Source organism: Bifidobacterium sp. WK012_4_13, from assembly GCF_041080835.1.
Taxonomy (GTDB): domain Bacteria; phylum Actinomycetota; class Actinomycetes; order Actinomycetales; family Bifidobacteriaceae; genus Bombiscardovia; species Bombiscardovia fermentum.
The window spans coordinates 230,685-288,355 of sequence record NZ_CP129683.1; the positions used below are offsets into that span (position 1 = coordinate 230,685).

A 57,671-nucleotide genomic window follows, 5' to 3' on the forward strand; every position below is an offset into this window, starting at 1 on the left:
GCTTTCCGGGGGCGAGCGTTCGCTCACGGCCCTTGCTCTTCTGTTCGCGATCTTCACCGCTCGTCCAAGCCCGTTCTATGTGATGGACGAGGTCGAGGCGGCCTTGGACGATGTGAATCTGACCCGTCTGCTCAATGCGCTTCAGGATCTGCGCTCCCATGCGCAGCTGATAGTGATCACGCACCAGCAGCGCACGATGAGCATCGCTGATGCCCTATATGGGATCACGATGCGAGATGACGGCGTCACCGCAGTCGTTTCGCAGAGAATGGGCAAGTGAAGTGATCCTGAGAAGGATGCCTCGAACGTTTGCTGAATTCACTCAGCCTCTGAATTCTCCCAGCCTCTGAATTCCTTCAACCTCTGAACTTCTGAGAACCGAGATTCCGAGTTTTGCGGCAATTCCTAGGTATGCACGTGATAATTTGGCTTGATGCCAACGCCGTTTCAGTGCATTCCGGCACCTGATACTTGGAAATTGCCGCAAAACTCGGAATCTCGATTAAAACTGTCAGTTTTCTCGCAGTTTCTTGGCCTGTCTGACGGTTTCCTCGGCCAGAACGGCCTGCGCATCGACGATGGGGAGTTCCGGCATCGGAAAAGCTTCGTTCAGGACTGAAAGTTCCGTGCATCCAAGGATGACGATATCGCAATGATGGCCGGTGAGCATCGCATCGAGAGCCTCCGCATAGCGTTGTCTGTCCAGATCTCCGGTTTCCTTGACATCGTGATATATCAGATAGCTGATTTTCTCCTGGGTGGCCGCGTCCGGCTGCACGAACTGATATCCGGCAGCCTTGACGGCGGTGCTGTATATTCCTGAGACCAAGCTGCCTCGGGTGCCCATGAAAGCGACTCGGGGATGGCCGGACGCAGGGTAGCGCGATGACATTTCGGCAATCGTCACCTTCGGCATATGAATGATCGGCACTGGCGTGAGTGCCTGCAGATCATCGAAGAAGTAGTGCGCCGTGTTGCAGGGGAGTGTGATGAACGATGCGCCCATGGCCGTAGCCTTGCGAATGTCATCCGCGATGCAGGGGAAAGGGCTGTCGGCGCTGTTTCCCAGAATGAATTCCGTTCTGTCGGGAACGCTTGCATCGTTGAAGACGACGTAATCCAGGAATTCCTGATCCTCATGCGCATGAGTCTGCTCATCGACGAGACGAATGTAGCTTTCGGTGGCGAGCGTGCCCATGCCGCCAATCACTGCGAAGAAGTTTTTCATGATTTGTCCGCCTTCTTGATGAAATACCTGCTGTAACCCTTCTTGTAGATATTGAACATATGCCTGATGAGCAGCCAGCGCAAGGGGTTCATGTCCTTCGAATATTCGAGGGTGGAGCCCCAGTTGCCGCTCTTTATCATGGAAAGTGCCGTCTGCTTGTCGGAATTATCGGCAACGTAGGTCCTGAAGATGGACCGAGGTATCTCGAGCCAGAGCTTGTCGCCTCGTCCGAAGACCGTCTTGCCATCGAAGGCGCTGTCTTCGACCAGGTCGTCGACGAAGTATCTGGCAAGGTTGAACCCGTTCAAAGTGACGAAATAGCTGCTGCGTCCCTGCCGGAGATTTATCTCGAAGAGTTTGTATGTCTGGTCGCGGACATCGAATTTCATATCGAAGTTCGCGACGCCCTCATAGCCTATCCCTTCGAGGAAGGCCGCGATCCGGCGAAAGACTTCCTCATCATAGTCGGGGAGTATCGCCGCATAGTTTCCAACCGCGACAGGTGTCGGATCCTCGAGCAATGGGTGGCCCAGAAACATCATGCGGACCCGATGGTGCTGATCGACATAGGCATTCAGCACGCGCATGCGGTCATCGCCGCCGGGAATGAAGTCCTGAATGACCATCTCCGATGTGTAGCCTGCCTTGTACGACTTTTGAATCAGACTTTCGAGCTCTTCGGGAGTGTCGATTATGAAGGCCTTCTTGCGCCCCTCGAACTCTATCCCGAGCCATTCCACACTGTTCGCCGGCTTCATCGCGACCGGGAATCCAAACGGCAGATTCCTGTAATCGCCTCTGGCGACGGCCTCCCTGTCGAATGTCGCAGTGCGCGGATGAGGCAGCTTGAATTCCTCGCAAATCCTGTAGAAGCTGCTCTTGTAGCTCAGCCGCCTGCTCAGTGCATCATCGAGAGTGTTGTACACGAAGTACTTGCGCAGCTCGTCGCCGCATTGGCTCAGAAGATCCGCATACACGTCGCTGCAAGGGATAAGCAGTGCGACGGTGTCTGGATTCCTGGCCTTGAATGACGATCCAAGCTCGAGCATGTATCGCTTGAAGGCATCCAACTCGTCAAAGTCCGGAACGATCGTGACGTCCACGATCCGACTGTATCTGGTTGGGGCCAGCTGGAAATGCGCGTAGGCCTTCGACACGATGCCATACTGTTCATGGAAGGCGCGTGCCATGCCATACACGTTGATGTCGCTGCCCAGAAGAAATGGCTGGACCTGCTTCATGATGGCCCTCAATTCTCTTCGCGTCGGTCGGCGTCGACGAGAAGACGCTCCACAGCGCTATCGTCGCCCTCATATGGCTTGTGCCGACCGGTGTCCTTGATCCAGCGTTCCTCACCCTTGCCGATGATGAGAATGACGTTGAGGCCATCCGTGCGTTCCCTGCATTCATCGATCGCGGCGGCGATCGCTTCGGTCCGTCCCATGACGATGCCGGCCTTGACGTCGGGGTCACTTACATACGAGAGCATCTGCCTGCATATGTCCACGTGCGGCTCTGTGTCGGTGTCCTCTTCCGTGAAGATGAACCTGGCTATTCGATGCTGGGCAGCCTCGACGATTTCCCTTCGGCGGTCGTATGCCTTGTTTCCCGCCGAACCCGTCACCAAGGTGATGTGCGGATGCCACGCACCGTACTTATGGTCGACGAAATCGAGCAGCGCGGTGACGCTGGCGAAATTGTGCGCGTAGTCGACGTATGCGACCGTGTTTCCCGACGAGAAGCGTTCCATTCTTCCCTGTATCCTGACCTGTTCCAAGGCGTGCAGCGCTTCGCTTTCCTGAGGGATTCCAAGATGCAGTGCGATGGCGATGGCTGCTGCGGCATTGGCTGCGTTGAACGCGCCTTCTATGGAAAGTTCGAAGTCGCCGATCTTGGTAAGCGAGGCATGGGATACGAGGACCGAGTATTTTTCGGTTTCCTCGTCGGATGAGGGAACCGCGAAGACCGTCGTGAGCCCGGTCCCGTTCGATGATCGCAGCGCGCTGGAGCCAGTGCTGGAGTCAGCGCTAGGGTCAGCGCTAGGGTCACAGGCCGACTCTTCCAAGGCGAATTCCGACACCGTGGTGGAGGCTGCCTTGGCGTCCTCCCGTATCAGATCGGCATGGGCGCAGTCGCTGCCAAGTACCAGATGCGATGAATTCCTGACTATCTGTCGCTTGCAGAACAGGTAGTCCTCGAATGTGGGATGCTCGATGGGACTGATATGGTCCGGCGAGATGTTAAGGAATGCGCCGACATCGAAGTGGAGCCCATACACCCGGTCAACCTTGTAGGCCTGTGACGAAACCTCCATGACGAGATATCGCATGCCATTGTCCAATGCGGCTCTCATCATGCGGAACAGGTCCAGCGATTCGGGAGTGGTCAGATCAGATTCCTGATAGTGCACGCCGTCCAGACAGTTGTCGACTGAGGAGAACAGCGCGGCCTTCTTGCCGCTGAATGCATTGAGAATGCTCTGCACGAAATAGGCTGTGGTCGTTTTGCCCTTGGTCCCGGTGATGCCCACGATCGTCATGCTGTCCTGTGGCCTCGAGAAGAATTCCGCAGCGAGCAGACTCATGGCCTTGCGCACGTCGTTCACGATGATGCCGACCGCCCTCGTTCTGTCTGCATATGGCGTTTCGGCCACATAGGCGGACAAGCCGCTGGCATCGATCCCATCGAGGAATTCAGCGCGGAAACGGCCCTTGCAAAACAGCAGACCGCCTGACTCTACCTTGCGCGTGTCATACGTGATGTCAGTGAAGTTGGTGTCTGCGCCTTCGAACGAATAGGGGTCCAGAGTCCACCGGTCTTCTCCGATGAGTTCCCGCAGCAGGCCGTTGCGTTCCAGAAGCTGAGTTGCAGAAGCCAAGGTTAGAGCCATAACAATATTCCTTCAATCTCTTTCAGTCATCGTGCCTGAGATGCGGCATCGCTCGGTGACACCGCATCCAGCCGAACGGGTCAATCACATCGCCATGCGTCCCTCGAAGCGCATGGCCGCATTCCGTGCCCTCCCAACCATCCTAGCTGTGGATGGGCGGTTTGGGGCAATGGCGATGGAGCAAGCCGCAGAAGCATTGCAAGTCTACAACGCCAAACGTGATGTGAGTGTGACTATTCGAACCAGCCGTCGTGGATGGGTCGCCGACCCTTGGATGTCAGCCACTGGTTGAACGATTCCTTCCACACGCGATGGGCATGCTGCTGCCAGACCATCAGTTCGCCGACGGTCAGACGGCCAATCTGTGGATAGAGCGTCGTCATGGGCTGAATGAGGTCAACAGCCGCGACGGTGTCGGCCGTTGCATTGTGGAAGTCCCCATCAGGCTCCACGCCATAGTATTCGGTCGTGTAGCCGAGGGTTCGCTTCCCGCTGCGATGCGAGACGGCACGGTCGATCACCAGTGGATCGACGATCAGAATCCCGTCGCCACCCATCCGTGATTCGAGGCTTTCCAGCTTCCATTGTCCCAGGTCATGCTGCAGCATGGCCACATCGAAGGGTGCGTTGTATGCCAGCAAAGGAATGTTCGCAAGCTGCGCGGTTGCGATCACCTTCGCTATTCTTTCGAGGGCGTCCTGAGGTTCCATTCCGTGCTCTTGCAGGTATGCGTCGGTGAAGCCGTTGACCCTGCTGGCACCCGGGCTCATCTTCCTATGCGGGTTGATTATCCATTCGCCCATCACATCCTTGGAATGACCGAGTCCGGGATTCCTGAGAACCAGCGTTGCCGAGACGATGGCATCGCTACCAGGTCGGGCACCTGTCGTCTCCGTATCGAATCCGAGAAGCAAGGACTGTGACAGCGGTGTTTCACTGTCTTGCTGCGGTCCTGATTGCAATGTCTCCAGGAGCCGCTCACTTTGCGCCATATCGTTCATATCCGTAATTGTGCGTTTCGACACGGACACTCCGAAGCCCTGCCTTATTCATTGGCAATGGCACAATGGAGATGTGGTGGATCAGACGGGGCTCAAGGAACGAGAACAGGAAAAGGAGCGTCTGCGGGAAAGACGCAGACGCTTCGAGGAACTAGCCATGCCTGCGGTCAATGCGCTCTATAGGCAGGCGATGAAGCTCACCAACAACCCGGACGATGCACAGGATCTGGTCCAGGACACCTTCGAACGAGGATTCAAGGCCTTCGACCGATTCGAGATTGGCAGCAACTTCGAGGCGTGGATGACCACGATCGAGCGCAATGCATTCTTCAATCAATATCAGAAGGCAAAGCGCAGACCGAAGCGTGCCAACGATTCCACGGGTGAATATGATGACTGGGACATCTATTCCGCGTCTGGCCATTCCTCCGAAGGACTCAAATCCGCGGAGCAGGAATATCTTGAGAACTTTGCGCCGAAGGAGATCATGGCCGCATTGCAAAAGCTCAGTCCCGAACGCCGCAAGGTGTTCATAGACGCGGCCATCGATGGCAAGAGCTACAGCCAGGTCGCCGAGGAGGAGGGAATCAAGATCGGCACCGTCATGAGCCGCCTGAATAGGGCACGCGCCCAATTGAAGGAGGAATTGTCCGTCTACGCGAGCGAGCGTGGATATGGCAATCGAGGGTCTGCAGGCACCAAGCCGGTCGACCGTGGCTATTCCCGTACCGCTGACAGCAATAATTCACCGACCGCGAATGCAAAAGACATGGGCGGCGATACAGTTGGAGCAGTGAAGTGACGATAGCGACAAAGGCCTTCGTGACCTGGCCTTCGGTGAGGATTTCACCGCACATCAACGAAAGGGGCGGATATGAGTCGTCGTATTGAGCACACGAAACACGTATCGTTGACCCGAGATTCTGATGGACGGCTGATTCAGACGAGCATCGAGGTCACCAAGGTGAGCTCATCCTCGCAATGCTTCGATCCGAGTACGTGCTGCGATGCCCAGGAACAGGCGCTCATCGAGGTGCTGAGGGATTATCTTCGGCCTCAGGTGGCTCCGCAATGCCTGCTTCGCAGATTGCACCATTTTATGAATGAGACCACCATGAATGAGACCACCATGAATGAGACGACCATGGATGAGACCACTTCGGATCTCAAGCATGACGATGGTCGCCAGAGTCGCTGACAGGGCTCTTGGATAGCGGCCATGCCACGAGCAGGGTCACTCCTTCGTTCTCAGTAACGTTCAGAGCAGCATTCCGAGCAGCGTTGCGCGAAACCTGAGTCTGGATATATGAGTTTGATACATGTGTCTGATCATAGGTTCGATGCATACGCCCGGATAAAGAAAAATCCCTGACATCACCTCTCAGACTGCTGCATGCAGTGTCATGAGAGACGGTGCCAGGGATCGTGATTTCGCTAAAAATCAGGCATTTGGCCTTTTGCCGTGGTTAGCGGCTTTCTTGCGACGATCTTTGCGCTTACGTCCACGCATGCCCATGATGGACTCCTTTACTCCATTGCGAATAAGCCTGATGAATTATCCCACATCGTAGAGACCAATTCAAATCATGCTCAGGCATGTCATGCCGATACATGCTCCGCATGATAGCGAAGGGTGGTCTCATAGCACTCGCGCGCCCTGATGGATACGAGATCGCGACCGGTTCTGAATGCGTTGGCATATGCGGTCATTGGTTCGACCGCGACTCCTGCCGGATGAGACTCTGCGGGGAATCCAGTCCCGGTGCAGACCTGCCAGGCGTTGATGGTGGCATCGCCCGTGAGATGAACCGCTATTCCATCAGGACGGGTGAATACGGCGGTCGATGAACCATCCTCGGCCCGGTCGAGGTCGGTCCAGGCATCGTCGAAGCTCCTGCCCCTGAGCGACGTGGCTTCGCGTATGTCATATGCCGTATGCTCGACTGATTCCTCCCCTTGGGGCAGCAGACGATCCTTGCTTGCGATCACATGGGCATTCCCCGGAACACGCAATGAGCAGAGTGCGTTGTCCGCCTCGATCTCGTCGTTGCCGTAACCGCTGCGGCCATTGGAAAGCCACGGATGCATGCCGAATGCCCATGGAGCGTCGCACTCGCCCAGATTCGTGGCCGTGCAGGTCATGGCAAGGCCATCATCGTCAAGGGAGTATGTCACGGTGACCAGCACATCGAAGGGATAGCCGATTATGGCCGGTGTGCGCCATGTCAGCGTCACGGAGGTGTCCGTAAGCGATTTCAGGTCCCACATATAGCGGTATCCGAGACCATGCAGGGCGGTCTGCCGATCGCGCTCATCGATGGGGAGTGCGTGATCCGTGCCTTCGAAGCTGTATTCGCCGTCCTCCAGGCGATTGGGGAATGGTACGAGAACATAGCCATTGCAGCAGGGGATGGTCCTGTTCGGGTCATATGACACTACGATGTCATGCCCTTCGAAGGTGAGGGCGCGCAGACCGGCACCGAGTTCGGCGATGGTGGCGGAGTATGGACCGGACGAAATCGAATACTGCTGACCTGTTATCGGCCTGCGACGAGCGGCTGCCCGCTCCAGCGCCTTCGCCTCTGCCTTTCGTGGTTCCGTTCGCGTCGTGCTGTTCGATGTGTTCGCTATGTTCATTGCCTGCTCCCATGGTCAAGAAATGTGTCCGTGCATACGACGCCTGCGGCTGCCGATCTTTCATGGCATGCGGACGTAGCTGCCGGTGACTGGCGTGTCCGAGGAATCCTCATCGATCGTCGAATGTTCGCCGTCGATGACAATACTACCCATTCTCCGTCAAGTGATTCCTACCATGTCCCGATTTCGGCGGAACTCGCCTTGAGAATCCGCAGCAGCTCCCTGGGATCGATGACTATGTCGAATCCACGCTTCCCGCCGGATACGAGAATCTCAGGATAGGCGAGGGCGCTGCTGTCCAGAACGGTGCGGTGTCTGACCCTCTGCCCAAGCGGCGATATGCCTCCGAGCACATAGCCGGTTTCGCGCTGCGCCTGCTTTGGATCCGCCATGCCTGCCTTCTTGGCTCCCACGGCTGATGCCAGCGCCTTCATATCCAGGTGTCCGCTGACGGGAACGATGCCGACGACTCGTTCCGCTCCTGTGTCGGCAAGCAGCGTCTTGAAGATGCGTTTGGGGTCCAAACCCAGTTTTTCGGCGGCCTCGATGCCATAGCCATCGTCCATGTGTTCGCTTGAATGCTCATATTCGACGGTACGGAATTCGATCCCAGCCCTTTCGAGCTCGATGGTCGCAGGGGTCGAAGCCCTTCCGGTGGTCTTCTTGGATTTTCTGCTCACGCACACCATCATAGATTCATGGCTGCGCTGAGGGAATGTTACGTAGGGATATGCAGTTTGCATGGACGAAACCTCGCGTTCGCGAAGCTGTGGGTATTGTTTGCACTACCCGCGCGATGCGGCTGCCCTTATCAAGGGGCATGGGCAATTCAACGAACGCAGGGATGCCCTCCATCAGCGCATGAGCGCTGCTTACATAGGTAATACGACGCATGGGGGTATGCATGAAACGTTTCAATCCGCAGGCACTCGTCACGTTGTGGAACGTCGAGAGGCTGGGGTCCTTCTCGGCGGTTGCGCGTGAAAATGGCTGGTCACAGCCTGCAATCAGTCAGCAGATCAAGAAGTTGGAGGAAGATTGCGGCATGACGCTGGTCCGCCGCACGGCATCAGGGGTCGAGCTCACACAGGCCGGATTGACATGTGCGCGTCACGGTCAGCTGATCGACAGCAGACTGACCCAGGTCGTCGAGGACCTTCAGCATCTCAGAAGCGATCGATCCTCGCACATCAGACTTGTGGCACCGCCATCCGCCTGTTCGACCTTCATCGCGAGGGTTCTGGTCCACATGAGCTGGTCGTCAGACGTAAGAGTGACCCTGACGCAGATGGAACCGCCGGAAGCGATGGCATCATTGTCGCAGGGAAGCGTGGACTGCGCGATAACCTTTCGATACAATGCACTTCCTGAATTCATGCAAAGCCATGAGGATTTCAACATGGAGCAATTCGGGCGGGACCCCCTGCTGCTGCTGGTGCGCAAATCCAGCGATGTCGCAAAGGACTATCAGCGGAGCCAGCAGGCGGTGAATCTTGCTTCGGTGCGGTCGCAGCAGTGGATCGCCGGATGCACGATGTGCCAGGCCAACCTGCTGAGGCTGTCTCAGGCTGCCGGCTTCACGCCCAACATCACTCATTCCACCGACGACTACTGGGCCACCCAGAATCTGGTGGAGGTGGGCATGGGCGTTTCGATAGTGCCCAGGCTGGCGACCCTGACTCATGTTCGAGACAGTCTGGAGGCGTGTCCCATCCGCGATGCGAACGCATTCCGATCCGTCTTCTTCGTGATGCGGCGTGGTGACGACAGGCCGTCGCTTCGGCAGGTCCGGGCGGAGGTGCGCCGCGCTGCCAGGAAATATCTGCTTGAGTGAGGGCCGGAGGACAGTCCATGTGTCGCAGAAGTAAAATGGATTAACTGTGTTAACGGATATAAGCATTCTTTTCAAGCTTGAAGTTTTTATAGATAGATAGGGCCGAAATAAGCCGCCGAATTCATGCACAATACCAGCATGAACACAACAGCAGCACATGAAGAAACCGGTTTCAAGGCGCGTCGGATCGATGCACTTGGAACAGAAGACCTCGCAGCTCTCGGCGGCGACAAATGGACCCGATACCCTGGCTGCATCGGTGCCTTCATCGCGGAAATGGATTATGGCGTTGCGCCGTGCATCCAGGAAGCGATGATCGAAAGCACCAGACAGGGCGCCCTGGGCTATATCTCAGACCCCTGGAAGAGGCGAGTCGCCGATGCATGCTCGGCATGGCAGCGCGACCAGTATGGTTGGGAGATCGATTCGGAAGCTGTCAAGGTGGTTCCCGATGTCGTCGAGGCCTACGAGATCTTTCTGCGAGACTTCGTCAAATCCGGAAACTCGGTAATCGTGCCGACTCCCGCATACATGCCTTTTCTGAGCGTTCCGCAGCTCTATGACGTCGAATGCATCGAAATCGACATGATTCGCCAAGAGAACTCCTGGCTGTTCGACTTTGATGCCATCGAAAGGGCATTCCAGAATGGGTGCAGGGCATTCGTCCTGTGCAATCCGCACAATCCCATCGGCAAGGTGCTGACCCAGGACGAGCTTCTGCGCATATCGGCGCTGGCCAGGGCATACGGGGCACGCATCTTCTCAGATGAGATCCATGCGTCCTTCGTGTTCGACGGCAACGCCCACATTCCCTTCGCCTCGATCGACGAGACGACGGCGGTGCAGGCGATCACGGCGACAGCGGTCTCGAAATCCTTCAACATTCCCGGAACCAAGTGCGCACAGGTCATTCTCACCAATCCTGATGACCTTGAACTCTGGAATCGGAGGGAGATGTGGTCAGAGCATCAGACGGCGACCATCGGTGCGGTCGCGACGGTGGCCGCGTACGAACACGGCATGACCTGGTTTTCCGAAGCCATGGACTATGTCAGACGCAACATCGCATTGGTCGACGAAGAGATGGCGGGCCGCTTCAGCAAGGTCGGCTACATCCACCCCGAAGGTACCTACATCGCATGGCTTGACTTCACCCCGCTGGGAATGGACGATCCGGCACGATATTTCGTCGAGAAGGCAGGAATCGCCCTCACCGATGGCAGTGAATGCGGCAAGGTCGGGCATGGATGCGTGCGGATGAACACGGCGATGCCATATCCACTGCTTCAGGAAAGCTTCGACCGCATGTATCGCGCCCTGCACGAGGACGGGCTTGCATAGGCCGGCTTCCTATCGACCAATTTCAATATCAACCAATTTCAATACCAATCACATCAACCTCACCAATCACATCAACCTCACCAACGCAATATCAAGGAGAAGAACATGACAAGGAACAGAACCGAAGAATTCGCCGGCATCATCGATGCCGACAGCACAACCCCCTTTCTGAGGAGCGCATGGCAGCATTTCAACGGGCATGAGAACGATGCGAAGGACTTCGCCCAGCACACCATCGATTTCGTGGAGAAGTGGGATTGGGACTGGATCAAGATCAATCCACGAGCCACCTACTTCGCGGAAGTCTGGGGAGCGCAGTTCTCTCCCAACGACTATGGCGACGTTCCCGTCCAGAAGCAGCTCAAGGCGGCAATCGAAAAGCCGTCCGATGTGGCTTCGATTACTGCGAAGACGGTCGCCGAATCCGACATTCTCCAGGAGCATGTGGAGGGAGCCAGACTCATAAAGGCGCATTTCCCGGATCGTGTGACCATACAGACGATGTTCTCGCCGCTGTCGACCCTGCTGCAGCTGGCAGGCCTTCCACTGTATCCGAATATGGTCGTATACGGCTCAGAGACAACCTTCACGAGAAAGGAACTGATTCTTGAGCAGCCGGAGGATGCCAAGAAGGCCCTGCAGGCGATAACCGACACCTTCATGGACTACCTTGACGCACTCGTCGCAGACCCCAAGGATGGCGGGGCTGGTCTCGACGGACTGTTCTATGCGGTCACGGGAACTGCGAGCGACGGGTATTTCAGCGAAGAGGAATTCAAGGAATTCTCGACGCCATACGATCTTCAGATTCTCGAGAAGCTGAAGGAATACGGCAAGGTCTCCGTGCTGCACACCTGCCAGAAGAACTCGCATCCGCAATGGTTCACCTCATATCCCATCAGCGCACTGCAATGGGACCAGTTCCTGCCTGACAATCCCGAGATAACCGAGGACATGGGAATCACGCCCGTAGGTGGTGTGAACTATTCGCTCCTTGGTGACGATCAGCATCTCGACGAGGTGGGCGAGCAGCTCAGCGAAACATTCAAATCCCGGGCGGGCAAGCCATTCCTGCTGGCCCCAAGCTGCACCATTCCGACCCCAGCTTCGGATTCTGCGCTCACTTTGCTGCAAGAGGCATGATCCTGCGCGAGTCCTGCATATCCATGGCACCATAACCAACACACATCGCAGAGAGAACAATCATGACAAGAAACAATCACATTTCCATACGACAACTGCTTATCGGAGCATGCACCGCAGGTGCGCTGCTCTTCACCAGCGCATGCGCGCAGAATTCAACCTTCGGCTCGGGCACAAGCGGCGAAAGCAGCTCGTCCAGCGTGGCGATCGCGGTCATGTATCCGGAGACGGGACAATACGCAGAATACGGCAAGATGTTCAAGCAAGGTCTCGACCTTGGCGTCAAGCAGGTCAACGCCGATGGCGGGGTGCAGGGGAAGAAGCTTGAGCTGAAGTATTTCGACACGCAGTCGGATCCGAAGCAGACCGCTGCGATCGCCCCCAAGATAGCGGCGGACAAGTCGGTGGTCGCGGTTGTGGGAGACTACTCGTCTGGCGCATCCATGGCGGCATCGCCAACCTTCCAGCAGGCAAAGCTGGTCCATTATGGATTCAACAATTCGGCATCGGATTTCACCTCGACCGGTGACTATGTATGGACCCCACAGTTCAGCCAGGCGGTTTTCCAGAAGCAGAACGCAGAATTGGTGGCGCAGAAGGCGAAGAAGATCGCAGCCGTCTACATCGAGAATGACTGGGGCAAGTCAGCCTACGCCGAGTTCAAGAAGGAAGCCAAGAAGCTCGGCATCAGCATCGTCTATGAGTCCTCCTATCTAGCGGATTCCACCGATCTGTCGCCAATACTGATTCCTGCGAGGGATGCGAAGCCCGACGCGGTCGTGCATATCGGCTATGGGCCGGACGGCGCGCTGGTGGTCAACACCTTGCGCGACAAGCTTGGCTATACGGGTCTGTTCTATGGCGGGCAGATCACGCAGGAATATATCAAGCTCTCCGGTTCGAATGGCGAGGGAACGCGACTCATAGGCCCATTCACCCCTGATTCGACCAACCCCAACGCTGCCAAATTCGTCAAGGCATTCAGAGCGGCCTACAAGACCGACCCCGGTGAATTCAACCAGACATCATATGCGTCGATCATAGATCTGGCATACGGAATGAACAAGACAAGCGCGACCAGGGAAGGCGTCGAGAAGGCGCTGAAGACCGTGGATGACTTCCCTTGCTATGTCGGCACGAAGACGACGTTCAAGTTCAATCAGAGCACGCGTCGAATGGACAGCACGTCATTCCTCAAGCTTGAACTGACTGACGGAAAGTTCCAGATCACCGACTGAACGCGACGCTTCGCCGCCCGGACCGCCCTGCATGTCCGATCATCGAGGATGTCAGGGCGGTCAGCGCGGCGGATGCGGCCCGCTCGTTCATGAAGAAAGGATGTAAGCATGGTAGATACACTGATTACCGGTTTCATGCACGGTAACGCGTATGCCATAGTCGCGCTCGGAATGTCGCTGATCTTCGGAGTCTCCAACGTGGCGAACTTTGCACACGCCGCAGTGTTCGGCATGGGAATGATGATTGCCTGGTGGCTTGGTTCCGTCCTGGGACTTGGCATAGTGCCCACCATCATCCTGGTCGCGCTCATCACTGGCCTGATCGGGCTGCTGCTGAACACGCTCGTGATATCGCCCCTGCAGAACCGCCCATCAGTGGCGGCACTGCTGGCGACGATAGGCGTCGGCATGATTCTCGATAACACATCGCAGATGATCTTCGGCACGGAAACGAGGTCATTCCCTGAATTGCTGCCATCGCACAACATCGAGTTCCTGGGAGTGAGGATCGGGACCTCCGATATCGTGATGCTGCTGCTCACCGTGGCCATCATGGCAGGCATGGCGGCGTTCCTGAAATACGGCAAGATGGGCCAGGCAATCAGGGCGACCGCGCAGGACACCCAGGCAGCCAAGCAGGTGGGCATACCGGTGAAGCGAATCCAGAACATCTCCTTCGTCATCGCATCCGCGCTCGCGGGAGTCGCAGGCATATTCGTCGGAATGTTCAACTCGAACGTCAGCCCGACAAGCGGCTCCTCAGTGGGAATGACGGCCTTCATAGCCGCGACCATCGGGGGACTCGGCTCGATGCCGGGAGCCGTCGTGGGCGGCCTCACCCTAGGCATAGTCGAGGCCTTGGGAGTGTATTCATTTGGAGATGGCGCACATGATCTGATCACCTTCGGCGCGCTCATCGTGATTCTTCTCGTCCGGCCCAACGGCCTCTTCGGCAAGAAGCAGGTGCTGCACGAGCCGATGACCGGATCGTTCTCGGGAGGGGCGAAACCATACAGAATACCGAAATGGCTTGGTCCGATACTGATAGTCGCCGCGCTCGTGGCTCCGTTCCTGGCGAGCGACTACTTCTCAAGCGTGGGCATTCAGATCATGATCTATGCGATGGCGGCCATGGGACTGACGATGGTTTCCGGTTCAGCCGGTCAGGTCGCACTCGGGCAGGCGGGTCCGATAGCCCTGGGGGCATACACGTCGGCGATTCTGGTGGGGCAGCTGCATGCCTCCTTCCTGGTCGGAGTGCTCTGCGGCGGATTGGTCGCGGCTATCTTTTCGAGCATCATCACCTTCCCTGTATGGAAGCTGTCGGGTCATTACATCGCCATTGCAACGATCGGAGTAGGGTCGATAACGGTCGCGCTGATCCGTGTGTTCGAGCCGATAACCAAAGGCTCGCTTGGCATCACCGGGATTCCGTTCCCGCAGCTCTTCGGATTCACGCTTTTCACGCCCCAGCTGCAATATGTGCTCGTTCTGGCGTTCCTGCTGATCGAGTTGCTGATCATCACGAAGATTCGCAAGTCGCATCTTGGAAAGACGATAGAATCCATCGGCAACGATCCCGTCGCATCGGAATCCATCGGCATCAGGACATCGGCGTACAAGGCTCTCGCATTCGCAATCGCGGCATTCTTCGCGGGCATCGCCGGAGCGCTCATGGCCCATCAATACACCTATATCGACCCGTCAATGTTCCCATTCGCGACATCCTCGCTGGTGCTGACCATCGCCGTCCTGGGAGGACTCAGCTCACCGGTGGGCACGATACTTGGCGCAATCGTTCTCGTGGGAGCGCCCGAGCTGCTTCGATTCATGTCGGGCGGTCGAATCATCGTCTACGGGGTGCTGCTCATTCTCATCATCATCTTCCGCCCGCAGGGTTTGTTCGCAAAGAAGGAGTAGTCACATGGCAGACAACAGTAGTCACATGGCAGACAGCAAGTCACTTGGCGGCCAGCAGTCGAACGAGGCCTCACGGCCGGCCATCCTGGAAGTCAACCATCTCGACAAGTCGTTCTCAGGGGTCCACGCAGTCAATGACATCTCGCTGCGAATCCATAAGGGCGAGACCGTCGGCATCATCGGTCCGAACGGGTCGGGAAAGTCCACGACGATCAACATGATTTCAGGACTGTTCAACCCCGATTCGGGAGAGATAGTCTTCGAGGGCACGCATATCGAGCACCTCCGGCAGACCGCAGTGTCGGATGTCGGCATCGCGCGCACCTTCCAGAATGGCAGGGTCTTCGGCTCCATGAGCGTCGATGAGAATCTCGAGATGGGACTGCATAAGGTCATGACCGCATCCCGCCCATGGAAGGGTCTTCAGGACTATCCCGTGGTGAAATGGGCTTCGTTGCTGGGGGAGCTGTGCCTGAGCCTGATTCCTGGGCCTAAGACACGCAAGGAGATGGCAGGGGTCAGGGATGGCGTCGACCAGAGCGTCAAGTCCTTCGGGGATCATCTCGAACCCATGCGTCAGCATCAGACGTATTCGCTGTCGTATGCGAACAAGCGAAGGACGGAAATAGGACGTGCGATGATTGCCGAACCGCATCTCCTCTGTCTCGACGAGCCCACGGCCGGCATGAATCAGACAGAGACGACCGAGGTGATGGAGCAGCTTCTCGAGCTCAAGGCAAAGGGGCATACGATGCTGCTTGTCGAGCACAAGATGGATTTCGTCATGGCGCTGTGCGACTGGCTGGTCGTCATGGACAACGGTTCGATCATTGCAGAGGGACTTCCTGCCGACGTTCGCAGGAACCCGAAGGTGATCAACGCCTATCTCGGTGGCGACAGGCAGGTTGCATCTGTGGATTCTGTGGATTCGGCATCATCGTCAGCGTCGGAGGAGCAGGGGATGTCTTCCGCTTCGGCATCGTTGGCCAGCCTGGCCTCGACGGTCGAAGTCGTCCCCGACCCGCTGGTCGTCGATGGGCATCAGGTTTCCGAGCACAGGAAGATGCCGATCTCGGTCGAGCACCCCTATATCCTTGACGTCCAGCATGTGGATGCCGGATATGGCCCTGTGCAGACCCTCTATGACGTATCCCTCAACGTGCGTGCCGGACAGATTGTCTCTCTGCTTGGTGGCAATGCGGTGGGGAAGACCACCACCATGCGCACCGTGCTCGGTCTGCTCAATCCGAGAAATGGGAAGGTCATCTATGAAGGCCGCGACATTCAGGGGGTCAGCACCGAGCAGAGGATTCGACGGGGCATCGCCTCGGTTCCTGAAGCCAGGCATGTATTCCCCGAGATGACGGTCACTGAGAACCTGCTGAGCGGCGCCTACGTCCGCAAGTCGGGCAAGGCGATCCGTGAGGACATCGATGGGATCTTCGAGCGATTCCCACGATTGAAGGAACGGCATATGCAGCTTGCGGGAACGCTTTCCGGCGGCGAACAGCAGATGCTGGCCTTCGGACGCGCCCTGATGAGCAAGCCCAGGCTGATATGCATGGACGAGCCCACGATGGGGCTTTCTCCCAAGCTTGTCGATGAGGTGCTGCAGGCGGTCAAGATGCTTCGCGACGATTTGGGCATTGCAGTGTTGCTGATCGAGCAGCAGGCGGAATTGGCGCTGTCGATCGCGGATTATGGATTCGTGCTGCAGAACGGTTCGATCGTGCTTGAGGGGTCTGCAGCAAGCCTGGCATCGAATGCTGCGGTCCAGGAAGCATATCTCGGCAAGAATGCATGATCTGCGAAATACGGGCAACATGGTGTACCTAGGCAATGCGGTGTACTTGGGCAACGTGGTGCACCGTGGCAATGCAGCAAGTGCACATTCACGGCGGTCAGAGCCAGCAGCTGGCCTGGATGATCGGGAAGATCTGCGTGCGACTATGGAAAGGAGTGTGATATGTCAGAGAAGAGAACGGCTCTGATCATCGGCGCGGGCGGAGGCGTGGGCCTTGCGTCGGTGAAGGCTCTGAGACGGCATTGGCATGTCATTGCCACGGCGCGTTCGAAGCGTGACCTGTCAGCCCTCCAGGAGCTGGGCGTGGAGAGCATGAGTCTGGATCTGTCGGACGACGCTTCCATTCGTGAAGCGTTGCTTTCGATGCAGGGAAGGACGCTTGACGCGCTGATATTCACTGCAGCCGTATGCCACACTTCCAGGGCCTGCGAAGCCGATGAGCATATGTGGAACATGACGATGAGAACGAATGTGATCTCGCAGGCCCTTATCGTCAATGGGCTCATTCAATCCTTGCGCGATCGACGTGGAACGATCGTCTTCGTGAACTCGGGTGCAGGGGAGCGGGCGGTGGCGCAGCATGCCGTGTACGCCGCATCGAAGCATGCCCTGCGTGGATATGCCGATACGCTCAGGCTTGAGGAGTCGGCCAACGGCGTGCGTGTCGCGACGCTCTATCCCGGTCAGATCGATACGACGATGCTGAGGACCATCTCTTCTGAGATGAGTCTGGACTATGAGCCTAACCGCTACATTCATGCCTCGAGCGTTGCCGGAATGATTCTCACGGTTGTGGATGCGCCGCCGGACGTCCATTTGACCAATCTGGACATCCGGCCGAGAGTCGAAGTCGATGCCCGCTATCTCGTATGATGCGAAACTGCGGAACTCGTTTGTGACACAAGACTGTGACATGAATCTGTCTGGCATAAGGCTGTGATACGGCGATGACCCCACGGAAATCACATTCCGTGGGGTCATCGTCTTTCGTCAATCACCGTTCCGATCTCTCAGCGAGAGGGGAACGGTGCAGTGCTCACTCGGCGATTTCGGCGAAGTAGAGCAGGGTGCGGATCATGTTCGAGGTGAAGCCGTACTCGTTGTCATAGAAGGATACGGTGCGAACGAGCTGATCGTCGCCAGCCTGGTTGACGTCGGTCTGCGTTGGATCGAAGACGCCGCCGTGCGTGTCGCCGATGATGTCGGAGGTGACGATGCCGTCACCGTTGTATCCGAAGTAGTCCGTATCGGAGAACGCTGCCTTGAAAGCATCGTTGATCTCTTCGACGGTGACCTTCTTCTCGAGCACGGAGGTCAGTTCGGTAACCGAACCGTCAGGGATGGCGACGCGCTGTGCGTGGCCCTGCAGCTTGCCATCCACGGAAGGAACGACCTTGCCGATTGCCTTTGCGGCACCGGTGGAGTGTTCGATCGTGTTGATTGCCGAGGCGCGGTTGTTGCGTGGCTTGCTTCCACGTGGTCCGTCAAGCAGCATCTGGGTGCCGGTGTAGGCGTGGATGGTGGTCATGAATCCGACCTTGACGCCGAACTTGTCGTCAAGCAGCTTGACCATCGCGGCGAGCGAGTTCGTGGTGCAGGAGCCGGCGGACACGATGGCGTCCGTTGGCTTCAGGATCTCGTGGTTCACGCCGTAGACAACGGTAGGAACGTCATCCTTGGCAGGAGCGGAGATAAGAACCTTCTTCGCGCCGGCATCAAGGTGAGCCTGGGACTTGGCCGCGGAAGTGTAGAATCCGGTGCACTCGAGCACGAATTCGACGCCATCGTTCTTTACCCACGGAATGTTCGAGGCATCCTTCTCTGCGTAGACGGTGTATTCCTTGCCGTCCACGACGATTGCGGTATCGGTCGAGGTGACCTCGACAGGCGTGCCGTCGTCATGCTTGAACGTGCCATGAGTGCTGTCGTATTTCAGCAGGTATGCCAGCATCGATGGGGTTGTCAGATCGTTGATTGCTGCGACCTCAATGTCACCGGCTTCACCGCCACGATGTTGCAGCTCGAAGATACGACGGAATGCGAGACGACCGATACGACCGAAGCCGTTAATGCCAATCTTTACTGTCATGTACATCTCCCTATGGGAATTGGGCCGCACGTCCATGAGAACCACGCAACGTGCTGGCGATATGTTATTTCAACAACATTTACTGTAATAGTGTGCCTGTACTAGAGCAGTGCTTCCTGCCACTGTGCAGGGCGAAAGCCGACAAGAACTTTGTTAGCGTTCACAACGATTGGACGCTTGACGAGCATACCGTCGCTGCCAAGCAATTCCAATGCTTCGTCGCTTGACATCTCTGGCAGTCGATCCTTGAGATTCAACGTCCTGTAAGCCTGCCCCGAGGTGTTGAAGAATCGCTTCAAGGGTAGGCCGCTCAACCTCCACCATTCCCTCAATTCGCCGGCGGAAGGGTTGTCGCCCTTGATGTCGCGCTCGTCGAAGGAAATATGGTGCTCGTTGAGCCAGATACGAGCCTTTGCACACGTGGAGCAGCGTCTGTAGCAGACGAAGCCGATGTTTCCGTCAGTCCCGTCCTGCTCTGCAGTACCCGTGCCATCTGTCGCTTCGGCAGCTGACGCATTGGTCGGGCGTTCCTTGCCACATGCTGATTCGCTATGCAATGATTCAGTATCTCCGTTCACGATGTCATTATCGCAGGGAAGGCGGAATTTCTCATGAAAATTGGCTGTGAGTTAAAGAATTAGACATGGTGTGCGTTCTTGTTCTCTCGTGTGTTCAAAGCTTCGGTTACTTGTGTGCTTATGGTGTCAAATGTTGTGTCTTGAGCGACTTTGGTCGACCACTGAGGTGAAGGCGCAGCCGATGCGAAGGTTACCAGCAGCGTTCCTGAAGCGACGCTTATCTTCGAGGCGGTGTCGCTGATAAATTCGTTGCTCACGGCATTCGCGCGGTCGTTGGTCAGCGAGGCATCGTCCAGGAAATACTTCAGGCCCAGCTCATTCACCCCGGTTGAGACATCGGTGCTCGAGAAAACGGAAACCATCGTGCGTTCGCCGCATCGGAAGGCTGGGAACGCAAGGCTGCCATTGCGAATCGCCGTGACGCTCACTCCATCGCCATGCAGGAAACCGATGCCTCCATGATTCGCGAGACCGGCCAGAAGCTGCAGGTTCGCAATCGAATGATCCAGACGTCCTCCCAGCGAGCCATAGATATGGAATTCACGGCATCCTCTGTCCCAGCCAAGGGTGACGGCGCTGGCGGTGTCGGTCAGGTCCTTTTCGGCCGGAACATGCAGGCTTTCGGTATCGTCGGGAATCTCAGCGGAGATCGAATCGAAGTCTCCCATGACCATGTCGGCGTGGATGCGCTGGCTCTGGCAGTGGTCGAATCCGCCGTCGGCCGCGATCACATATGCCCCTTTGGGAACTTCGGCATCCTGGCCGAAATATTCTCCAGCCGCAAAAATCACGCAGACCTTCGATGGAGCACTCACCGGGTCGTGCCGCACGGTCTGCGGTCCGTTTTTCTGCCGGGCATGAACCGGCCTATGCTGCTGCGCCGACTGATCTTCCATATCTCCCATTCCCGGCATCACGACGATGAGCGCCATTCCTTGAATCTCGCACGTCGCTGCGCCTGCGTCGGATGTCTGCCTGTATGGCTGAATCTTATCAAGACAGGGTCATCTCAGGGCAGTGACATCTCAGGGCAGTGACATCTGAAGACAGTGCTTCTCATGACAGCGCCTTTTCAAAACAGTGTCTTCTCAAGACTGTCTCTTCTCAAGACTGTGTCTTCTCAAGACTGTGTCTTCTCAAAAACAGTGTCTTCTCAAAAACAGTGGCATCGCGGACATCCACATCGTTGCGCGAAGCTGGCTGGGGGCATTACGCTGGGCATTGCCGCCTGCTGCCGGGCTCCGGCGTAGGTTTTGGTGAGTGTCGGCGATGGAATCGTTGGAGTCGGCAGTAAGGTGATATCAGCGACGACTGCTGACAGAAAGGTTCTCATGCTGGAAACCCGTAAGCCAAGGGCGATTCTCGATTCAAAGATCTTTCTGTATCTGACCGAATTCTTTTCCGGCATGGCTGTCATGGCCGCCGAACTTGGAGCGCAGAGGCTGCTCGCGCCCTACTTCTCGAGCTCCCAGATTGTGTGGACCATCATCATCGGCACCATCATGATTGCGATGGCGCTTGGCAACGTATGGGGTGGACGGCAGGCTGACAGGAATCCCGACCCAGACCGTCTCTATCGCCGCATCATGTTCGCCGCCGTGTGGCTGGCGCTCGTGCCGCTCGTCGGAAAGTACATCATCATTGCCATATCGGGAGTGCTGATCGTGACCATCTCGACGAACTTCCTGATACTCGCCGCCTTCATCAGCTGCATGGTCATCTTCGTGCCGCCGCTGTTTCTTCTGGGTACGGTGACACCCGGCCTCGTGAAATTCACGACAGACTCACTCAAGGACAACGCGACCATCGTCGGACGTCTTGGCGCATGCAACACCATCGGTTCGATACTGGGAACCTTTCTGCCCACCTTTCTGACGATACCCACAGTGGGAACGTTCGTCACCTTCCTGATCTTTGCAGGCATACTGCTGACCCTGCCATTGGTGTACTTCCTCTCACAGCGCACGAAGATCGTCACCAGCATCGTCTGCATCGTGATCTTCGTTGCTTCAGCGGTCGTGTCCCCTCTGACCGGCTTCGCGTTCTGGGAGAACGACATCGCGTATGAGGGAGAGTCCGAATACAACTATCTGCAGGTCAAGAATCTTTCGGATCGGACCATCCTGTCCACCAACGTCCTGTTCGGAGTGCAATCCGTCACGATGAAGGCAGGCGGTCTGACCGGTCTGTATTACGACACGGCCCTTGCCGCCCCTGCCTTTGCGAACAAGGCGGATTCGGCATTGATACTTGGCATGGGAACAGGCACCTATGCGCGTCAGCTTCGCGAATACTATCCGAAGATGAGTGTCACCGGCGTTGAGATCGACCAGTCGATAACGAATCTCGCGCATCGGTATTTCCATGAGCCGTCTGACATTCCCGTAAGTACCTATGACGGCAGAGCATGGCTTGCTTCGGATACGAAACAGTATGACGTGATCATGGTCGACGCGTATCAGGACATCACGATTCCCTTCCAGATGTCGTCAACGGAATTCTTCACGCTTGTCAGGGACCATCTCAATCCCGGGGGAGTCATGGTCGTGAACATGAACATGATTTCGGATGGCAAGGCTTCGATCAACGAATCGCTCGAGGCGACGATATCCTCCGTGTTCGAAGGCGACGGGCGCTCGGAGCGTTCGACTTCCTCGCCGCTCGTCGCGACGGCCGATGTCCCCGATACGACCAATCGAGAGTTGTTTGCCAAAAAGCCTCTCAACGACTCTGACGGACTTTCCTCTGAATCGCTTCCGACAGTCACCGAACGGCGCACCGGCAGGACCGACCTCGCCGATGACATGGCTTCGGTGACCTTGCGCATGCTCCCAGTCGACTATTCGGCCGCTTCCTCGAAATATGTGCTCACCGACGACAAGGCTCCGGTCGAATTGCTCGGCATGCGCGCGATTGACGAACTCATCAAGGAGCAGGCAGGGCCATATCGGAAGATATTGCGGGAACAGGGCATTTCCGGCCTGATGAGCCTGAATTGACACCCAATCGACGCTGCCGTTCGTGATGCTGTAATCGAGATTGCGAGTTTTGCGGCAATTCATGAGTACACAGGTGCAAAAACGCTGGAATCGGCACGGAGAAAAGCCAAAAAACGGGGTTGATACATAAGAATTGCCGCAAAACTCGCAATCTCGAGCGAAATGCTTGTGCGCTGCGCCAAAATGAGGCGATTTTGTAGACTTTGGCCTGACATTCGAGAATAATTCGTGACATGACGACGATAACTTATTTCACAGGTGGATGCTTCTGGGGCATGCAGCGTTACTTCCAGAACGTCAACGGTGTCGAGGCCACTGAGGTCGGCTATGCCCAGTCCAAGGTTCCAAATCCAAGCTATGAGCAGGTCTGCACAGGAGAGACGGACGCGGCCGAGACCGTCAGAGTCAGCTATGATTCCGACATCGTCTCGGCCCATACGCTCGCTCTGCTGTTCATTGACGCGATCGACCCCTTCTCGAGGGACCGCCAGGGCAATGATCGCGGCAGACAATATCGCAGTGGCATATATTGGGACGAAAAGGATTCCGGGCAGGAGCAGAGCTTCAGACAGGTCCTGCAGGAATTGCACGCTCGATTCGGACGCGAATCCGCGATAGAGCTGGACAGCCTTCTGAATTTCTATCCTGCGGAGGATTATCATCAGGACTACCTCGACAAGAATCCCGGTGGATACTGCCATATTCCCGTGAAGAAGATTCTCAACGTCGCCACGAGGCAACGATTCATAGAAAGCATATGGAAGCTTTCCCGCGAACAATATGAAGTCACTCAGAATGCTGGGACGGAGCGCCCCTTCGATAACGAATATGACGAGAACTATCGGCCCGGCATCTATGTCGATGTCGTGAGTGGCGAACCGCTGTTCCTATCGAATGACAAGTTCGATTCAGGATGTGGGTGGCCGGCTTTCTCGAAGCCCATCTCCGAGGACTCGGTCACGAATCGTGAGGATCGTTCGTTGTTCGGTCGTCCAAGAATCGAAATCCGTGCCGCGAAAAGCGACATCCATCTGGGGCATGTCTTCAATGATGGTCCACGCGAGCTGGGAGGGCTGCGGTACTGCATGAATTCCGCCTCGCTGCGTTTCATCCCCAAGGAGCATATGGAGGCAGAAGGCTACGGAGCATATCTTTCCCGGCTGCAATAGATGTTGATGAGCAGGGACACTGAGGAGCATAGCCACTGAGGAGCATAGCCGCTGACGGACATAGCTGTTGACGAGCAGGGCAATCAACGAGCAGGGCCATCAACGAGCAGTGCCGTCGATGAGCTCAGAGGCTTGGCCGCCAGCCTTCGAGACCGCAGGTTCTGGGACTGGGCAAAGTGTCGACCTCGCCTTTGGGCATGATGTGATCCGTCATTTCGGCACTTGGCAGCACTGATGGTCGGACAGATGCCCAAGACTCGCAGTCATCGTGCCATTTCATCCAACAACATGTGTCATTCAGCAACATGTGTCATTCAGCAACATGTGTCATTCAGCAACATGGCTGTGGGAGGAGTTGTCGGGGGATGTGGTATTATGTTCAACGCTTGAGAAATCAGGAAAGTGGATTGTCCCGCTAGGATATCCCACCTGGAAGCCTTTCATGGCTTCGGGTCCGGCTGAGGTCGAAGAATGACATGGATCATTTCATCGTTCGCATGCGTGGTGCGATGATTACGGTGATTTGGCATGCATTCGTTTCGTCATGCAGTCTGGACTCGATGCTTTGCACTGGCTTTCGATGGATCATTCGGTGGAATGAACAAGGCAGCAAGTATAAGGAGTCATCATTAGCGACGAACCAAGGATTAACGACGAGATTCGCGTACCTCAGGTACGCCTGATCGGCCCGAACGGCGAGCAGGTTGGGGTCATTGCAACCTCTGTCGCATTGAATTTGGCACGTGAGGCGAGTCTCGACCTAGTCGAGGTGGCGCCCAATGCCAAACCGCCGGTAACCAAGCTCATTGATTACGGCAAGTTCAAATATAACGAAAAGATCAAGGCGCGCGAGGCTCGCAGGAATCAGAGCACGGCCGAGATCAAGGAAATTCGTTTCCGTCTCAAGATTGACGAGCACGATTTCGAGGTGAAGAAGGGCCACGTCTCACGCTTCCTCTCCGGAGGCGACAAGGTGAAGGTCACCATCATGCTGAGAGGCAGGGAGCAGTCCCGCCCCATCGGTGGTGTCGATCTGCTGAAACGTCTTGCACAGGAAGTCGGCGATTTGGGGTCTGTCGAGTTTGCACCCAGGCAGGAGGGGCGCAACATCATCATGACGTTGGCTCCGAAGGGCAAGAAGGTGCATACTCAATCCGAGCAGAGGCGTCGTGGCAGCCAGTCCAGAGCTGAGCGTCAGGCTCGTCAGGCCGCTCGCCTGGCGAACAGACAAGAGGAAGCAGGCGTTCAAGCCGAAAAGAGCCCAGCTCCTCAGGAAGTCCACGAACAGCATCATGCGGAGTCCCATGACTCCCATCAGCATGAGCATCGCGTCTCGCAGCCAGCCACTCACGCATCCCATGAGGGGAATGCGCGTCGCTCAGGATCGGGACATTCCAGTCCAGTGGTGCGCAACAGCGCGGCCGCAAGCAGTGCTGCCCAGAACATGCACCGCATCGCGTCCGCAAAGACTTCCAAGAACAATAAATAACAAGGAGGGCAGCAATGCCGAAGATGAAAAGTAATTCCGCGGCTTCGAAGCGTATCCGCGTCACAGGCACGGGAAAGCTGATGCAGGCCGGCAGTGCCATGCGCCATAATCTCGAACACAAGTCGGCTCGCAAGCGTCGCGTCTTGAAGGCAGACCAGGTTCTTGCACCAAGTCAGACCAAGAACATGAGAAAGATGCTCAATCACTGAGCGTAGCGAAACTTACAGATTCAAGGAAAGCAGGAATAGACTATGGCACGTGTAAAGCGCGCAGTGAACGCTCTGAAGAAGCGTCGCACCGTATTAGACAGGGCTTCGGGATATCGTGGACAGCGTTCACGTCTCTATCGCAAGGCAAAGGAGCAGCTGCTCCATTCATATAACTACAGCTTCCGCGATCGCAAGGCTCGCAAGGGCGACTTCCGCAAGCTCTGGATTCAGCGCATCAACGCCGCCGTCCGTGCAGAGGGCATCACCTACAACCGTTTCATCCAGGGGCTGCATCTTGCCGGCATCGAACTCGATCGTCGTGCACTGGCTGATCTGGCCGTCAACGATCCTGCCACGTTCAAGACCATCGTCGAGCAGGCCAAGAATGCGCTGCCAGAGGATGTCAATGCTCCAGTAGCTGCCTGAGCTTGAATGATTGATTGCATGATTGCTTGAATGATTGCAATGAAAACCCCGCTTCTGCGGGGTTTTCGCTATTCTGCACGTCTTGTCTTCACCGCACACATCCGGCCCCATGGCTTGTTTGTGATGTCAGTGATATCAGCGCTATCAGCGTCTTCAGGCGCGCTCTGTGGCTGATTTCCACCCAGTCCTGAGTGTCGGATGGGGCAGTGCGTCAGGTGCGCTGAGATGTCAGCGGCTGGAGGCATCCAAATCGGCTGCTGAGCCTATCATTCGGGTATGAAGAAACTTGCAGGAAGTGACTTGAACGCCTGGTTTCAGGAACTCGTGTCGCGATTCCTTGCCCACATCAATGTCGAGAGAGGTCTGGCGGCTTCCACCGTCGCGGCCTATGAGTCGGACGTACTGCGATACTGCCATTGGTTGGAAAGACATGGATTCGACGATCTTGCAGGCGTCGAGTCACATACCATAGAGGAATTCCTCACCAGTCTGCAGGATGAATCGGCACGCAGCCGTGCCCGGAGGCTCGCTTCCATACATGAACTGCACCGTTTCGCATTCGCCGAGCACCTTGTAGAGGCAGATGTGTCACAGCCGGTGAAGGCTCCGAAGGCACCGGAGCATCTGCCTGATGTGCTGACCATAGACGAAGTCTCGAAGCTGCTGGAGGCGGCCTGCCCCAAGGGGGATGACGATCCGATCGCTCTGCGTGACAGGGCGCTGCTGGAACTCATGTACGCCACTGGTGCGCGAGTGTCGGAGGCGGTCACGATTGACAGGGAGGATCTGGATATGTCCGGGCGTGTCGTACGGCTCATGGGCAAGGGATCCAAGCAGAGATTGGTGCCGTTTGGTGGATACGCGCAACGTGCGATGCAGAATTATTTCGATCGCGGCCGTGACGAGCTGCAGAAGCGGTCCAAGACCAGGATCGAGATGCGTGCCGTGTTTCTTAATACCCGAGGGCATCGGCTCTCTCGCCAGTCCGTCTGGGAAATCGTCCAGGAAACCGCAGCCCGGGCAGGACTTTCACGCAAGACGCATCCGCACACGCTGAGACATTCGTTCGCCACGCATCTGATTCAAGGCGGAGCGGATGTGAGAACGGTTCAGGAACTCCTGGGACATGCATCCGTGACCACGACGCAGATCTATACGCATGTCAGTCCGGAGACGTTGAAGGAGAGCTATATCATGGCTCATCCCAGGGCACGATAGGTCCGGTGGAAAGGACTGGGAAGGGCATCGAGGCGTTGCATTGGAACACTGCGCCGAGGCAAGGCGCAGACTCGTCCCTGACGATCCGGACAATTGAAGAATGGCCTGCGTCATCCATCGCCTGTGTTCGCTGATGTGCCTACACTGTCAGGTACGATGCATCGGAGGAGCGGATGCAACGATGGGCGTCAGCGATTTCGCACCCAGGGGCGATGACGCACAGCTTGAGAGTTGTCAAACGCATGAGCGGGGAAGTTGGTAGTGTAGCAGTATGCCTACGGATTTATTGGGACGAGAGTATGAGACCTTTGCCGCGCCCGAGTCTCTTCATGAGCACGGCCCTGCAAGAATCATCGCCATGTGTAATCAGAAGGGCGGTGTCGGGAAGACCACCAGCTCGATCAACATTGCAGGAGCCTTGAGCATCTATGGCCGCCGCGTACTGATCGTCGACTTCGACCCGCAGGGCGCATCGACCGTGGGACTGGGAATCAACGCGAACAGCGTCGACAATACGATATACACAGCGCTGTTCAACCCATCGATGGACGTCCACGAAGTCGTCGTGCACACGAGATTCCCCAACCTCGATATCATCCCCGCGAACATCGACCTTTCAGCAGCCGAGGTCCAGCTGGTCACGGAGGTCGGGCGTGAGCAGGTCTTGGCAGGTACCTTGCGTGCGCTGCGAAACGAGTACGATCTGATCATCATCGATTGCCAGCCGTCGCTCGGACTGCTTACGGTGAATGCGCTTACCGCCGCCGACGGCGTGATCATCCCCGTCGCGGCCGAGTTCTTTGCGCTCAGAGGCGTTGCCTTGCTTATGCAGTCAATCGAAAAGGTGCAGACGCGAATTAATCCCGACCTTGCCGTGTATGGGGTTCTGGTGACGATGTATACGCGCACTCTTCATTCTGAAGAGGTGCTGCAGCGCATCCATGAGGCATTCAAGGGGAAGGTGCTGCATTCGGTCATCACACGCTCCATCAAGCTTCCCGATGCGACTGTTTCGGGGGAGCCCATAACGATGTACGCTCCCGAGCACAAGACGGCGAAGGAATACCGCGAGGTGGCCAGGGAGCTGATATCACGTGGCATCGTCGCCTGATGGCGCATCCAGGAAGAGCGGCATCGGCATGAAAACGCATGCATCCCAGGGCGGGGTGGCGGGGTCTGACGAGAGCCACGCCATGTCTGTCGCACAGACGGACGGGCATGCGGACTTTTCAGTCAGTCTCGATGTGTATCAAGGACCGTTCGATGCACTTCTGGGCATGCTCGCCCGTCGCAGCCTCGATCTCACGGAGGTGGCCCTGTCTGAAGTCACGCAGGAGTTCCTGGATTTTGTCGCGACACTCGACATGAAGAGGAACATCGATGCGGTGAGCGCATTCATAGACGTCGCATCAGTCCTCGTCGAGGCCAAGAGCGCCGCCCTGCTGCCGCACACCGAGTCGCGTGACAATGACGAACAGACGATGCAGGCGTTGCGCGACCGCGATCTGTTGTTCGCCAGACTGCTGCAATATAAGGCATTCAAGCAAGCGGGCAACGACTTCCGCGAGCGTCTGGCGGCGAACTCAGGTTTCTTCTCGCATCGGGCGGTCGTCACCGAACATCTTGCATCCATGCTGCCGGAACTGCAATGGACCACCGACGCGGCCGACCTTGCCCGTCTCGCTGCAGAGGCGTTCGTCAATGCGCCGCCCGAAGAGGTGTCTCTCTCACAGCTTCATGTGCCGCAGGTTGACTTGCAGGAGCAGGCAGCGGCAGTCCGGGACAGGCTCGCTGCCTCGGCGGGCCACGAATGCAGCTTCGACGAGTTGATAGAGGATGCGCGCAGTCGGCTGGAAATCGTCGCCCGATTCCTGGCAGTGCTCGTCTTCTTCAAGCAGGGCTTCGTGCAATACAGGCAGTCCGGGCCCTTTGCGACGCTCTCGCTTCGATGGACTGCCAGCGATGCCGAGGGTGTCGCACTGTCGATCAATGCCGGTGATTTCGCATGAGAAGGTTTGCATAATGGTTGAGGCTGCACATTCGGAAAAAAGTCATTCGTCCGCGGTCGAAGCGGCATCATCTCGTGGAATCGATGCACCGGAGACTGGCGCGTCCGATTTCCGTGGCACCGATTCGGACAGGGGCGCGGGGAGCGCAGCGCATGATGCGCGCGATCTCACCGACACGAGGCCGGAGTATGTCGATTTTGACGTCAACGATTTTCCGGGAGGCTTGTCGGCCTGCCTTGAGGCGATCCTGATGGTTGCCGATCAGCCGCAGCACGGCGAGGACCTCGCAAGGATCCTGGCTGTGGAACCCAGCGATGTCGACGACGCCCTGCAACGGTTGCGGAAGGGCTATGAGGGAGCCGATGGTGCAGCGTCCCATGGCTTCACGCTTCGTCATACGGCACGCGGCTGGCAATACGTCAACCGCCGGGAATTCGAGTCGGTGGTGTCCGCATTCGTCACGGACGGTCAGACTGCCAGACTCTCTCAGGCCTCGTTGGAGGCACTTGCGATAATCGCATACAAGCAGCCGATGACGCGTGCCCAGGTCGGTGCCATTCGAGGCGTGAACTCCGATGGCGTCGTCCGTTCCCTGCTGGTCCGGGGGCTCATTCGTGAGAGCGGCGTCGATGAGGGGACGCGAGGTGCATTGCTCGTCACCACCGAATTCTTCCTTGAGAAGATCGGTCTCGAATCCTTGGAGCAGCTTCCATCGCTTGCTCCCTTCCTGCCAAATGTGGCAAGTGCGCTCGAAAGCGAAGACAGCTGACAATGCTTGCATTTTCAGGCATTTCATAGGCTATTGTCACGCCGTTCACTCAGAAGAAATCCATAAGTCTATAAATGTGGCTAGAATTGCCGAGGTTTAGGAACTCTTGTCTTCCAAGGATGATCTTCCTTTGGATTGTTACCCACAGAATGAGGTTGTAATGGCGGTACGCGGTGATATCAGGAATGTTGCGATTGTTGCTCACGTTGATCACGGTAAAACGACGTTGGTTAATGCGATGCTCAAGCAGTCGCATGTGTTTTCCGAGCGCGAAGAGGTTCCCGACAGAGTTCTGGATTCCAATGCTCTGGAACGAGAGAAGGGCATCACCATCCTGGCGAAGAACACGGCTGTGAAATATACCGGCCCGCTCGCCGCGGAATTGAATGAGCCAGAAGGCATCACGATCAATGTGGTCGACACGCCAGGCCACGCCGACTTCGGTGGCGAGGTCGAGCGAGGAATCTCCATGGTCGATGGCGTCGTGCTGCTCGTGGATGCTTCGGAAGGCCCGCTGCCACAGACTCGTTTCGTGCTTCGCAAGGCCTTGGAAGCCAAGCTTCCCGTCATTCTTGCAATCAACAAGACCGATCGTCCCGATGCCCGTATTTCGGAGGTCGTCTCAGAGAGCACCGACCTGCTGCTTGGGCTTGCACAGGATGTCAGCGAAGAGGGCATTGACCTTGACATCGACTCGCTGCTTGACCTGCCGGTCATCTATTGCGCCGCGAAGGCGGGATATGCCTCCACAAGGCAGCCGGCCGATGGTGACGTTCCCGACAACGAGGATCTGGAGCCGCTCTTCGATGCGATCCTGAAGAACATTCCAGCACCTGAATATGAGGAGGGTGCTCCCGTCCAGGCGCATGTGACCAACATCGATGCGTCCGACTATCTTGGTCGTCTCGGTCTGGTCCGCATATACAACGGAAACCTCGAGAAGGGCAAGACCTATGGTCTTTCCCGTGTCGGCGGGTCCATCGAGAACTTCAAGCTCACCGAGATCCTCCGCACGGTCGGACTCGACCGCACTCCCGTCGACGAGGCTGGTCCCGGCGACATCGTCGCGATTGCAGGCGTCTCGGACATCATGATCGGCGAGACAATCGTGGATCCCAACGATCCGAAGCCTCTGCCGCTGATTCATGTCGACGATCCCGCCATATCCATGACATTCGCCACCAACGATTCACCGCTTGTCGGAACCGAAGGCAAGGATCACAAGCTTACTGCCCGCATGCTCAGGGATCGCCTTGACCATGAACTCATCGGCAACGTGTCCATCAAGGTCGTGCCTACGGAGCGCCCAGATGCATGGGAAGTCCAGGGACGCGGTGAGCTGGCCCTGGCCGTGCTCGCTGAGGAAATGCGCCGTGAAGGCTACGAACTCACCGTCGGACGCCCTCAGGTCGTCACCAAGGACATCGATGGCAAGCTGAACGAACCAATGGAAAGCACGACCATCGACGTTCCCGAGGAATACATGGGCACCATCACACAGCTCATGGCTGACCGCAAGGGTCGCATGGATTCGATGAGCAACCATGGCTCCGGCTGGGTGCGTTTGCTCTTCACCGTTCCATCCCGTGGCCTGATTGGATTCAGGACTGCGCTGCTCAGCGCCACGCGTGGCACGGGCATCGCATCCTCGCTTTCGGCAGGATACGCTCCCTGGACCGGTGAGATCACCACACGCCAGAATGGCTCCATGGTTGCCGACCGTGCAGGCAAGGCAAGTCCATATGCCATGCAGAAGCTTCAGGCCCGCGGCAGCTTCTTCGTCAAGCCGCAGTCACCCGTCTATGAGGGACAGGTCGTCGGCGTCGCGAACAAGCCAGGGGACCTGGACATCAACGTGACGCTTGAGAAGCACATGACGAACATGCGTTCCGCCACGGCAGACGTCCTCGAAACCATGACGCCTCCGATTGACATGAGCCTTGAGGAGTCTCTCGACTTCGCCAATGAGGATGAATGCGTGGAAGTGACGCCTGAATCGATTCGCGTGCGCAAGATCATCCTCGACCGCGATCAGTGGTACAAGTGGAACTCGCGTCAGCGTCGCCAGAACAAGAACAAGTGATCGACTGAGGTCAGGAGCAGCGAAGCTGCATGGATTGCGGGCTTTCCGAGGCAGGATTCGGATGTCGGCGCGTTCGTCCGAGATGGGCGTCCGCTGACGCCGATGCCTTGCGGAAAGTCCGCAAAACCTTTATGTGGACCGTTGAACGTGGCTTGTACTAGGCTGAATCCTATGAAATCCGGTGCAGACAGACTGAGTTCGATGATGCTGAGCGTGAATCGCAAGAGTGAGGATCGCTCACTGCTCCCATGGACCTTTCGTCCCAACGTGGGGGTTCGGCTATTCGTTTCATTGGTTCTGGGATTCGTCGTGGCCATCATCGCCACCCCCGTGCATCGCATGGGAGCTTCCGAGAACATTCCATATGGGCTGGTGCTCGCTCTGATCCTTGTCGGAACATCCGCATGGGAGGCTCGGGCCAGGAGCGGCATCATCGGTCTTGTCCTGCATCTGACGGCATCGTGCTTCGGTGCCACCATGCTTGCAGGTCAGGGCTTTATGGGTGATGTGCTGGTTCCTGTTGGCGGGGAGGCATTCACCACCTTCTTCGGGCTGCATGTCGGATACTTCTGGCTTCTGGGTCTCATTCTCGTTCAATTCGTCATCGCAATGCTTCCGCTGCCTTGGTTCACGGTCGTGCCAAGGCTCTCCGATGCTCGAAGCGCTGCATTGGATGCCGATGCTGCCCCATCCGACGGCGTGGGTTCGATGACGCAAGAGGATGGCGAAGAGTCTGCACCCTTGGCCAGCATGGTCGAGAAGAGCCACGATGACGACGCCAGTCATGGGCAGCCGCAATCATGAACGCACTTCCATTGCTCTATCTGGGGCCGCAGGGTTCTTTCACTCATGCTGCGGCGAAGGGATTCCTGCCGAAGCTTCACGCACTGCCTGTACGCAGACACCCCAAGGATGAGGGTCTGCGAACCGAAGCGGAGATGAGGCCGGTGGAGCATGTCTCGGACATATTCGAAGCCGTCAACGGGGGCGATGCATTCGGCGTCATCGCATGGGAGAACAATGTCGAGGGATACGTCGTACCGAACCTCGACGGACTGATCGATGCCGAGCATGTCGTTGGCTGCGGGCGGCTCAGCGTTGACATTGAATTCGATGCATTCATGCTGCCCGGTGACGATGATCCGCTGGTCGAGGTCGTCGCTCACCCGCACGGTCTGGCCCAATGCCGAAGATTCACGCATGAGCTGGGGCTTCGCGAAGTCCCGGCATCTTCGAACGCTGCGGCGTGCAGGGACGTCAGGCCTGGTCAGATCGCTCTGGGACCTCACATCTGCGGCGAGCTGTATGGACTTGAGACGAAGCGTCAGGCAGTCCAGGACTATCGGGGCGGAAGGACTGATTTCTTGCTGCTGTCTCCACGCGGCATGGCGGAAGACTTGATGAGGGACGGAGACCCCAAGCAGGAATATGAGTCCGTGCTGGCCTTCATCCCGCTGAGCACCGGTGCCGGGGTCCTTGCCGGACTGCTCGATCTGCTCAGGGACGCTGGACTGAACATGACCAGCTTCATATCGCGTCCGATCAAGGGCCATGATGGAACGTACAGCTTCATCGCCACCATCGACGCAGCTCCATGGCAGCCGCATTTCAAGCGGGTACTTCATGCCATCATCGAGAAGGGGGATTGGGTGAAGACGCTCGCCGTCTATCCACGCCGAGAACGCCCGGACCCACCGGTCACATCATGGATGCTGCCGTCCGGCGGCGCAGGTGGCAGGACCGGGCAGTCTCCGGACGAGACAAGAACGAGCCTGCTGTCACAGTTCATATGAGCTGCGAGGGGAGGTAGCGCGATCGTCAAAGGAACAAGGGAAGATCGGAAATCTGGCATGAGTGATGATGTGAACATGGCTCGATCGGGAGCCGTCAATGAGGGAAGGCATGGGAATGAACCCGGCGCCGTCGGCGCTGTCGCAGAGGCGGGTTTTGCAGGCAAGGGTTTCTCAGGTGCGGGTTTCGAAGGTGCTGATGAGATGCATCCGATGCCCGGAATGGAGGCTTCCCAGATTCTCAGATCGGCGCACAAGATTGCGATTGCCGGACTTGGTCTTATCGGGGGTTCGCTTGCATTGCGGTTAGCCGAACGCGGTCGCTTCGTCGTCGCGTGGAATCATAACGACAGGCCATACGAAGCTGCAAGGTCCCATCGCATTCGCTGCGTCGACTCGCTTGAGGAGCTTGCCGCTGGCAAGCCTGACGTCCTGATCCTTGCCACGCCACTGGCCGCCATGCCCGAGATGCTTGCAAGGCTTGCGCCCGTCATCTCCGCATCGACGACGCTGACCGATGTGGGAAGCGTCAAGGCGATGGTCCGCAGACAGGTCGAGGAGGCAGGGCTTGCCGATTGCTATGTCGGCGCTCATCCGATGGCTGGGAATGAAAGATCGGGATTTGCCGCGGCTGATTCGAAGCTTTTCGACGGTGCGCTGTGGGCGCTCAGCGTCGAGGAGTCCACTTCCTATGACAGATATCTCACAGTCGCAGACATGGTCACGCAAGGCGTCGGCAACGCAGTCATCACCTTGAACGACGAGATTCACGATGCGAGTGCCGCCATGATATCCCATATGCCTCACGTCGTCTCGACGGCGCTGTCCGCCATGTTGGTCGATTCCGGCAACCGCAATGTGGAGGCGGCTCTCGCAGCCGGTTCATGGCGCGACATGACACGGGTCTCGTTGACCGATCCCGATAGAACGATGGCCATGGTCGAGGAGGATGCGGTCAATGTCTCGGCCCTGCTCAGAAAGATGGCAGCAAGGCTTGGCACTGTCGCAGACTCGCTCGAACAGCTTGATGGCATGGATGCCACAGAGGCGTCGGTCCATGGCGCAAGGCAGGAGCTGCGAAGGTTCTTCCAATCGCCAGAACCGTTCAGGGCATATAAGCGCCGTGAAAGCGACGTCTCGTGCCCTGCCGCCCATGTTCACGGGCAGCAGGGGCAGGCAGGCGAGCGTGACATCGTCATACCGAAGCAGGGTTGGCAGGGATATCTACTCGGATCAGCGCAGTCAGGAGAACGGGTGATCCGGTTCACTGGCACGCACGCGGCCACCGTCGTCACTCGTAGTCTCTGACTGCTGGGAATCCACGGCGCTGGCATAAGGCAGGCGGTCTATTCGCTGGCCACCGCATTGAGCACCGGAACCTTGAGCGCTTTTCTCGCAGGCGGCAGACTGGTTATCATGCCGACGAGTATCGCCAGAATCACGAAGCCCACGAGCTCGCCGACCGGAATGTTGAGCTCGGTGAGTCCCTGACTTGCATAGAGCCTTCGAATGACGACCCCTGCGGCAGTGCCGACGATCAGTCCCAGAATCGTGCCGAATACGGATATCATCGATGCTTCGATCGCAATCATTCCGCGTATCTGTCCTCTACCGGCGCCGATCGCCCGCAGCAGCCCTATCTCCTTCGTTCTTTCGGACACAGAGAGTGCGAGCGTATTTACGATCCCGAAGATGGCAATCAGGATGGACAGGGCGAGCAGGGCGTTGAGAATGAGCAGCACCTGATTGACCATTGAGCTGATGCTTGACTTGTATTCGTCCTTGGTCATCACGCTGATCACATAATACGGTTTGACGGCCTTGATCAGGTCAGCCTTGAGATTCTTGAGATTCTGCCCTGCATCGGCCTTGACATAGGCTTGGGCGATGAACCGTGTAGATTCTGTGGTGAGCTTGGCAGCAGTCTCCTGATTCACATATATGCTGCCTGAGAATATGGAGTTGTCCGATATCGCACCGATGGTCAGCTTTTCGGTACCCTGCGCGGATTTGACCGAGATGCTCTGACCGACCTGCCAGTCATTGTCATCGGCCACGCTTTTGGATACGACGAGCTGGCCCTTGTCCATTGCCTGCTTGGCGTTCCCAGCGGTGTCGACGGGATCGTAGACATCGGTGAACAGCGAAGGCTGAGCCATGTACGTTGTGGGCTTGTCAGTCGTTCCTGGGTAGCTTATGTCCATCATGTAGGCGATGCTGCTGATGGATTTGACCCCCTTCACCTTCTTCATCGCATCGATGCCCTGCTGGGGAATTCTGCCCATGCCCCCATTGGCGAGGACTGCGAAGTCTGCCTTGATGCCGCTTTCGATGATGCCCGAAACGGAGGCATTCACGGAGGATGCCATCACGCCGAGGCAGCTGACTATGGCGACGCCCACGAACAGAGCGGCAGCCGTATTGGCAGTGCGACGCTTTGAACGGGCCAGGTTTCGAGAGGCCAGACGGCCCGTCACGGGGAATGCGAGCGATGGTATCCATCCAAGAATCCTGCTGACAGGCTGCACGATGGCGGGGGCCATGACGATCGTTCCCAGAAGAATCAGTGCTGCGCCAATGCCCAATGAAATGGCCGGATTGGTGGAATTCAACCAATCCCAAGGCGTCTGCTTTCCGTCATTCGAGAGTATCCATGACAGACACCAGAAGCCGACTCCGAAAACGATCATCGCAAAGCCGAGGATGCCTCGGACACGCGTCGGCTTCTCGGGGTTGACCGTCTCGTTCATGGCCTGCAATGGCGGGGCGAGCGACGCATGGCGCGCTGGCAGCGCGGCTCCGATCAGCGAAACGGCAACGCCTACGATAACGCCCACGATCATGTCGGGAACGGTCGGATTGGATGAACCGGTGAGTGTGGACCCTGACTGACTGATTCCATACACGATCAGCTTTATCATGCCCCAGCCAAGTCCGATGCCGATGCCTGAACCGACCACGCCCAACACGATCGCCTGGATCACGACCGTGAGGAATACCTGGCTCGGCGAGGCGCCGACAGAGCGAAGCAGAGCATATCCACGCATGGATTCGCGGACGATCATCGAGAAGGTGTTGGCTATGATGAACGATCCCACGAACAGCGCTATCAGTGCGAAGATGAGGATCATCGGTTGAATGAATCCGAGTGAATCCTGCGTCGACTTGGTTTTTTCGGCCCGCATCTCATCGCCCGTTATGGCAGTGGCCTTGGAGCCGGATGGAATGGCAGCGTTGACCTTGTCCGCAAGCTGCTGCTGTTGCTGCTGTGTGAGGGCGTTTCCATGATTCGCATTCCCATACAGGCCTATCTCATCGATTTTCGTCGTAGAGCCAGATGTCTGCTGGTAGAGAGCCTTTGCGCCACTCTCATCGATGCCGAGAATGATCGCACCGGCCTGACTTGACTTGGTCGAGAATACGCCGACGACCTTGACCTTCGCCGGACCTGTCGGATAGACCAGTGTGGTGCTGTCACCGACCTTCAGTCCTGCGCGAGATGCGGCATAGGAATCCAAGGCAAGCTCACTGGAATTCTTGGCATAGGTGCCTGAAGTGAATGTGACGGAACGCCAGGAATCCTTGCTGCTGAAACCCGTGGCGAGGGTAGGCGCACCCGTCGTTGCGACGGCATTGCCATCCTTGCCGACCAGCACGAGTCCCGAGACCGTATAGAGCGGGGAAGTGCCGCTCACTCCTTCGACATGGCTTGCCGTGTCTATCAGGGAGTCGGAAATGAGATTGTAGTCCGAACTGCTGGATAAGGAAGTGCTTGAATCGTCCGTGTTCTTCACGGTTCCACGAACGTAGACGTCGGCGTCCGCATTCGTGGAGAGCATTTCGCTGACCTGGTTGTTCAGCATCTCCCTGAAGCAGAATGAGCCGACGACGAATGCGACGCCGAGCGCGATGGCGATAATCGACATCACGAATCGAGAGAAATGAGAGCGAGCGTCTCTAAGACCTAGTTTGATCACAGCTTCAATCCCGTCTCGTCGCCGTTATTGCCGTCCTCAGGGAAGTCGACCGGTGCCGCGGCTTCCGTGGACTCTTCGTCTCTGACGCCCTCGTCCATTTCGGCCATCCCACTGTCTGATCGGTCGGCATCGTGGTCGTCCGCCCCCTCCTCTGCGAACACCGCGAGAATCTCGTCATATGTGGGCTGCTTCATGTCATTGGTGATGCGTCCGTCGGCAAGCACCAGCACCCGGTCCGCATAGGATGCTGCGCGCGGATCATGGGTGACCATGACGATGCTCTGACCATAGCGTTGCACCGAGGACTTAAGGAAGCCCAGCACTTCGCCACTCGATTTGGAATCAAGATTGCCTGTCGGTTCGTCGGCGAATATCACCGATGGACGTGACATCATCGCCCGTGCACATGCGACGCGTTGCTGCTGACCTCCGGAAAGCTGGCTCGGACGGTGCGTCAGGCGTGACTGCAGACCGACGACATCGACAATATGATTGAACCAGTCACGGTCAATCTTCTTCTTCGAAATCTCAAGCGGCAGCACGATGTTCTCTTCGGCGCTCAGTGTGGGAATGAGATTGAATGACTGGAAGATAAAGCCGATCTGTTCACGGCGAAGCTTGGTGAGCTGCTTCTGCGTCATCGATGAGACTTCAAGGCTTTCCACAAGCACGGTGCCGGAATCCGGAGTGTCCAGCCCAGCCATGCAGTGCATGAGCGTTGACTTTCCCGAGCCTGAGGGGCCCATGATGGCGGTCATCTTCCCACGTTCGAAATCGACGCTGACATGGTCGAGTGCCGTTACCACGGCATCGTGGGTGCCATAGGTCTTTGTCAGGTCACTGGCGGATGCCACGATCCCATTCCCATCGTTCGTGGACGAGCCGATGCCTTCGTCGCCGGGAATGCCCCCGAACTGCGTTGGACGGGCATCTTCAGCGGAATTGTTGTGTGAGCGAGCTTCGTGTGCTGCATGACGGGCCATAACTTACCAATCCATATCAGGTTGTTCGTTGCACATTCCCTGATGCTCAATGTGCGACTGTGAATAATTATCACAACTAGGTTTCTACCCTTTCATCCTAGAGTGATGCCCGGTCCGGCTGGTGGAAGTTTATTCGTAAGCGCAGTCGGCAAGGGACTTCCCACTGCAGCTGGATGCGACCCCTGACGTTTCCCTGGACATGAATCGCGGCTACAGTGGAATCGCGGAATGCACGTGATGACATGGTGCAATCCGAATGCGTGCAAGTCATCGTTGAACGATGCGGCTTCAATGGGATTGGAGGATTGCGGCGATGCGCCTTGAGGATCGGCTTGATGCCTTTGACACATACATGTTCGCGGTCGTCGGTGCGGGAAGGCTGACGGTCAGGGCGTACTCTTCCGATATCCGTCAATGCCTGAGGATCCTGAGGTCAATGGGCGTGGAAACGCTCGCCGAGGTCACGATCCAGGATTTGCGTGCATGGCAGGCCGATGTCGCCCAGGACCACGCCAAGTCATCCGTCGCTCGCAAGACTGCCGCAGTCCGTCGATTCTTCGCCTATTGCCTGGCGCATGACGTCATTGAGAACGACCCTGCCGCCTCGCTCATGACTCCGAAGCTTCCCAAGGTCCTGCCGGAGGTGCTCACCGAACATGAGGCCAAGGATCTGATGGATCAGGTCGATGACGATGCCATCGATGCCGGCGATGTGCAGGGAAGGCATTCGACGCAATCATGTCTGGCAATACGCGATGCCGCGATACTCGAGCTGCTGTATGCGACGGGCATGCGTGTCGCAGAGCTTACGGGGATGAACGTCCAGGACATAGATTTCTCGCAGCGCACCGTCCGAATCACAGGGAAGGGCAACAAGCAGAGGGTCGTGCCCTTTGGCAATCCTGCGGCGCGGGCATTGCAGGCCTGGCTCGAGGGTCCACGCTCACAGATATTGAAAAAGGCAAGCAGCGCTAGGTTTGATGCCGACGCCGCATTCCTTGGCGCACAGGGTGGACGCATCGGTCAGCGCCAGGTAAGGGAGCTCGTCCACCGACATGCCGAAGTGGCGCATGTCCCAGACATCAGTCCGCATGCGCTTCGTCATTCCGCGGCCACCCACCTTCTGGATGGCGGTGCCGACATGCGCGAGGTGCAGGAAATGCTCGGACATTCCTCATTGAGCACGACGCAACGTTACACGCATGTTTCAATCGAGCAATTAAAGGCGAAATACGCCCTGGCATTTCCACGCGAATAAGTGATATATTGCAAGGTCTGAGCAAAAAATCCGTCTCTACGCCCCGCATGTGCACCGGAATCCAAAAACTGCGACTAGTATGAACATGTCGGGCTGGCGCAGAGGTACGCTGCGCTCAGCAGCTGGGGGAGTTGCATGCCGCTCGACAGAAAGACGTCGGGGTAGGGGTACAACAGATTCATGCTGAAATTCATAGCAAAACGCATAACGAACTATGTAGTCATGCTGTTCGTTGCCATTTCATTCACCTATTTTCTTGCATCCTCGTTCATGCATCCTCGCTCGAACTACGAGCAACGCACGCCTCGGCCGCCACAGGCTTCGATCGATCGAAGCCTGGATCTGGCGAACATCAACGATCACACTCCTGTGCTGTCGCGCTACTTCACCTGGCTCAAGGACATCGTCATGCACTGGAACTGGGGTCTGACGCCAACGTTGGATTCCGTCAACAGCACCTTGGCTCCGCGAATCTGGGCATCGACGGAACTCGTCACCTTGGCGACCATCCTGTCGATACTCTTCGGCGTGATGCTCGGCATATATACGGCCGAACGCCAATACAAGTGGCAGGACCGCCTCTTCGGATCCTTCGCGACCTTCTTCCTCGTCATTCCAACCGCAGTGTTCGCGCTTATCGTCGTGTTCGCAGCCATCAGCGTCAATGACTGGTTTGGATTCCGTCTGTTCTATGTCACGGGCCTTTCCAGCTACTCGGGCGGCAACCTGTTCCTCAAGCTCGCCGATTTCGGACAGCATCTCTTCCTGCCGACGATCGTGCTCACCATTCTGGGCATGGTCACCTACCATCTGACGCAGCGCACCTATCTGCTTGACGAGATGCACGCCGACTACGTAAGAACGGCCCGCGCCAAGGGCCTGACGAAGCGACAGGCGATTCGCAAGCACGCGCTCCGTGCCTCGCTGATACCGACCGCCGTGAACGTCGCATTCTCGATAGCCTCCGTTTTCACAGGTGCCGTGATAACCGAGTCGATCTTTGCCATCAATGGAATCGGCAACTATTTCATCACGGCAATCAATAACAATGACATCAATTCCTCTGTCGCCATCGCGGCATTCGGCGGCGTATGCACGCTTGCAGGAGCCCTTCTGGCAGATATCGTTTCTGCGTGGCTTGATCCGCGCATAAAAATGAGTTGATTGGAACAGTGAACGACAATGAGTGATTCCACAGCAACGAATACCGCCGCAACCGTGCAGGCTGCACAGGATAATCTGAACACGCCACCGGTCCAGGGTGACGAGACTTCTGGAAATGTGAAGCATATCGGCTATCTGGGACTGATCGTCAGGCGCTTCATGCGTCAGAAGAGCGCCATCGTGGGCGTCGTCATACTGCTGCTCCTGATTGTGCTGGCGCTGTTCGGTTCGCATCTGAGCAAATGGTCCTTCGACGATCCGGATTTCACCGCGCTTTCCGCAGGTCCGAGCGCATCCCACTGGCTGGGTACCGATCCTGGCGGTTCGGATCTGTTCGCGCTGCTGGTTCATGGGCTGGGCAAGTCACTGATGATAGGCATCATCACCTCGGTCGCCACGACCTTCATCGCTGCAATCATCGGCACAGCGATCTCGTTCTTCCAAGGCTGGTTCGAGCGTGTGGGCATGTGGGTGCTTGACATGCTGCTTGTCATCCCAACCTTCCTGCTGATAGCCATCATCGTTCGCGCCGCGAACGCCACGGCGGGCTGGATCTGGCTTATCGTCGGCCTGACCATGTTCGGCTGGGTCGGCTACGCACGAATCCTGAGAACCCTGACGCTGTCACTGCGCGAGCGTGACTATGTCAAGGCAGCACGTTTCATGGGGGTCTCATCGTTCAAGATCATCCTGCGGCATCTGATTCCCAATCTGGGATCGGTGCTCATCATCAACACCGTTCTCGGAGTCGTCGGCGCCGTGAACTCCGAAACCGCACTGTCATATCTTGGTCTCGGAATCAAGGCCCCTGATGTCTCGCTGGGTTCGATTCTGCAGACGGGCGCAAGCACGACGATGACGGCTCCCTGGCTGCTGATATTCCCCTCCATCGCACTGATCCTGCTGACATTCAGCATGCAGCTCATCGGCGATGGCCTGAGGGATGCCATGGATCCCAACTCTCGGGCGAGTGGCGAGGCCTAGAGGCAATGGCGTCGATGCGAGATATCACAGCGTACATGAGACAAGCAAGGGGATTAACGTGGTAAGTGCAGATACAATTGAGCGCGACGACATTCTGCAGGCAGAGTTGCTTGAATCGGAAGGCCCCAAGGGCGCGCCGCAGGGCGACCCGATCATGCAGGTACGAGACCTGAAGGTTTCGTTCGCGACCGAGGCGGGCGTGTGCAGGCCGTTCGAGGCGTCTCATTCGATCTGTGGCGAGGGCGCACGCTGGGCATCGTAGGTGAGTCTGGTTCGGGAAAGTCCGTGACCGCACTTTCGCTGATTGGCCTGCTTGACGACAACGCGAAGCTTGAGGGTTCGGTCAGGATGAATGGCGAGGAACTCATCGGCAAAAGCGACGAGGACATGTCGAAGATCCGCGGCGAAAAGATAGCGATGGTGTTCCAGGACCCACTGTCCGCCTTGACGCCGATGTTCAACATCGGCGATCAGATAGCCGAAGGCTTGAAGATTCACCATCCTGACATGTCTGCCAAGGACATACGCGAACGCTGCATCGAGCTGCTTGGAATCGTGGGCATTCCTCATCCTGAGGAACGGCTCACCAGCTTCCCGCACCAGTTCTCGGGCGGCATGCGTCAGCGTGTGATGATAGCCATAGCCATCGCGAACAATCCCGACGTGATCATAGCGGACGAGCCCACGACGGCGCTCGACGTGACGATCCAGGCGCAGATTCTCGATGTGCTTGCCGTCGCTCAGAAGGAGACGGGTGCGGCGGTCGTGCTCATCACCCACGATCTGGGCGTCATCGCCGGAGCTGCGGACGATGTGCTGGTCATGTATGCAGGCAAGGCCGTCGAACGTGCAAGCATCGATGCCATATATCGCTCACCGTCCATGCCCTATACGATGGGTCTGCTCGGAGCCGTGCCAAAACCCCATGTACATGCGAACCAACGCCTTGTCCCCATTCAGGGAACCCCGCCGTCGCTGGTCGACATTCCGAAAGGTTGCCCGTTCTCGCCGCGTTGCCCGCTTGCAACGGAGGAATGCACGAAGCTCGAACCGTCGCTGACGACGGTGAATGCCCAGACTGGTCATCTTGCGGCCTGCATCAAGCTCGATTACATCCGAAGGAACAACGTCAAATACAGCGATGTCTTCCCGATTCCCAAGCCTTTGCCTGCGAAATGGGCCGATGTGCCGCGTGACAAGCGACCGACCGTGCTCGACGTGCAGCATCTTGAGAAGCATTTCCCGCTGACAGGTGGCGGCCTGTTCAGACGGACCACGGCCAAGGTCGCGGCGGTCGATGACGTCACCTTCAACATCCATCAGGGCGAGACCCTTGCCCTTGTCGGGGAATCCGGCTCGGGAAAGTCCACGACTCTGATGGAGATCATGAACCTGCTCAAGCCCGAGAATGGCAAGATAGTGGTTCTCGGACACGATGTCTCCAATATCAGGCATCGTGCCGAACGCAAGGCGTTGCGCCGTGATCTGCAGATGATCTTCCAGGATCCGATGAGCTCTCTCGATCCGCGCATGCCCATATATGACGTGCTGGCGGAGCCTCTGAAGGTTCACCACTGGTCCAAGGAACACATCAATCAGCGAATCGGGGAGCTGATGAAGCTCGTCGGATTGAATCCTGACTATGTCGATCGCTTCCCGATCCAGTTCTCCGGCGGGCAGCGCCAGCGCATCGCCATCGCGCGTGCCCTTGCCACCAGTCCCAAGGTTCTGCTGCTCGATGAGCCCATCGCGTCCCTGGACGTTTCGATACAGGCTGGCATCATCAACCTGCTTGAGGATCTGCAGGCGAAGCTGCAGATATCGTATCTGTTCGTGGCCCACGATCTTGCCGTCATCCGGCATATCTCGGATCGCGTCGCCGTCATGTATCTTGGGCAGGTCGTCGAGTTCGGAGAAACGGACGAGGTATTCACCCATCCGAGACACCCTTACACCCAGGCCCTGCTGTCGGCGATTCCCGTCCCCGATCCCGAAATCGAACGAAGCCGCCACCGCATCCTGCTCAAGGGTGATCTGCCATCGCCGGCAGAGCAGATCGTCGGCTGCCGCTTCGCATCACGATGCCCGCTCAGGCTGACGCTGACGCCTGAACAGCAGCATATGTGCGATTCCGTCAGGCCACGGCTGAAGTCAGATCAGGAGAACGAGAGCGAATTCGCATGCCACTTCCCACTGGAAGTGAGCGAAAGCGTGAGGCCTTTCTGACTTTCATGCAATCAATCCGTGCGTAGCATTACGCATTTGTTAATCAAGGCCGCGCGTATACTCTGTCTATATCGGGCGGGGGATGCATCAACGCCATCCGTACGCGTGACGAAGAAGAAGAATATAGGGGGAGAATATATGCGAAATTCATTGTCAATTCGCAAGATCTCAGCGATGGTCGTTTCGGCCGCTGCTGTCGTAGCCCTGGCTGCATGCGGTTCTGGAAGTTCCGCATCGGACCAGACGTACAAGACGGAGCCATCCGAAGGAACGCCGACGAGCTACAAGGGCACGCTGCCCATGCCAAGCGCCACCAAGGCATACAGCAATCCGCTGAGCAGGGACAAGATCAAGCAGGGCGGCACCTTCACGGCAGGAATCACCGAGATCGGTCCTGACTGGAACAATCTGTCCGTCAACGGCAACACCGCATACATGGCTTCACTGTGGAAGTTCTATCAGCCACAGATGTGGGACTATTCGGTCGATGGCAGCAAGGCCACCCCGAATCCTGACTATCTGACCTCGGTCAAGCTGACTTCGACGAACCCTGAGACGATTGAATTCAACATCAATCCCAAGGCGAACTACAACGACGGCACGCCAATAGACTACAAGTCCTTCGTGTCGACATGGAAGGCGCTGAACGGCAAGGATTCGAACTACACGCCAGCCGTCACCGCCGGATATGACCAGATTGCGAGCGTCACACGCGGCACTTCAGACAAGCAGGCCATCGTGACCCTGTCCACTCCTTACTATCCCTATCAGTCACTCTTCCAGAATCTTGTGAATCCAGAGGCCGCCTCTGCCGCCACCTTCACCAAGGGCTGGGAGAACAAGCCTCATAACGAGTGGGCTGCAGGACCATACATCGTCCAGTCCGTCAGCGACTCACAGGTCGTGTTCGTGCCGAATCCAAAGTGGTGGGGCAACAAGGCGAAGCTCACCAAGGTGACCTTCAAGCAGATGGAGACCTCAGCTTCCATCAACGCCTTCAAGAATGGTGAGATCGACGTCACCAGTGCCTCGACCGCAGACCGTCTGAAGACCGTCATGTCCGTGAGCGACGCCTACATCCGACGTGCATATAGCTCAAGCGTCAACACCTACACCATCAATACGAAGAACGGCGCCGTCAAGGACCTTCAGGTCCGCAAGGCCCTGGTTCAGGCCATCGACCGTTCGCAGATTGCCAAGATTTCCTTCCAAGGCCTTTCATGGAGTGAAAAGCTCCCAGGCTCGGTGATTCTTCCTCAGTTCCAGGAAGGGTATGAGGACAACATGCCGGCAGCTTCGAAGTATTCCACGGCGAATGCCAAGAAGACTCTGCAGGCCGACGGCTACAAGCTCGGTTCGAACGGATACTTCACCAAGGACGGCAAGACTCTGGATGTGTCATACACGACCTTCTCCGACGATCCGACCATAAAGGCTGAGGCGAACGCCATGCAGAAGATGGCCAAGAGCGCCGGAATCAAGCTCGACATCAACATCAAGGCTTCCTCCGAATTCTCCGACACGGTCACCAGCGGCGACTGGGAGATCATCGGACTCGGCTGGTCTGCAAGCGATCCCTTCGGCTACTCGTCATCGTCGTATCAGCTCTATGGTTCCGACTCAGACTCCAACTATTCCTTCGCGGGCACCAAGTCCATCGACGCGAAGTTGGAGAAGGTCGTGCAGACCGAGGATCCGACGTCGGCCATCAAGCTCTTCAACACCGCCGAGAAGGAGGCGCAGAAGCTGTATGCCCAGATTCCGACTTCGAACGGACCTGCGATCTTCGCCGCCAAGAAGGGTCTTGCGAACTATGGTCCTGCAGGATATGCATCGACCTTCATCGGCGTTCCCAACCATACGGAAGATCTTGGCTGGGCAAAGTGAATCGCTTGGTGATGGTCGGATTCGTGATGAATTAGTTCAACTTACGAATCAATTGAAGCATTGTGCTGAACGCGCAATGACCATCATCTGAACTTCACATTTCAAGGCATCCATCGGAGCAATCCGATGGATGCCTTTTCGTTGTGTTTGCATACGCTGGTATTTGCCTGTCATGAGGCTTGGAGAAATCTGATTTTTAACTTTGCGTAACGGTATCTCAGAAAAACTTGCACTCGTAACATTTTGCAGTAAGAATAGTTAACAATCCAAAAGGGGATTGCGCTTGGGAAGCGCACATCCGTTTCGGGGGCAGAAACAGTTCTGCATAAAGAGATAGGTTACATAGGGAGAAAGCTACATGAAGAAGTTCTCAAGACTCTCTCATACGTGGCCGCTGCAGGCAGTGCTCTGGCATTGTTGCTCAGCGGTTGTGGAGGTTCTTCAAATTCAAGTTCATCATCGTCGGCCGCATCGACCGACCAGGTCATGAACGTCTATGGCTGCGAGCCACAGAATCCTCTGATTCCATCCAATACCAACGAGGTCTGCGGTGGCAACCCCATCGATCTGATGTTTGCGAAGCTGGTGACCTTCGACACGAAGGGCAACGTCAAGAACGAGGTGGCGAAGTCCATCACCGCCAACGCTGACAAGACCGTATATACCATCGTTCTCAAAAGCGGTTGGAAATTCACCGACGGCACCCCGGTCACTTCCGAATCATTCACCAAGGCATGGAGCTACGCGGCCGACGCGACCAATGCGCAGGTCAGTGCAAGCTTCTTCTCGAACATCAAGGGCTATGACGAGCTTCAGGCAAAGGGCACTGCCTCCGACGCACAGCTTTCAGGACTGAAGGTCAACAGCGACACTGAGTTCACCGTGACATTGAATGCCGCAAGCTCAGTATTCCCCACAATGGTGGGATACACGGCCTATGCGCCGCTGCCGACATCCTTCTACAAGGATCCCAAGGCCTTCGGTGAGAAGCCAGTGGGCAACGGTCCATACAAGTTCAAGTCATGGACGCATAACCAGAGCATCGACCTCGTGAAGAACGACGATTACAAGGGCATCCAGCCTGCAAAGAACGGTGGCATCGATTTCAAGGTCTATACCGACACGGATGCGGCATACGCCGACGTCCAGGGCGGCAACCTCGATGTTCTTGAGACCATTCCCAGCACCGACACGCAGACCTTCCAGACCGACAATACCGTGCAGGCCTATAACAAGGCGGGCTCGGTGTTCCAGTCCTTCACCTTCCCCTCGACCCTGGCACATTTCAAGCTTGACAAGGAAGGCCGTCTGCGCAGGGCGGCAGTCTCAATGTCCATCGATCGCAAGACGATCGTGAACAAGGTCCTCGGTGGCATTGGAACCCCTGCGGTCGATTACACCTCTCCTGTGACACCAGGCTATTCAGACTCGCTGACCGGCAAGGATGTGCTGAGCTACAATCCGACCGAGGCCAAGAAGCTGTGGAAGGAAGCCAATGCCATCTCGCCTTGGAGCTCCTCCGACAAGCTCACCTTCGCCTATAACTCGGACGGTGGCGCGAAGCCCGTCTATGACGCAATCGCGAACTCGGTGAAGAATACGCTCGGCATCGATGCGGAGACGAATCCATACGCGACGTTCAGTGCATTCCGCCAGGCCATTTCCGAGCGCAAGGTGACGTCTGCCTTCCGTACCGGATGGCAGGCAGACTATCCGTCGGCGGAGGACTATCTGACACCGCTGTATTCAAGCGCCGCCGCAGATGGCAACGGATCCAACGACGGCGATTACAAGAATCCTGCATTCGATGCGCTGCTTTCCAAGGCCGATCAGGCATCTTCGACCTCTGAGGCAAATGGCTACTACCAGAAGGCCGAGGAGCTTCTTCTCAAGGACCTCCCCGCAGTTCCTCTCTACTACAGCAATGCAGCAGGCGTTGCGGCAAAGGGAGTCAAGGGATTCGTTCTTAACTGGAAGAACGTCCCCGTCTATCAGAACCTCACCAAGTAGTAGGTTCGAACCGTCCAGATAGCAGAAGAGGAAAGGCATATGCGCTATGCCTTTCCTCAATTTATGCGGCTTGAGACTGTTGTTCTTTGTTATACTTGCACTGCTTTGAAATGAACGATTGCATGGCAGCTCGCATTGTTGACGATGAGGTCAGGCCTTACACATATAAAAGGAGATGACCGATGGGTAAATATCTGCTCAGACGAATATTGCAGATGATTCCTGTTATTCTCGGTACGACATTGCTGATATACGCGCTGGTCTTCGCGCTTCCGGGCGATCCGGTGAGAGCCATGTTCGGAGCCCGACCGGTGAACGAGGCGGTGGCCGCTCAGATTCGTGCCGAATATAATCTCGACAAGCCGTTCATCGTTCAGTATCTGCTGTTCCTGAAGAATGCGATGAGTCTCAATTTCGGCATGACCTTCTCAGGTCAGCCTGTGATTTCGGTGATAGGGCGTGCCTTCCCGGTCACCATCAAGCTTTCCTTGATGGCCTTCGTGTTCGAGGGAATCTTCGGCGTGATCTTCGGCGTCATATCGGGTCTGAAGAAAGGCAAGTGGTACGATTCGGTGATCCTCATCGTCTCGCTGCTGCTGATCTCGGTCCCGACCTTCGTGACCGGCTTCGTCATGCAATACTTCATAGGCGTCAAATGGCAGATTCTACCGGTCACAGCCGGCGGATCACCCGGATTCCTGGACTTGCTGATGCCGGCGATGGTGCTGGGCAGCGTTTCGATGGCCTACATCATCCGCCTTGCCAGGACGGAAGTCTCCTCCAACATCGGCGAGGACTACGTGCGTACCGCACGTGCGAAGGGAATGTCGAACCGTTCCGTGGTCATGCGACATATTCTCAGAAATTCGCTCATACCGGTCGTCACATATCTGGGCACCGACATCGGCACGCTCATGGGTGGTGCGATGATCACCGAGCGTATCTTCAACATCCAAGGTGTCGGCAACACCCTGTACCAGGCGATACTGCGAGGGGAAGGGCCGCTGGTGGTGTCGATCGTGACCATTCTTGTCCTGATATTCGTGGTGTGCAACCTTGTGGTCGACATGCTCTATGCGGTGCTTGACCCGAGAATCAGATATGCGTGAGGGCGGACAGATGACAGAACAAAATACCATGATCTCTGAGAATTCAAACGATTTCATCGCCACGCCACTGCCGGGTCAGGAACGCTTCGTCGCACCGATCGACGAGACTCCCGTTCAGGCCGTGGATTCGGTCGATGAGACCAAGGTCGCCACGAGCATGTGGTCCGATGCGTGGCGCAGCCTGAGGAAGAATCCGCTATTCATATTCTCAGGCATACTGATTCTACTGATTCTGTTCGTGGCGCTTTTCCCGAGCGCCTTCACGAAGGTAGATCCGAACTATTGCAATCTTCCCCAATCACTGGACGGTCCCAGCGCAGGGCACATCCTTGGCTTCAACCAGCAGGGCTGCGACGTGTTCTCGCGCGTGATATACGGCGCAAGGACTTCCGTGAGCGTCGGAATTCTCACCACCATCATAGTGACGATCTTCGGCGGCATCGTAGGAGCTCTTGCAGGCTTCTACGGGGGTTGGCTTGACGCGGTCCTGAGTCGAATCACGGACATCTTCTTCGCCATCCCGATGCTGCTTGGCGCAATCGTGGTCTTGCAGATGTTCAAGACCTCGACCTCCATCTGGAAGGTCGTGCTCGTGCTCGCGCTCTTCGGCTGGGTGACGACCGCACGCATCACACGCGGTTCGGTTCTTGAAGCGAAGAATCTCGAATTCAATACGGCCTCGACCGCATTGGGTTCCTCCTCGATGAGGAATCTCTTCCGCCATGTGCTGCCCAATTCACTGGCACCGGTCATCGTGCTCACCACCACCTCACTGGGTTCCTACATTGTCGCCGAGGCGACGTTGAGCTTCCTTGGCGTCGGATTGCCGACGACCGTGGTCAGCTGGGGCGGCGATATCTCGGATGGACAGTCATTGCTCAGAGTGGACCCACAGGTCCTGTTCTATCCGTCGCTGGCGTTGGCCATAACCGTGCTCGCCTTCATCATGATGGGCGATGCGGTGAAGGACGCCCTGGATCCCAAGAGCAGAGTCTGAGTGAACGGCGCGAAAGAGGCAATGAGGAGAACAATGACTAATCAGACGACCGAACATAACGAGAAACCGGATTCACAGCCAATCCATCAGCAGTCTGCGAATGAGCCCCTGCTCCGGGTGAGGAACCTGAGCGTTGACTTCACTACCGACACCAAGAAGGCGATTCATGCGGTGCGTGACGCTTCCTTCACCGTGTACCCGGGTCAATGGGTTGCCATCGTGGGGGAGTCCGGATCCGGAAAGTCGACGAGTGCGATGTCCGTCCTTGGGCTGCTCCCCGGAACCGGTCGGGTCACGGGAGGCAGCATCGACCTGCAGGGCCGTGAGCTGACCAAGCTCAGCAAGAAGGAATATGAAAAGGTCCGCGGGCAGCACATAGGACTCGTTCCACAGGACCCCATGAGCAATCTCAATCCGGTATGGAGAATAGGCGCGCAGGTCAAAGAGGCTCTTGTGGCAAATGGCATGGATGTCTCTCATGAGCGAAGAAGCAGCCTGTCCAAGACTCTGGCCAATGCCGAGGTCGATGTCCGCAAGGAAGACGACGAGGCGTTCATATCGTCCGCAGGCCTGCCAGGATTGCTGGATGCCGCACGAAAGGCACTCGAGCAGTCGGGCGATGCGAATGTCGAGAAGACGATGAAGCGCTTCGGCGCTTCCTGGGTTGCGGGGTCCGAACCTCGCTGGCTGGTGGCGCAGGATCTTATCGATGCGGGTGTCGGGAACGAGCAGGCCTGGGCAATTGCCAAGGAACATGTGCACGATGCCACGATGGATGACCGCATTGCAGGCCTGCTTGCCGAGGCCGGGCTTCCGGACGCCGCGACGAGGGCGCGTCAGTATCCCCATGAGTTCTCTGGTGGCATGCGGCAGCGTGCGCTCATTGCAATCGGTCTGGCTTCGCGCCCTGACCTGCTGATCGCGGATGAGCCGACGAGTGCGTTGGACGTCACTGTGCAGAAGAAGATTCTCGACCATCTGAGAATGCTGACCGATTCGCTTGGCACCGCCGTCCTGTTCATCACGCATGACCTGGGTCTGGCGGCCGAGCGTGCCCAGCACATCGTCGTGATGTACAAAGGCCGAGTCGTTGAGTCCGGGCCGAGTCTCGAGGTGCTTCAGCACCCAAGGCATCCCTATACCAAGCGTCTTGTGAATGCAGCCCCATCGCTCGCCTCGCAGCGCATCATCTCGGCGAAGGAGCGTGGGAAAGATGCGGACGCCCTTCTGGAGCACAGGGTCAAGGGCGAGGAGACCCTTGAGCGCAGCGAGCACATCATCACCGTCGAACACCTCACCAAGGAATTCAAGCTTCCACGTCGAACCGAGATGTTCAAGGCCGTCGATGATGTCTCGTTCTCGGTCAAGCGCGGCACGACACTTGCGATCGTCGGCGAATCAGGTTCGGGAAAGTCAACGGTCGCGAACATGGTGCTCCGGCTTCTGGAGCCGACCTCCGGCAAGGTCAGCTTCGAGGACCGTGACATGGCCGACTTCAATCGCAGGGACATGCTCGCATTCCGCAGGAACGTGCAGCCCGTGTTCCAGAATCCATATGGATCACTTGACCCGATGTATTCCATCTTCCGTTCGGTCGAGGAGCCGCTGCGCATTCACAAGGTCGGCAATGCCAGGTCTCGCGCGGAACGGGTCAGAGAGCTCCTCGACATGGTCGAGATGCCACAGTCCGTCATGCGCCGCTATCCTAACGAGCTTTCGGGAGGACAGCGCCAGCGCATCGCCATCGCGCGTGCGATGGCGCTCAATCCCAGTGTGATCGTATGTGACGAAGCGGTTTCGGCACTTGATGTCCTGGTGCAGAATCAGGTGCTGGAACTCCTGAACGATCTGCAGGCCGAACGCGGGCTGAGCTATCTGTTCATCACCCACGATCTCGCAGTAGTGCGCCAGATCGCGGACGAGGTCGTCGTCATGCAGCACGGACGGCTGGTCGAGCATGCAACGACCGATGAGGTCTTCGACCATCCGCAGCAGCAATATACGAAGGATCTGCTGGATGCGATTCCTGGCGGCAACCTGAGTCTGGGGCTCGACTCATGAACGCTTCGAAGATGACGCTGGTATGGTGTGTTGCATGAGCATTACTATTGCAACTTCGAATGTGAACGGTCTGCGGGCTGCTGCTCGCAAGGATGTCGGGGCATGGGTGAGCTCCCAGCTGCCGGATGTCTGGTGCATGCAGGAGGTGAGAGCCCCTCAATCGGCGATCGACCCGATTCTTGAAGACTTTGCCGAGCGGTACGTGGCCAAGGGCAAGATCTCGAAGCCCGAGGAGCTGTTCAGGGCCAACGACATATGCGAGATCAAGGGACGGGCTGGCGTTGCCCTGCTCACCACACTGCCGGTTCTCCAGACACGTGTCGGATTGCCTGGTCTGAGTGAGCCGGTCGACACTGGGCGCTGGCTTGAGGCAGACGTCAAGACCCCCGATGGGCATGTGCTCACCGTGATATGCATCTATGTCCATTCCGGAATGGCGGATGACGAGGTCAAGATGAAGCAGAAATTCCGCTTCCTCGACACCATGATGGGCCGTCTGAGCGACCTGCGCGACGAGGCCGCGAAGGGCGGCAGGCAGGCCGTGCTGTGCGGCGACTTCAACATTGCGCATACTCCCATAGACATCAAGAACGCGAAGGCGAACGTGACGCACGCAGGATTCATGCCTTCCGAGCGCGCATACGTGGACAAGTGGCTTGACGACTATGATTTCGTCGATGTCATGCGCGATCTGGCTGGCGACATTCAAGGTCCGTACACATGGTGGAGTCAACGTGGGCGCGCCTTCGACAACAATGTGGGATGGAGATTGGACTACCAGTTTGCCACCCCGGAGTTCGCGGACACGGCGCAGGGATTCACGGTCGACAAGGCCAGCTCATACGACACTCGCTGGAGTGACCATGCGGCCCTGGAAGTAACATATAGAGTCTGAACGTCCTGAAAATTTCGACAAGGGCATGCGTGTGCGCGGCTTTGTGGTTATTCTTGAGTTGGACGTAACGAATAACCTCTTATATGGGGGTCAGAAACGAGGAATCATGGGCTTGTTCGGGTTCGGCAAGAAGCACGCCAAACAGCAGTCAGAGGAAGATCAATCCGAAGTGGAGGGCAACGACCTTCTTGGCGAGCAAGAAGATGACGCGGAATTCGATTCCATCCCCGATGAGGACCAGCAGGAAAGCGACGAATACCTTGGCAGGGGAGACGATCGCGGTCCTTGGGACATCGATGACGAGGAAGTCGTCGACTATGACGAATATCTTGACGTCGGCGCCTTCTATCTGCCGTACATGCAAGGCATCGAACTGCGTCTGAAGGCCAATCGAGCGAGTGGAGAGGTTCTTGGAGCGACCATCTCGTATGGCTCGTCAAGCTTGGAAATCGAGGCGTTCGCAGCTCCCAAGACGCTCGGACTCTGGGATGACGTTCGCGATGATCTGCTTACGGGCAATGACAATGCATCGAGCAGGCCGGGCATCTTCGGCACCGAGGTCCTGCTGCCCGTGGACGTCAAGGGCAACACCGTCGTCACGAGAATCGTGGGAGTCGACGGACCGCGATGGATGCTTCGTGGAATCTTCTCTGGCCCGGCTGCATCCGATGGTGAGGAAAAGGAGATTCTCGACAATCTCTTCCAGGAGATAGTCGTGGAACGTGGCGACGAGCCTTTGGCGCCTCGTGACATGATTCCCATGCATGCTCCCATCACTCCCAAGCAGCGCAGGGAGCAGGAGGAAGCCGAAAAGCAGGCCAACGACGAGTCCGAGGCCGAGAAGGCATCGAAGAAAGGCAAGAACGCCAAGGGCAAGAACGGCAAGTCCATTCCGGAAAAGCCCAAGGGCCCACTCGATAGCGATCAGAACACCGAGACCAAGACGACCCTTGCCAGGGGTCCGATGTTCTCAGAGGTACGCTAGCATCCGTCGCATAGGGTGAAGGTCATGCACGATCAGTCCAGGAACGATGCGAATTCACCGGACACTACGGCAGTCCGGACGGATGGCAACGACGTCAGCGCAGAAGGGTCAACTACCGGCATGGCGGGGGAAGATACAGTGGTCGAAACGAGGAAGCCGAAGAATGCGGCCAAGGGCATAGCGTCGTTGGCAGCCGATGACTTCTCGATCATGGATTCGATGGGCGGGATCCGCGGCATCGTCGAATCCATATTGCCTGGACTGATATTCATCGTCGCCTTCGTCTCGACAGGACAGCTGGGAATGACGGTTGCCCTGTCGCTCGCAGAGGCGGTTATTCAGCTCGTCGCGCGACTGTTCCAGCGTCAGTCGATCATGGGAGCGCTCAGCGGTCTTGCTGCCGTGGTCCTATGTCTTGTCTGGGCTTGGCTGACCAAGGATGCGCGAAACTACTATCTTCCAGGTTTCCTGACGAATGCGGTATGGATCGTGGCGCTATCCGTTTCGATGCTGATCAGGATACCGGGCATCGGTGCATGCATCGAGTTCGTTCGGAAGCCGACGCTGAGTGGGTTTGGCGCGTGGCTCGCTCGTTGGCGGGACGATGGGGCACTGTTCCGTGCCTACATGAAGGTCACCGGTCTGTGGATCCTTCTGTTTGCGGCCCGGCTGGTCGTGCAGGTGCCGATGTATCTCACCGATCGAATAGCATGGCTTGGCACTGCCCGACTTATCATGGGAGTTCCGTGCTTCGCCTTGGTCATCTGGCTGTCGTGGCTGCTCGTCGCCGATCCGCTGCACCGGCACGCCGAGATGGAAAAGCGCTCAGACATTACTGATAGTTCAACAATTGGGGATTGATTTGGCTTTGGAATCACAGGTTCGCATCGAACGCTATGCCGATCAGGGCAGATGCGTGGGGCATATAGACGGACGGGTCGTATTCGTACGCTTTGCACTGCCAGGAGAGCTGGTGCGCATAGCCCTTGACGAACCTCATGAGAGGACAGACCGTTTCTGGACCGGTGAGGTCATCGAGGTCATCGAGCCGAGCGAATTCAGGGTCACGCCTGCATGGGAGCTCGCAGGGCCGCTGTCTCAGGGTGGCGGTGTCGGGGGAGCCGATCTGGTCCATGTGTCGCTCCCAGGGCAGCTTGCATGGAAGTCCGACATCATCAACGAGCAGATGGAACGGCTCGGACATGTGCATACCGACGTCCAGGTCAGGCGGATGCCCGAGGATGAACGGCTGGGCGGTCTGCATTGGCGCACTCGAATCGAAATGATCGCGGACGAAGACGGGCACCCTTCGATGCGAAGGCGTGGCACGCATCACCGGGTTGCCTTGGATACGATGCCGCTGGCAACGGAGTCGGTTCTCAGAATCGCGGAGGAGACCCATTTCTGGGATGGGGGTTTCGCGCCTGGCGCACAGCTGAGAATCGCGGTTCCGCAATCTCTTCCGCAGTCGACGGAAGCCATAGGTAGCGAGTCCGTGGAAACCCCATGCGCACCGTCAGATGCTGCGCAAACGTCTCCTGGGAACGATGCCATAGCAGACGGTTCCGCGGAAGTCCCTGCGGTGCAGGGCGAGGCAGAGGGCTTTGACGACTATGCCGTCATGGTCGATGGCGAGCTCACCGCCGGTGAATACCTGCTGAAGGAAAGCGTAAGCATCGATGGCAGCACGTGGAACTATCGCGTCAATGCCGATGGCTTCTGGCAGATTCATCGAGAGGCTCCCACTGCTCTGGCATCGCATGTGCTGCATGCCGCGCAGCATGCCCTGAACGGTGACGATTCGGCATGCATCTGGGATCTTTACTCCGGAGCGGGCCTGTTCACACTGCCGCTGGCGACGTCGACATCGAAGCGTACCAGCATGCTCAGCATCGAGGGATCGAAGCCCGCCGTGATCAATGCACGAAGAAATCTGAGAAGTCTCGATCTGGCGCGGGTGGATGCTCGGATCGGCGATGTGGGCGCCGTGCTCGGCAATGTCCCTTCCCATCTTTCACATCCGGATGTCGTCGTTCTCGATCCACCTCGTGCCGGTGCCAGAAAAAAGGTGTGCGAACGCATCGCAGCGGCGAATCCGAAGGCAATCGTCTATGTCGCATGCGATCCGACAAGTCTTGCGCGTGATACCGCAACGCTCAGCGCATCGGGATACGGACTTCGCGAACTCAGCGCCTATGACCTCTATCCGATGACCCATCATGTCGAGTCCGTGGCCATATTCACCAGGTAGCCCTGAACGTTTCAGACAGCGAAATCGCACCGAATCTTGGCCATGAATCTATGATTGTGTCGATGGGTATGTTGCCTTTGGGCCCGCAGGCGTTGGGAGGACAGATGGATTATCGTTCCGGTCTGCGCGGGCATCGTGAGCATGCACGAGCGTTTGGGGGCTTCATGATGCGCAGCGTCCGCGACTCTCTCACGACATTGAGCGCGTTGGTGATCGCACTGGTGATCGCGTTGGGCCTGACGGCTTGCGCACCGAGCGCCGGGGCAGTGGGAGATGCTCCGGCAAGCAGCTCGTTGGCACACGACGGCATCGACCGTTCCGATGTGTCGATCGTGTTCGTCGGCAGCGCATACGCTGCCACCACCAGTGCGGACAAGGAGATATTGCAGTATCTGAAGGCCAGGTCATTGCAGGTGCGATACTCGTCGTCCGTGAACGTGAAGGGTGCTCAGGCAGCGGCGATTCGATCTGCCATAACGCTTAGATCGACCTTGATAATGCTGCGCTGCAACGTCTCAGGCGACGGGCAGCGCTGCAACTATGCATCTGATGTCGTCAAGGCCCTGACGAGTGCCAGAAACGCCGGAATCCCAGTCGTGCTCATAACCGATGAACAACGCGTCACCGAGCTCGACTCACACCTCTATGCCGCGCAGTTCGTCCTTGGATCCACTTCGCAGGGCTCTCCCGCATCGACCGACCAGAAGAGTTCAGCACGTCGCGTTACCTTAGAGACAGCGGCTTTCACGGTCATGAACGATCTCGAGCATGCGAAGATCATGTATGCCAGCCATTGATTTTCGCAGTGGGCAGGCAATCCATCCAGGACCGCGCCAGACACCGCAGTGAATGACAATGAAAGAATCGATCGGTGACACTGTGATTTTCGCGTCATCGAACAGAGACGGAAATGGGAACCCTTTGGAAGCACACTCAGAGTCACGAGGCGAAGCATCAGAAGATGGCGTGGGAAAGATGCCACAGGTTGCAGAGACGGGACTGAGCGCATCCGACGTTCAG

Annotated in this window: 48 protein-coding genes and 2 pseudogenes (2 of these 50 cut by a window edge); 38 read left to right on the forward strand and 12 right to left on the reverse strand. The window is 57.1% G+C overall.

Features of this window, described 5'->3' with window-relative positions; translation table 11 throughout:
• Positions 1 to 280 carry the end of a chromosome segregation protein SMC gene (gene smc, locus QN062_RS00905; RefSeq protein WP_369341770.1) on the forward strand. The gene continues 3,392 nt to the left of window position 1, outside the view, so only the last 280 of its 3,672 coding nucleotides appear in the window; the start codon falls outside the window, past its left edge; the stop codon is at positions 278 to 280.
• A gap of 231 nt (positions 281 to 511) precedes the next feature.
• Here the strand turns inward: smc and QN062_RS00910 are convergent, their stop codons facing one another.
• The 4 genes from QN062_RS00910 to QN062_RS00925 form a co-directional block, all read right to left on the reverse strand.
• Positions 512 to 1,231, reverse strand: coding sequence for an aspartate/glutamate racemase family protein (locus QN062_RS00910; RefSeq protein WP_369342483.1), 720 nt, complete (start codon positions 1,229 to 1,231; stop codon positions 512 to 514).
• Complete coding sequence (locus QN062_RS00915; protein ID WP_369341771.1) at positions 1,225 to 2,469, reverse strand: carboxylate--amine ligase; 1,245 nt, start codon at positions 2,467 to 2,469, stop codon at positions 1,225 to 1,227. The genes QN062_RS00910 and QN062_RS00915 overlap by 7 nt, the downstream gene beginning before the upstream one ends.
• An 8-nt stretch (positions 2,470 to 2,477) precedes the next feature.
• Complete coding sequence (locus QN062_RS00920; protein ID WP_369341772.1) at positions 2,478 to 4,118, reverse strand: UDP-N-acetylmuramoyl-L-alanyl-D-glutamate--2,6-diaminopimelate ligase; 1,641 nt, start codon at positions 4,116 to 4,118, stop codon at positions 2,478 to 2,480.
• A gap of 233 nt (positions 4,119 to 4,351) precedes the next feature.
• Positions 4,352 to 5,110 carry an exonuclease domain-containing protein gene (locus QN062_RS00925; protein ID WP_369341773.1) on the reverse strand — a complete coding sequence of 253 codons (759 nt, stop codon included), beginning with the start codon at positions 5,108 to 5,110 and terminating at the stop codon, positions 4,352 to 4,354.
• Positions 5,111 to 5,276: 166 nt separating this feature from the next.
• Between QN062_RS00925 and QN062_RS00930 the strand changes: the two genes are divergently transcribed.
• Both QN062_RS00930 and QN062_RS00935 read left to right on the forward strand, forming a co-directional pair.
• On the forward strand, positions 5,277 to 5,921 hold the full coding sequence (locus QN062_RS00930) for a sigma-70 family RNA polymerase sigma factor (RefSeq protein WP_369342484.1): 645 nt from the start codon (positions 5,277 to 5,279) through the stop codon (positions 5,919 to 5,921).
• Positions 5,922 to 5,993: 72 nt separating this feature from the next.
• Positions 5,994 to 6,317, forward strand: coding sequence for a hypothetical protein (locus tag QN062_RS00935; protein WP_369341774.1), 324 nt, complete (start codon positions 5,994 to 5,996; stop codon positions 6,315 to 6,317).
• Between the two features lie 243 nt (positions 6,318 to 6,560).
• Here QN062_RS00935 and QN062_RS10065 read toward each other — a convergent pair whose 3' ends face one another.
• The 3 genes from QN062_RS10065 to ybaK all read right to left on the reverse strand — a co-directional run bounded on the left by QN062_RS10065 (position 6,561) and on the right by ybaK (position 8,436).
• Positions 6,561 to 6,635 (reverse strand): 50S ribosomal protein bL37, encoded by a 75-nt coding sequence (locus tag QN062_RS10065; RefSeq protein WP_003817083.1) that lies wholly within the window; start codon positions 6,633 to 6,635, stop codon positions 6,561 to 6,563.
• Between the two features lie 83 nt (positions 6,636 to 6,718).
• Positions 6,719 to 7,756, reverse strand: coding sequence for an aldose 1-epimerase family protein (locus QN062_RS00940; protein ID WP_369341775.1), 1,038 nt, complete (start codon positions 7,754 to 7,756; stop codon positions 6,719 to 6,721).
• A 170-nt stretch (positions 7,757 to 7,926) separates the two neighbouring features.
• Positions 7,927 to 8,436 (reverse strand): Cys-tRNA(Pro) deacylase, encoded by a 510-nt coding sequence (gene ybaK, locus QN062_RS00945; protein WP_369341776.1) that lies wholly within the window; start codon positions 8,434 to 8,436, stop codon positions 7,927 to 7,929.
• A gap of 224 nt (positions 8,437 to 8,660) precedes the next feature.
• Here ybaK and QN062_RS00950 point away from each other — a divergent pair, with 224 nt between their 5' ends.
• The 7 genes from QN062_RS00950 to QN062_RS00980 all read left to right on the forward strand — a co-directional run bounded on the left by QN062_RS00950 (position 8,661) and on the right by QN062_RS00980 (position 17,909).
• A complete protein-coding gene (locus QN062_RS00950) occupies positions 8,661 to 9,590 on the forward strand; it encodes a LysR family transcriptional regulator (RefSeq protein ID WP_369341777.1) in 930 nt (309 codons plus the stop codon).
• A gap of 138 nt (positions 9,591 to 9,728) precedes the next feature.
• Complete coding sequence (locus QN062_RS00955) at positions 9,729 to 10,931, forward strand: MalY/PatB family protein (protein WP_369341778.1); 1,203 nt, start codon at positions 9,729 to 9,731, stop codon at positions 10,929 to 10,931.
• Positions 10,932 to 11,036: 105 nt separating this feature from the next.
• Positions 11,037 to 12,074 (forward strand): uroporphyrinogen decarboxylase family protein, encoded by a 1,038-nt coding sequence (locus QN062_RS00960; protein ID WP_369341779.1) that lies wholly within the window; start codon positions 11,037 to 11,039, stop codon positions 12,072 to 12,074.
• Positions 12,075 to 12,136: 62 nt separating this feature from the next.
• Positions 12,137 to 13,312 carry an ABC transporter substrate-binding protein gene (locus QN062_RS00965; protein ID WP_369341780.1) on the forward strand — a complete coding sequence of 392 codons (1,176 nt, stop codon included), beginning with the start codon at positions 12,137 to 12,139 and terminating at the stop codon, positions 13,310 to 13,312.
• Between the two features lie 108 nt (positions 13,313 to 13,420).
• Positions 13,421 to 15,232: an ABC transporter permease gene (locus tag QN062_RS00970; protein WP_369341781.1), complete on the forward strand. Its 1,812-nt coding sequence runs from the start codon at positions 13,421 to 13,423 to the stop codon at positions 15,230 to 15,232.
• Between the two features lie 4 nt (positions 15,233 to 15,236).
• A complete protein-coding gene (locus QN062_RS00975) occupies positions 15,237 to 17,036 on the forward strand; it encodes an ATP-binding cassette domain-containing protein (RefSeq protein WP_369341782.1) in 1,800 nt (599 codons plus the stop codon).
• A gap of 162 nt (positions 17,037 to 17,198) precedes the next feature.
• Positions 17,199 to 17,909, forward strand: a complete 711-nt coding sequence (locus QN062_RS00980) for an SDR family NAD(P)-dependent oxidoreductase (protein ID WP_369341783.1) — start codon at positions 17,199 to 17,201, stop codon at positions 17,907 to 17,909.
• A gap of 163 nt (positions 17,910 to 18,072) precedes the next feature.
• Here QN062_RS00980 and gap read toward each other — a convergent pair whose 3' ends face one another.
• From gap to QN062_RS00995, 3 genes are all read right to left on the reverse strand, one after another.
• Positions 18,073 to 19,125 carry a type I glyceraldehyde-3-phosphate dehydrogenase gene (gene gap, locus QN062_RS00985; RefSeq protein WP_369341784.1) on the reverse strand — a complete coding sequence of 351 codons (1,053 nt, stop codon included), beginning with the start codon at positions 19,123 to 19,125 and terminating at the stop codon, positions 18,073 to 18,075.
• Positions 19,126 to 19,226: 101 nt separating this feature from the next.
• A complete protein-coding gene (locus QN062_RS00990) occupies positions 19,227 to 19,703 on the reverse strand; it encodes an arsenate reductase family protein (RefSeq protein ID WP_369341785.1) in 477 nt (158 codons plus the stop codon).
• Positions 19,704 to 19,762: 59 nt separating this feature from the next.
• On the reverse strand, positions 19,763 to 20,599 hold the full coding sequence (locus tag QN062_RS00995) for a thiamine diphosphokinase (protein WP_369341786.1): 837 nt from the start codon (positions 20,597 to 20,599) through the stop codon (positions 19,763 to 19,765).
• A gap of 360 nt (positions 20,600 to 20,959) precedes the next feature.
• Between QN062_RS00995 and QN062_RS01000 the strand changes: the two genes are divergently transcribed.
• The 13 genes and pseudogenes from QN062_RS01000 (at position 20,960) to QN062_RS01060 (ending at position 35,172) form a co-directional block, all read left to right on the forward strand.
• Positions 20,960 to 22,702, forward strand: coding sequence for a spermidine synthase (locus QN062_RS01000; protein WP_369341787.1), 1,743 nt, complete (start codon positions 20,960 to 20,962; stop codon positions 22,700 to 22,702).
• Between the two features lie 233 nt (positions 22,703 to 22,935).
• The gene (gene msrB, locus QN062_RS01005; protein WP_369341788.1) at positions 22,936 to 23,871 is read left to right on the forward strand and encodes a peptide-methionine (R)-S-oxide reductase MsrB; all 936 of its coding nucleotides are present in this window, start codon (positions 22,936 to 22,938) and stop codon (positions 23,869 to 23,871) included.
• Between the two features lie 625 nt (positions 23,872 to 24,496).
• Positions 24,497 to 25,138: pseudogene (gene infC / locus QN062_RS01010) on the forward strand (translation initiation factor IF-3); the annotation flags it as partial.
• Positions 25,139 to 25,374: 236 nt separating this feature from the next.
• Positions 25,375 to 25,569 carry a 50S ribosomal protein L35 gene (rpmI, locus tag QN062_RS01015; RefSeq protein ID WP_369341789.1) on the forward strand — a complete coding sequence of 65 codons (195 nt, stop codon included), beginning with the start codon at positions 25,375 to 25,377 and terminating at the stop codon, positions 25,567 to 25,569.
• Positions 25,570 to 25,611: 42 nt separating this feature from the next.
• A complete protein-coding gene (gene rplT, locus QN062_RS01020; RefSeq protein WP_369341790.1) occupies positions 25,612 to 25,995 on the forward strand; it encodes a 50S ribosomal protein L20 in 384 nt (127 codons plus the stop codon).
• Between the two features lie 276 nt (positions 25,996 to 26,271).
• Entirely contained in the window at positions 26,272 to 27,213 is a 942-nt protein-coding gene (gene xerD, locus QN062_RS01025) for a site-specific tyrosine recombinase XerD (protein WP_369341791.1), read from the forward strand.
• Between the two features lie 271 nt (positions 27,214 to 27,484).
• Entirely contained in the window at positions 27,485 to 28,324 is an 840-nt protein-coding gene (locus QN062_RS01030; protein ID WP_369341792.1) for a ParA family protein, read from the forward strand.
• Positions 28,325 to 28,406: 82 nt separating this feature from the next.
• Positions 28,407 to 29,222: a ScpA family protein gene (locus tag QN062_RS01035; RefSeq protein ID WP_369342485.1), complete on the forward strand. Its 816-nt coding sequence runs from the start codon at positions 28,407 to 28,409 to the stop codon at positions 29,220 to 29,222.
• Positions 29,223 to 29,301: 79 nt separating this feature from the next.
• Positions 29,302 to 29,991: an SMC-Scp complex subunit ScpB gene (gene scpB / locus QN062_RS01040; RefSeq protein WP_394854730.1), complete on the forward strand. Its 690-nt coding sequence runs from the start codon at positions 29,302 to 29,304 to the stop codon at positions 29,989 to 29,991.
• Positions 29,992 to 30,151: 160 nt separating this feature from the next.
• Positions 30,152 to 32,074 carry a translational GTPase TypA gene (typA, locus tag QN062_RS01045; RefSeq protein ID WP_369341793.1) on the forward strand — a complete coding sequence of 641 codons (1,923 nt, stop codon included), beginning with the start codon at positions 30,152 to 30,154 and terminating at the stop codon, positions 32,072 to 32,074.
• 171 nt (positions 32,075 to 32,245) lie between these two features.
• Positions 32,246 to 32,878, forward strand: a complete 633-nt coding sequence (locus QN062_RS01050) for an alcohol dehydrogenase (RefSeq protein WP_369341794.1) — start codon at positions 32,246 to 32,248, stop codon at positions 32,876 to 32,878.
• On the forward strand, positions 32,875 to 33,867 hold the full coding sequence (locus QN062_RS01055) for a prephenate dehydratase (protein ID WP_369341795.1): 993 nt from the start codon (positions 32,875 to 32,877) through the stop codon (positions 33,865 to 33,867). The genes QN062_RS01050 and QN062_RS01055 overlap by 4 nt, the downstream gene beginning before the upstream one ends.
• A gap of 219 nt (positions 33,868 to 34,086) precedes the next feature.
• Complete coding sequence (locus QN062_RS01060; RefSeq protein WP_369342487.1) at positions 34,087 to 35,172, forward strand: prephenate dehydrogenase; 1,086 nt, start codon at positions 34,087 to 34,089, stop codon at positions 35,170 to 35,172.
• A gap of 38 nt (positions 35,173 to 35,210) precedes the next feature.
• Here the strand turns inward: QN062_RS01060 and QN062_RS01065 are convergent, their stop codons facing one another.
• On the reverse strand, positions 35,211 to 37,841 hold the full coding sequence (locus QN062_RS01065; protein WP_369341796.1) for an ABC transporter permease: 2,631 nt from the start codon (positions 37,839 to 37,841) through the stop codon (positions 35,211 to 35,213).
• The gene (locus QN062_RS01070; protein WP_369341797.1) at positions 37,838 to 38,824 is read right to left on the reverse strand and encodes an ABC transporter ATP-binding protein; all 987 of its coding nucleotides are present in this window, start codon (positions 38,822 to 38,824) and stop codon (positions 37,838 to 37,840) included. Before QN062_RS01070 ends, QN062_RS01065 begins: the two co-directional genes overlap by 4 nt.
• Before the next feature lie 304 nt (positions 38,825 to 39,128).
• On the opposite strand from QN062_RS01070, the gene QN062_RS01075 reads away from it, so the two are divergent.
• The 15 genes and pseudogenes from QN062_RS01075 to QN062_RS01145 all read left to right on the forward strand — a co-directional run.
• On the forward strand, positions 39,129 to 40,082 hold the full coding sequence (locus tag QN062_RS01075) for a tyrosine recombinase XerC (protein ID WP_369342488.1): 954 nt from the start codon (positions 39,129 to 39,131) through the stop codon (positions 40,080 to 40,082).
• A 180-nt stretch (positions 40,083 to 40,262) separates the two neighbouring features.
• Positions 40,263 to 41,246: an ABC transporter permease gene (locus QN062_RS01080; protein WP_369341798.1), complete on the forward strand. Its 984-nt coding sequence runs from the start codon at positions 40,263 to 40,265 to the stop codon at positions 41,244 to 41,246.
• Positions 41,247 to 41,264: 18 nt separating this feature from the next.
• Complete coding sequence (locus QN062_RS01085; RefSeq protein ID WP_369341799.1) at positions 41,265 to 42,230, forward strand: ABC transporter permease; 966 nt, start codon at positions 41,265 to 41,267, stop codon at positions 42,228 to 42,230.
• A 154-nt stretch (positions 42,231 to 42,384) separates the two neighbouring features.
• Positions 42,385 to 44,456 (forward strand): annotated as a pseudogene (locus QN062_RS01090) (dipeptide ABC transporter ATP-binding protein).
• A 138-nt stretch (positions 44,457 to 44,594) separates the two neighbouring features.
• Positions 44,595 to 46,343, forward strand: a complete 1,749-nt coding sequence (locus QN062_RS01095) for an ABC transporter family substrate-binding protein (protein ID WP_369341800.1) — start codon at positions 44,595 to 44,597, stop codon at positions 46,341 to 46,343.
• 486 nt (positions 46,344 to 46,829) lie between these two features.
• Positions 46,830 to 48,353 carry an ABC transporter substrate-binding protein gene (locus tag QN062_RS01100; RefSeq protein WP_369341801.1) on the forward strand — a complete coding sequence of 508 codons (1,524 nt, stop codon included), beginning with the start codon at positions 46,830 to 46,832 and terminating at the stop codon, positions 48,351 to 48,353.
• A 182-nt stretch (positions 48,354 to 48,535) separates the two neighbouring features.
• Positions 48,536 to 49,462 carry an ABC transporter permease gene (locus tag QN062_RS01105; protein WP_369341802.1) on the forward strand — a complete coding sequence of 309 codons (927 nt, stop codon included), beginning with the start codon at positions 48,536 to 48,538 and terminating at the stop codon, positions 49,460 to 49,462.
• A gap of 10 nt (positions 49,463 to 49,472) precedes the next feature.
• Positions 49,473 to 50,459, forward strand: a complete 987-nt coding sequence (locus QN062_RS01110; RefSeq protein WP_369341803.1) for an ABC transporter permease — start codon at positions 49,473 to 49,475, stop codon at positions 50,457 to 50,459.
• A gap of 33 nt (positions 50,460 to 50,492) precedes the next feature.
• On the forward strand, positions 50,493 to 52,520 hold the full coding sequence (locus QN062_RS01115; protein WP_369341804.1) for a dipeptide ABC transporter ATP-binding protein: 2,028 nt from the start codon (positions 50,493 to 50,495) through the stop codon (positions 52,518 to 52,520).
• Between the two features lie 34 nt (positions 52,521 to 52,554).
• Complete coding sequence (locus QN062_RS01120; RefSeq protein WP_369341805.1) at positions 52,555 to 53,415, forward strand: exodeoxyribonuclease III; 861 nt, start codon at positions 52,555 to 52,557, stop codon at positions 53,413 to 53,415.
• Between the two features lie 106 nt (positions 53,416 to 53,521).
• Positions 53,522 to 54,400 (forward strand): DUF3710 domain-containing protein, encoded by an 879-nt coding sequence (locus QN062_RS01125; protein WP_369341806.1) that lies wholly within the window; start codon positions 53,522 to 53,524, stop codon positions 54,398 to 54,400.
• Positions 54,401 to 54,520: 120 nt separating this feature from the next.
• Positions 54,521 to 55,261 carry a DUF3159 domain-containing protein gene (locus QN062_RS01130; RefSeq protein ID WP_394854731.1) on the forward strand — a complete coding sequence of 247 codons (741 nt, stop codon included), beginning with the start codon at positions 54,521 to 54,523 and terminating at the stop codon, positions 55,259 to 55,261.
• Positions 55,262 to 55,268: 7 nt separating this feature from the next.
• Positions 55,269 to 56,651: a class I SAM-dependent RNA methyltransferase gene (locus QN062_RS01135; RefSeq protein ID WP_369342489.1), complete on the forward strand. Its 1,383-nt coding sequence runs from the start codon at positions 55,269 to 55,271 to the stop codon at positions 56,649 to 56,651.
• Between the two features lie 62 nt (positions 56,652 to 56,713).
• Positions 56,714 to 57,448 carry a hypothetical protein gene (locus QN062_RS01140; RefSeq protein WP_369341808.1) on the forward strand — a complete coding sequence of 245 codons (735 nt, stop codon included), beginning with the start codon at positions 56,714 to 56,716 and terminating at the stop codon, positions 57,446 to 57,448.
• 178 nt (positions 57,449 to 57,626) lie between these two features.
• Positions 57,627 to 57,671, forward strand: partial view of an HAD-IC family P-type ATPase gene (locus tag QN062_RS01145; protein ID WP_369341809.1) — the beginning only. 2,469 nt of this gene lie beyond the right edge of the window; 45 of the gene's 2,514 nt are visible here — the first part of the coding sequence; its start codon is at positions 57,627 to 57,629; its stop codon lies off the right edge, out of view.

Coding starts and splice junctions, on each gene's coding strand:
- QN062_RS00980 (WP_369341783.1), top strand. CDS start 17,199: ATGTCAGAGAAGAGAACGGCTCTGATCATCGGCGCGGGCGGAGGCGTG.
- QN062_RS00950 (WP_369341777.1), top strand. CDS start 8,661: ATGAAACGTTTCAATCCGCAGGCACTCGTCACGTTGTGGAACGTCGAG.
- QN062_RS01105 (WP_369341802.1), top strand. CDS start 48,536: ATGGGTAAATATCTGCTCAGACGAATATTGCAGATGATTCCTGTTATT.
- QN062_RS00965 (WP_369341780.1), top strand. CDS start 12,137: ATGACAAGAAACAATCACATTTCCATACGACAACTGCTTATCGGAGCA.
- QN062_RS00955 (WP_369341778.1), top strand. CDS start 9,729: ATGAACACAACAGCAGCACATGAAGAAACCGGTTTCAAGGCGCGTCGG.
- QN062_RS01115 (WP_369341804.1), top strand. CDS start 50,493: ATGACTAATCAGACGACCGAACATAACGAGAAACCGGATTCACAGCCA.
- rpmI (WP_369341789.1), top strand. CDS start 25,375: ATGCCGAAGATGAAAAGTAATTCCGCGGCTTCGAAGCGTATCCGCGTC.
- QN062_RS00970 (WP_369341781.1), top strand. CDS start 13,421: ATGGTAGATACACTGATTACCGGTTTCATGCACGGTAACGCGTATGCC.
- QN062_RS00930 (WP_369342484.1), top strand. CDS start 5,277: ATGCCTGCGGTCAATGCGCTCTATAGGCAGGCGATGAAGCTCACCAAC.
- QN062_RS01080 (WP_369341798.1), top strand. CDS start 40,263: ATGCTGAAATTCATAGCAAAACGCATAACGAACTATGTAGTCATGCTG.
- gap (WP_369341784.1), bottom strand. CDS start 19,125: ATGACAGTAAAGATTGGCATTAACGGCTTCGGTCGTATCGGTCGTCTC.
- QN062_RS01035 (WP_369342485.1), top strand. CDS start 28,407: ATGTCTGTCGCACAGACGGACGGGCATGCGGACTTTTCAGTCAGTCTC.
- QN062_RS01140 (WP_369341808.1), top strand. CDS start 56,714: ATGGGTATGTTGCCTTTGGGCCCGCAGGCGTTGGGAGGACAGATGGAT.
- QN062_RS00940 (WP_369341775.1), bottom strand. CDS start 7,756: ATGAACATAGCGAACACATCGAACAGCACGACGCGAACGGAACCACGA.
- QN062_RS01085 (WP_369341799.1), top strand. CDS start 41,265: ATGAGTGATTCCACAGCAACGAATACCGCCGCAACCGTGCAGGCTGCA.
- xerD (WP_369341791.1), top strand. CDS start 26,272: ATGAAGAAACTTGCAGGAAGTGACTTGAACGCCTGGTTTCAGGAACTC.
- QN062_RS01095 (WP_369341800.1), top strand. CDS start 44,595: ATGCGAAATTCATTGTCAATTCGCAAGATCTCAGCGATGGTCGTTTCG.
- QN062_RS01060 (WP_369342487.1), top strand. CDS start 34,087: ATGGAGGCTTCCCAGATTCTCAGATCGGCGCACAAGATTGCGATTGCC.
- QN062_RS00995 (WP_369341786.1), bottom strand. CDS start 20,599: ATGGAAGATCAGTCGGCGCAGCAGCATAGGCCGGTTCATGCCCGGCAG.
- QN062_RS00935 (WP_369341774.1), top strand. CDS start 5,994: ATGAGTCGTCGTATTGAGCACACGAAACACGTATCGTTGACCCGAGAT.
- QN062_RS01055 (WP_369341795.1), top strand. CDS start 32,875: ATGAACGCACTTCCATTGCTCTATCTGGGGCCGCAGGGTTCTTTCACT.
- QN062_RS01110 (WP_369341803.1), top strand. CDS start 49,473: ATGACAGAACAAAATACCATGATCTCTGAGAATTCAAACGATTTCATC.
- QN062_RS01050 (WP_369341794.1), top strand. CDS start 32,246: ATGAAATCCGGTGCAGACAGACTGAGTTCGATGATGCTGAGCGTGAAT.
- QN062_RS00915 (WP_369341771.1), bottom strand. CDS start 2,469: ATGAAGCAGGTCCAGCCATTTCTTCTGGGCAGCGACATCAACGTGTAT.
- rplT (WP_369341790.1), top strand. CDS start 25,612: ATGGCACGTGTAAAGCGCGCAGTGAACGCTCTGAAGAAGCGTCGCACC.
- QN062_RS00960 (WP_369341779.1), top strand. CDS start 11,037: ATGACAAGGAACAGAACCGAAGAATTCGCCGGCATCATCGATGCCGAC.
- QN062_RS00925 (WP_369341773.1), bottom strand. CDS start 5,110: ATGGCGCAAAGTGAGCGGCTCCTGGAGACATTGCAATCAGGACCGCAG.
- QN062_RS00920 (WP_369341772.1), bottom strand. CDS start 4,118: ATGGCTCTAACCTTGGCTTCTGCAACTCAGCTTCTGGAACGCAACGGC.
- QN062_RS00975 (WP_369341782.1), top strand. CDS start 15,237: ATGGCAGACAACAGTAGTCACATGGCAGACAGCAAGTCACTTGGCGGC.
- QN062_RS01030 (WP_369341792.1), top strand. CDS start 27,485: ATGCCTACGGATTTATTGGGACGAGAGTATGAGACCTTTGCCGCGCCC.
- msrB (WP_369341788.1), top strand. CDS start 22,936: ATGACGACGATAACTTATTTCACAGGTGGATGCTTCTGGGGCATGCAG.
- QN062_RS01120 (WP_369341805.1), top strand. CDS start 52,555: ATGAGCATTACTATTGCAACTTCGAATGTGAACGGTCTGCGGGCTGCT.
- QN062_RS01125 (WP_369341806.1), top strand. CDS start 53,522: ATGGGCTTGTTCGGGTTCGGCAAGAAGCACGCCAAACAGCAGTCAGAG.
- typA (WP_369341793.1), top strand. CDS start 30,152: ATGGCGGTACGCGGTGATATCAGGAATGTTGCGATTGTTGCTCACGTT.
- QN062_RS01130 (WP_394854731.1), top strand. CDS start 54,521: ATGGCGGGGGAAGATACAGTGGTCGAAACGAGGAAGCCGAAGAATGCG.
- QN062_RS01070 (WP_369341797.1), bottom strand. CDS start 38,824: ATGGCCCGTCATGCAGCACACGAAGCTCGCTCACACAACAATTCCGCT.
- QN062_RS01100 (WP_369341801.1), top strand. CDS start 46,830: ATGAACGTCTATGGCTGCGAGCCACAGAATCCTCTGATTCCATCCAAT.